The organism is Nostoc sp., assembly GCF_036919555.1.
Taxonomy (GTDB): Bacteria; Cyanobacteriota; Cyanobacteriia; order Cyanobacteriales; family Nostocaceae; genus Nostoc.
In genome coordinates, this window is sequence record NZ_JBALCS010000098.1 from 1 (window position 1) to 57,671 (window position 57,671).

At 40.6% G+C, this 57,671-nt stretch carries 45 protein-coding genes, 2 tRNA genes, 4 pseudogenes, 1 CRISPR repeat array and 1 riboswitch (1 of these 53 running past the window's edge); of the genes and pseudogenes, 20 read left to right on the top strand and 31 right to left on the bottom strand.

Going from position 1 to position 57,671, the window contains the following annotated elements:
* Positions 1–383: 383 nt before the first annotated feature.
* On the bottom strand, positions 384–1,037 hold the full coding sequence (locus V7K36_RS27230; RefSeq protein WP_335120797.1) for a hypothetical protein: 654 nt from the start codon (positions 1,035–1,037) through the stop codon (positions 384–386).
* Between the two features lie 556 nt (positions 1,038–1,593).
* Between V7K36_RS27230 and V7K36_RS27235 the strand changes: the two genes are divergently transcribed.
* Both V7K36_RS27235 and dcm read left to right on the top strand, forming a co-directional pair.
* Positions 1,594–1,902, top strand: a complete 309-nt coding sequence (locus V7K36_RS27235; protein ID WP_335120798.1) for a hypothetical protein — start codon at positions 1,594–1,596, stop codon at positions 1,900–1,902.
* Between the two features lie 5 nt (positions 1,903–1,907).
* The gene (gene dcm / locus V7K36_RS27240; RefSeq protein ID WP_335120799.1) at positions 1,908–3,215 is read left to right on the top strand and encodes a DNA (cytosine-5-)-methyltransferase; all 1,308 of its coding nucleotides are present in this window, start codon (positions 1,908–1,910) and stop codon (positions 3,213–3,215) included.
* Here the strand turns inward: dcm and V7K36_RS27245 are convergent.
* The 10 genes from V7K36_RS27245 to V7K36_RS27290 all read right to left on the bottom strand — a co-directional run bounded on the left by V7K36_RS27245 (position 3,137) and on the right by V7K36_RS27290 (position 12,925).
* Complete coding sequence (locus V7K36_RS27245) at positions 3,137–3,736, bottom strand: hypothetical protein (protein ID WP_335120800.1); 600 nt, start codon at positions 3,734–3,736, stop codon at positions 3,137–3,139. The two genes, dcm and V7K36_RS27245, sit on opposite strands and share 79 nt — an antisense overlap.
* Before the next feature lie 284 nt (positions 3,737–4,020).
* The gene (locus tag V7K36_RS27250; protein WP_335120801.1) at positions 4,021–4,380 is read right to left on the bottom strand and encodes a type II toxin-antitoxin system PemK/MazF family toxin; all 360 of its coding nucleotides are present in this window, start codon (positions 4,378–4,380) and stop codon (positions 4,021–4,023) included.
* The gene (mazE, locus tag V7K36_RS27255) at positions 4,367–4,597 is read right to left on the bottom strand and encodes a type II toxin-antitoxin system MazE family antitoxin (RefSeq protein WP_335120802.1); all 231 of its coding nucleotides are present in this window, start codon (positions 4,595–4,597) and stop codon (positions 4,367–4,369) included. The genes V7K36_RS27250 and mazE overlap by 14 nt, the downstream gene beginning before the upstream one ends.
* A gap of 168 nt (positions 4,598–4,765) precedes the next feature.
* Entirely contained in the window at positions 4,766–5,356 is a 591-nt protein-coding gene (locus V7K36_RS27260) for a Uma2 family endonuclease (protein ID WP_335120803.1), read from the bottom strand.
* Positions 5,357–5,408: 52 nt separating this feature from the next.
* Positions 5,409–6,203, bottom strand: a complete 795-nt coding sequence (locus V7K36_RS27265) for a Tab2/Atab2 family RNA-binding protein (RefSeq protein ID WP_335120804.1) — start codon at positions 6,201–6,203, stop codon at positions 5,409–5,411.
* Between the two features lie 306 nt (positions 6,204–6,509).
* Positions 6,510–7,319 carry an ice-binding family protein gene (locus V7K36_RS27270; RefSeq protein ID WP_335120805.1) on the bottom strand — a complete coding sequence of 270 codons (810 nt, stop codon included), beginning with the start codon at positions 7,317–7,319 and terminating at the stop codon, positions 6,510–6,512.
* A gap of 708 nt (positions 7,320–8,027) precedes the next feature.
* On the bottom strand, positions 8,028–8,297 hold the full coding sequence (locus V7K36_RS27275; RefSeq protein ID WP_335120806.1) for a YciI family protein: 270 nt from the start codon (positions 8,295–8,297) through the stop codon (positions 8,028–8,030).
* A 57-nt stretch (positions 8,298–8,354) separates the two neighbouring features.
* Positions 8,355–9,458, bottom strand: a complete 1,104-nt coding sequence (locus V7K36_RS27280; RefSeq protein ID WP_335120807.1) for an ATP-binding protein — start codon at positions 9,456–9,458, stop codon at positions 8,355–8,357.
* Positions 9,451–11,358 (bottom strand): WD40 repeat domain-containing protein, encoded by a 1,908-nt coding sequence (locus tag V7K36_RS27285; RefSeq protein WP_335120808.1) that lies wholly within the window; start codon positions 11,356–11,358, stop codon positions 9,451–9,453. The genes V7K36_RS27280 and V7K36_RS27285 overlap by 8 nt, the downstream gene beginning before the upstream one ends.
* 1 nt (position 11,359) lies before the next feature.
* Positions 11,360–12,925 (bottom strand): ATP-binding protein, encoded by a 1,566-nt coding sequence (locus tag V7K36_RS27290; RefSeq protein WP_335120809.1) that lies wholly within the window; start codon positions 12,923–12,925, stop codon positions 11,360–11,362.
* Positions 12,926–13,165: 240 nt separating this feature from the next.
* On the opposite strand from V7K36_RS27290, the gene V7K36_RS27295 reads away from it, so the two are divergent.
* Complete coding sequence (locus tag V7K36_RS27295) at positions 13,166–13,354, top strand: hypothetical protein (RefSeq protein WP_335120810.1); 189 nt, start codon at positions 13,166–13,168, stop codon at positions 13,352–13,354.
* Between the two features lie 347 nt (positions 13,355–13,701).
* Here V7K36_RS27295 and V7K36_RS27300 read toward each other — a convergent pair.
* Positions 13,702–13,866, bottom strand: a pseudogene (locus V7K36_RS27300) (IS1634 family transposase); the annotation flags it as partial.
* A 111-nt stretch (positions 13,867–13,977) separates the two neighbouring features.
* Positions 13,978–16,440 (bottom strand): phenylalanine--tRNA ligase subunit beta, encoded by a 2,463-nt coding sequence (pheT, locus tag V7K36_RS27305; protein WP_335120811.1) that lies wholly within the window; start codon positions 16,438–16,440, stop codon positions 13,978–13,980.
* Between the two features lie 110 nt (positions 16,441–16,550).
* Here pheT and V7K36_RS27310 point away from each other — a divergent pair, with 110 nt between their 5' ends.
* The 5 genes from V7K36_RS27310 (at position 16,551) to V7K36_RS27330 (ending at position 21,882) form a co-directional block, all read left to right on the top strand.
* Complete coding sequence (locus tag V7K36_RS27310) at positions 16,551–16,676, top strand: hypothetical protein (RefSeq protein WP_335120812.1); 126 nt, start codon at positions 16,551–16,553, stop codon at positions 16,674–16,676.
* Positions 16,677–17,151: 475 nt separating this feature from the next.
* The gene (locus V7K36_RS27315) at positions 17,152–18,129 is read left to right on the top strand and encodes a glycosyltransferase family 8 protein (protein ID WP_335120813.1); all 978 of its coding nucleotides are present in this window, start codon (positions 17,152–17,154) and stop codon (positions 18,127–18,129) included.
* Positions 18,130–18,824: 695 nt separating this feature from the next.
* The gene (locus tag V7K36_RS27320; RefSeq protein ID WP_335120814.1) at positions 18,825–20,540 is read left to right on the top strand and encodes a Mu transposase C-terminal domain-containing protein; all 1,716 of its coding nucleotides are present in this window, start codon (positions 18,825–18,827) and stop codon (positions 20,538–20,540) included.
* Between the two features lie 2 nt (positions 20,541–20,542).
* Positions 20,543–21,379: a TniB family NTP-binding protein gene (locus V7K36_RS27325; protein ID WP_335120815.1), complete on the top strand. Its 837-nt coding sequence runs from the start codon at positions 20,543–20,545 to the stop codon at positions 21,377–21,379.
* Positions 21,379–21,882 carry a TniQ family protein gene (locus tag V7K36_RS27330; RefSeq protein WP_335120816.1) on the top strand — a complete coding sequence of 168 codons (504 nt, stop codon included), beginning with the start codon at positions 21,379–21,381 and terminating at the stop codon, positions 21,880–21,882. The genes V7K36_RS27325 and V7K36_RS27330 overlap by 1 nt, the downstream gene beginning before the upstream one ends.
* Before the next feature lie 140 nt (positions 21,883–22,022).
* Here V7K36_RS27330 and V7K36_RS27335 read toward each other — a convergent pair whose 3' ends face one another.
* From V7K36_RS27335 to V7K36_RS27345, 3 genes are all read right to left on the bottom strand, one after another.
* On the bottom strand, positions 22,023–22,220 hold the full coding sequence (locus V7K36_RS27335; protein WP_335120817.1) for a hypothetical protein: 198 nt from the start codon (positions 22,218–22,220) through the stop codon (positions 22,023–22,025).
* A 158-nt stretch (positions 22,221–22,378) separates the two neighbouring features.
* Entirely contained in the window at positions 22,379–22,684 is a 306-nt protein-coding gene (locus V7K36_RS27340; RefSeq protein ID WP_335120818.1) for a helix-turn-helix domain-containing protein, read from the bottom strand.
* A complete protein-coding gene (locus V7K36_RS27345) occupies positions 22,681–23,196 on the bottom strand; it encodes a hypothetical protein (protein WP_335120819.1) in 516 nt (171 codons plus the stop codon). The genes V7K36_RS27340 and V7K36_RS27345 overlap by 4 nt, the downstream gene beginning before the upstream one ends.
* A gap of 173 nt (positions 23,197–23,369) precedes the next feature.
* Between V7K36_RS27345 and V7K36_RS27350 the strand changes: the two genes are divergently transcribed.
* On the top strand, positions 23,370–23,543 hold the full coding sequence (locus V7K36_RS27350) for a ribbon-helix-helix domain-containing protein (RefSeq protein WP_335120820.1): 174 nt from the start codon (positions 23,370–23,372) through the stop codon (positions 23,541–23,543).
* Between the two features lie 282 nt (positions 23,544–23,825).
* Here the strand turns inward: V7K36_RS27350 and V7K36_RS27355 are convergent, their stop codons facing one another.
* A complete protein-coding gene (locus V7K36_RS27355; protein ID WP_335120821.1) occupies positions 23,826–28,091 on the bottom strand; it encodes a hypothetical protein in 4,266 nt (1,421 codons plus the stop codon).
* Positions 28,092–28,253: 162 nt separating this feature from the next.
* A complete protein-coding gene (locus V7K36_RS27360) occupies positions 28,254–28,553 on the bottom strand; it encodes a hypothetical protein (protein ID WP_335120822.1) in 300 nt (99 codons plus the stop codon).
* A gap of 387 nt (positions 28,554–28,940) precedes the next feature.
* Here V7K36_RS27360 and V7K36_RS27365 point away from each other — a divergent pair, with 387 nt between their 5' ends.
* Together V7K36_RS27365 and V7K36_RS27370 are read left to right on the top strand one after the other, a co-directional pair.
* A complete protein-coding gene (locus tag V7K36_RS27365; RefSeq protein WP_335120823.1) occupies positions 28,941–29,420 on the top strand; it encodes a type II toxin-antitoxin system antitoxin SocA domain-containing protein in 480 nt (159 codons plus the stop codon).
* Position 29,421: 1 nt separating this feature from the next.
* Positions 29,422–30,024, top strand: coding sequence for a type II toxin-antitoxin system PemK/MazF family toxin (locus V7K36_RS27370; RefSeq protein ID WP_335120824.1), 603 nt, complete (start codon positions 29,422–29,424; stop codon positions 30,022–30,024).
* A 38-nt stretch (positions 30,025–30,062) separates the two neighbouring features.
* Here the strand turns inward: V7K36_RS27370 and V7K36_RS27375 are convergent, their stop codons facing one another.
* The 6 genes from V7K36_RS27375 to V7K36_RS27400 form a co-directional block, all read right to left on the bottom strand.
* Positions 30,063–31,133 (bottom strand): hypothetical protein, encoded by a 1,071-nt coding sequence (locus V7K36_RS27375; protein ID WP_335120825.1) that lies wholly within the window; start codon positions 31,131–31,133, stop codon positions 30,063–30,065.
* Complete coding sequence (locus V7K36_RS27380; protein ID WP_335120826.1) at positions 31,093–33,309, bottom strand: DUF3696 domain-containing protein; 2,217 nt, start codon at positions 33,307–33,309, stop codon at positions 31,093–31,095. Before V7K36_RS27380 ends, V7K36_RS27375 begins: the two co-directional genes overlap by 41 nt.
* 24 nt (positions 33,310–33,333) lie before the next feature.
* Complete coding sequence (locus V7K36_RS27385) at positions 33,334–34,575, bottom strand: restriction endonuclease subunit S (protein ID WP_335120827.1); 1,242 nt, start codon at positions 34,573–34,575, stop codon at positions 33,334–33,336.
* On the bottom strand, positions 34,575–36,224 hold the full coding sequence (locus V7K36_RS27390; RefSeq protein ID WP_335120828.1) for a type I restriction-modification system subunit M: 1,650 nt from the start codon (positions 36,222–36,224) through the stop codon (positions 34,575–34,577). The genes V7K36_RS27385 and V7K36_RS27390 overlap by 1 nt, the downstream gene beginning before the upstream one ends.
* Positions 36,225–36,233: 9 nt before the next feature.
* A complete protein-coding gene (locus V7K36_RS27395; protein ID WP_335120829.1) occupies positions 36,234–38,459 on the bottom strand; it encodes a DEAD/DEAH box helicase family protein in 2,226 nt (741 codons plus the stop codon).
* A 76-nt stretch (positions 38,460–38,535) separates the two neighbouring features.
* Entirely contained in the window at positions 38,536–38,967 is a 432-nt protein-coding gene (locus V7K36_RS27400) for a MerR family transcriptional regulator (RefSeq protein WP_335120830.1), read from the bottom strand.
* 68 nt (positions 38,968–39,035) lie between these two features.
* Between V7K36_RS27400 and cas12k (V7K36_RS27405) the strand changes: the two genes are divergently transcribed.
* Positions 39,036–40,085, top strand: a complete 1,050-nt coding sequence (cas12k, locus tag V7K36_RS27405) for a type V CRISPR-associated protein Cas12k (RefSeq protein WP_335120831.1) — start codon at positions 39,036–39,038, stop codon at positions 40,083–40,085.
* A gap of 28 nt (positions 40,086–40,113) precedes the next feature.
* Positions 40,114–40,248 (top strand): hypothetical protein, encoded by a 135-nt coding sequence (locus V7K36_RS27410; protein WP_335120833.1) that lies wholly within the window; start codon positions 40,114–40,116, stop codon positions 40,246–40,248.
* Between the two features lie 1,204 nt (positions 40,249–41,452).
* Here the strand turns inward: V7K36_RS27410 and V7K36_RS27415 are convergent.
* The 4 genes from V7K36_RS27415 to V7K36_RS27430 all read right to left on the bottom strand — a co-directional run bounded on the left by V7K36_RS27415 (position 41,453) and on the right by V7K36_RS27430 (position 44,027).
* Positions 41,453–41,525: transfer RNA gene (locus V7K36_RS27415), tRNA-Arg, on the bottom strand.
* Between the two features lie 111 nt (positions 41,526–41,636).
* Complete coding sequence (locus V7K36_RS27420) at positions 41,637–42,131, bottom strand: PEP-CTERM sorting domain-containing protein (protein WP_335120835.1); 495 nt, start codon at positions 42,129–42,131, stop codon at positions 41,637–41,639.
* Positions 42,132–42,861: 730 nt separating this feature from the next.
* Entirely contained in the window at positions 42,862–43,614 is a 753-nt protein-coding gene (locus V7K36_RS27425; RefSeq protein WP_335120836.1) for a cobalt-precorrin-6A reductase, read from the bottom strand.
* Positions 43,614–44,027 (bottom strand): DUF1636 family protein, encoded by a 414-nt coding sequence (locus tag V7K36_RS27430; RefSeq protein WP_335120908.1) that lies wholly within the window; start codon positions 44,025–44,027, stop codon positions 43,614–43,616. The genes V7K36_RS27425 and V7K36_RS27430 overlap by 1 nt, the downstream gene beginning before the upstream one ends.
* A gap of 22 nt (positions 44,028–44,049) precedes the next feature.
* Positions 44,050–44,212: riboswitch (cobalamin riboswitch) on the bottom strand.
* 99 nt (positions 44,213–44,311) lie between these two features.
* Between V7K36_RS27430 and V7K36_RS27435 the strand changes: the two genes are divergently transcribed.
* Positions 44,312–44,385, top strand: a tRNA-Val gene (locus V7K36_RS27435).
* 266 nt (positions 44,386–44,651) lie between these two features.
* Positions 44,652–45,123: a CRISPR direct-repeat array (repeat unit 37 nt; unit sequence CTTTCAACCCACCCAGTACCTGGAGGGTTGTTGCCAC).
* 27 nt (positions 45,124–45,150) lie between these two features.
* Here V7K36_RS27435 and cas12k (V7K36_RS27440) read toward each other — a convergent pair.
* A pseudogene (cas12k, locus tag V7K36_RS27440) lies at positions 45,151–45,621 on the bottom strand (type V CRISPR-associated protein Cas12k); the annotation flags it as partial.
* 429 nt (positions 45,622–46,050) lie between these two features.
* On the opposite strand from cas12k (V7K36_RS27440), the gene V7K36_RS27445 reads away from it, so the two are divergent.
* The 3 genes and pseudogenes from V7K36_RS27445 to V7K36_RS27455 all read left to right on the top strand — a co-directional run bounded on the left by V7K36_RS27445 (position 46,051) and on the right by V7K36_RS27455 (position 52,024).
* Positions 46,051–46,512 (top strand): hypothetical protein, encoded by a 462-nt coding sequence (locus V7K36_RS27445; RefSeq protein WP_335120838.1) that lies wholly within the window; start codon positions 46,051–46,053, stop codon positions 46,510–46,512.
* 13 nt (positions 46,513–46,525) lie between these two features.
* A pseudogene (locus V7K36_RS27450) lies at positions 46,526–46,885 on the top strand (FG-GAP repeat protein); the annotation flags it as partial.
* A gap of 177 nt (positions 46,886–47,062) precedes the next feature.
* On the top strand, positions 47,063–52,024 hold the full coding sequence (locus V7K36_RS27455) for a LamG domain-containing protein (RefSeq protein WP_335120842.1): 4,962 nt from the start codon (positions 47,063–47,065) through the stop codon (positions 52,022–52,024).
* An 85-nt stretch (positions 52,025–52,109) separates the two neighbouring features.
* On the opposite strand, the pseudogene V7K36_RS27460 reads toward V7K36_RS27455, so the two are convergent.
* Positions 52,110–53,065, bottom strand: a pseudogene (locus V7K36_RS27460) (Mu transposase C-terminal domain-containing protein); the annotation flags it as partial.
* Between the two features lie 157 nt (positions 53,066–53,222).
* Here V7K36_RS27460 and V7K36_RS27465 point away from each other — a divergent pair.
* Positions 53,223–54,956 (top strand): iron uptake porin, encoded by a 1,734-nt coding sequence (locus V7K36_RS27465; protein WP_335120843.1) that lies wholly within the window; start codon positions 53,223–53,225, stop codon positions 54,954–54,956.
* Between the two features lie 251 nt (positions 54,957–55,207).
* On the opposite strand, the gene V7K36_RS27470 is transcribed toward V7K36_RS27465, so the two are convergent.
* Positions 55,208–56,332 carry an FUSC family protein gene (locus V7K36_RS27470; RefSeq protein WP_335120844.1) on the bottom strand — a complete coding sequence of 375 codons (1,125 nt, stop codon included), beginning with the start codon at positions 56,330–56,332 and terminating at the stop codon, positions 55,208–55,210.
* Between the two features lie 65 nt (positions 56,333–56,397).
* Between V7K36_RS27470 and pip the strand changes: the two genes are divergently transcribed.
* The gene (gene pip, locus V7K36_RS27475; RefSeq protein WP_335120845.1) at positions 56,398–57,345 is read left to right on the top strand and encodes a prolyl aminopeptidase; all 948 of its coding nucleotides are present in this window, start codon (positions 56,398–56,400) and stop codon (positions 57,343–57,345) included.
* A gap of 200 nt (positions 57,346–57,545) precedes the next feature.
* Positions 57,546–57,671 carry the 5' end (the start) of a class I SAM-dependent methyltransferase gene (locus tag V7K36_RS27480; RefSeq protein WP_335120846.1) on the top strand. It continues 690 nt past the right edge of the window, so only the first 126 of its 816 coding nucleotides appear in the window; the start codon lies at positions 57,546–57,548; its stop codon lies off the right edge, out of view.

Here is a 57,671-nt window from a genome sequence, read left to right on the forward strand (position 1 = left end):
TGAAAATGCTCTAAATTGGTTTAATCATTGTGGTCTGTTTTTTGAGCCTATTAGATAGCTTTTTTTGTGGTGAATTTGATCGCAAACTGCTGTAAATAACATACATGTCCCTGGCTTACCTCACCCTCAATCCCTCTCCTTATAAAGGAGAGGGATCGTAAGACAGGATGAAGTTTTGCATTTTATCTAATCCAGGTTCCTAAGTGTGATTTATCCAAAGCAGGAATTGCAATTTACCCCTTGCACTTCAGTACAACCTAAATTTAAGCGTTACTTGGACATTCGGGAGAGATCGTAGCGCTATTAATCTTATGACTATTGTTTGTGCGATCGCGATCAAAATTGCTGATCGAGTCACAATTCTCAATATTTTGAAATCAAGATCATCCCTGATTTTTGATTTGTTTAGATGTAGCTTCCATAAAGTCGAGAAAAACTTTTATGAGCTTATGGATTCCCTCGCTACCTCCTGCAATTAAACCTCCTGTCAGAAATACATCTAAACAACGGAAAATAACTACTTGTATGGGATTATCTAAATCAATAACTAGAAGTGGCTCTATTGAGCGAACACCTATTGCGCTAATTAAAAGACCGAATAAAAGGGATGTCCATAGAGCAATTGTTCGCGTATCAGATTTATAGGCTGTTCTTTGGCGCTCTTTTTCATTTATATCATCAGTTTGTGGCTTGAAAATTTTTAATGAATCTTGTTGATTTTGTGTAAAGTTTTGGATGATTTGCTGTTCTAAACTCATTCCTTCAGGCGGTAGTCCACTGACTTGATTTGATTCCAAAGAGGGAACCTGTTTTTGTTGGATTTCCATAAGTTTTATCTTCTCAGATATTAGAGCTTTTTCTTGCTGAAGACTAATATCTAATTGCTCGATAAATGGACCACGCCAAGTAGTTATAAAAACTTCTAAAGAACGCTCTAATAACAAAGAAATAAATAACTGTAATGTTAGTAGCTGGATAATATCGTTAATCCCAAATGGTTTTAAAACGAATGGTTTAGATGATAACCAAGTTGACAAAGTTACTACTAGAAAACTAATAATGATTAACAGAATAAATAGAGGAGATTCTGGAGAAAGCCTTCGCAACGTATTTATACTCCTGTTTTGCGTCACAATATCTAACACAGCCTGAAGGTGAGAACTACACCTGCTGAGTTACTTAACAACGTTAATTTGATAGAACAGTAAATAATTTATTACCCGACCCTTTTTTTCAAGAGTGTGATAAGCTACGCTACTGTGGAAGCGATGTCTTCTGACACGCTACGCCTACGCACCTTGGTGGTAGCAGGGTAATCTGATGGTTCGTGACACCAAAGCCATGCTAGCCTAAAAGTATTACTATACAAGCATTCCAGCAGTAAACACTAGGCTTAAAATGCAGTGCGCGAAGCTACTATGCATGGAGCGATCGGGCTTCCTCCCCCCACTTTCCTCTAAGAGAAGGTGCGTTGGGGAGCTAGAACAAGCCTAGCATTAATAATTATCTGTATGAATTATCTAATAAAATAACTTAAACCGTAAAATAATATTGCACCTATTCCACATTTTTTGGGCAATACCTACCCTTACTATGCTGAATCAAAATTATCAGAGAACCGTTGAGGAACTGCGTAAGTTAGCCTCTATGTTTTGGCCTTCAGAATTATCTAGACAAGAAGCTGAACTTAGCATAATACCAAAACTCATTGAAACTCAAGACCAATTTATTGCCATTTTGAGCGTTGATGTGTCTAGTTTGGAGGGATTATTTCAAATTATTAATTCTTCAAATATGTCAGCAAATCTATTTCTAAAACATTTACTTGTGCTAGCTGACTTTGGCGGTGAAATGCTTCAGCTATTAAACAGTCAATTTAACTTTACGATAAAAGTAACTTAATATTTATGCAGAAAATTCGGTTTGTGGATTTATTTTCAGGAATAGGAGGAATTAGATTAGCCTTTGAACAGGCGGCTGATTCTTTAAATATAGAAAGTGAATGTGTTTTCAGCAGCGAAATCAATTCAGATGCTCAATTAGTTTATGAAAAAAACTTTGGTCAAAAAGCTTTAGGTGACATTCGATTAATTGATCAACTACCAGAACATGAATTTTTATTAGCTGGGTTTCCTTGCCAGTCTTTTTCTCATGCTGGCAAAAAAGAAGGCTTTATTGATACACGAGGAACGCTATTTTTTGAAATAACAAGATTACTCGATACCTATAAACCACAAGCTTTTATTTTTGAAAATGTCCGAGGGCTTTATAGTCATGATCAAGGGCGAACCTTAGCAACAATTAAGTATGAAATTCAAAAAAGAGGTTATAGTTTTCATGCTTTTTTACTCAACAGTGCAAACTTTGGATTACCGCAAAATCGTGTCCGCATTTATCTGGTAGGAATTTTAGATGCTTCTCCCACTTTTGAATTAATTTCTGACGTGGGGCCTAAAGACTCCCATTCATATAATCCTCAGCAGTTATCTTTGTTTTCTTCACCACAAAAATCTGTGACTGTTGCCGACATTTTGGAAAGTAGTCCAGATGAAAAATATAATTGCTCACCAAAGTTTGTCAATGCTTTTAAACGAATATTTAATAATGATTTAAATCGCTTACATGGGATAAGGCTGATTGATTATCGGGGTGGAAACTCTATTCATTCCCGGGATTTAGGATTGCGTGGGGAATGTAGTGCCGAGGAAATTGAACTAATGAACCGTTTCATATTAAAGAGACGGAATAAAGAATTTGGACAAGAACAAGATGGCAAACTATTAACTCAGGAGCAAATAGCTAGTTTTTTTGAACATCCAAATTTAGGGAACATTTTGAATTCGCTAGTTACAAAAAAATATTTAAAACTTATTAATGATAAATATAAACCTCTGTCGGGTAACTTTTCATTTGAAGTTTATAAGTTTGTAGATCCAAATAAGATTTCGGTAACATTGGTTGCTAGTGATGCTAATAGATTGGGAGTTTATCACAATCAGAGAGTACGGCGACTAACTCCGCGAGAAGCTGCAAGGCTGCAAGGTTTTCCTGATGGTTTTATACTTCATCTCAATGATGATAAGGCTTACCATCAACTAGGAAATTCTGTGAGTATTAATGTAGTCAAAGCTGTGGCTCAGGAAGTGATTATGAAAACGTTATTGTGTTTTATTGGGTCTGTAAGTTTAAAAACCTTTAAACCTCTATTAGGATAATAATTTGAAATGTCACTACCAAAACGTAATACCAATGATTCTTCTACTTCACTATCCGAAATTTGATCTAAAAAGAAGGTTCCAATAACTTTACATTTGACACCAGCATAGGAGAGGAGTTGATGAGTTTGAAAGTCCATCATATCTTGACTATCCCAGTGCGTATATGTATCTTCCCTACTCGCTCTTTGAGCTGCTTCCACTCGCACCCTTTCAGCTTCAAAAGCATTAGGAAGTGGTGCAGCATCCATAACACGCAATAGTAATGGAGATGCATCTTCAATCTTGTAATCGATAGCTTCTTCTGGATTGACACGAGTAGCAATTAGGAAGCTAAGGCTGGGAATACCACTTACTTGCATACGATGGAAATCATTTATTTGAACCAAGGCTGTTTCATAGCTGATGGAATATACTTCACCAACATACTGATTAGCCTGAATCAAAGTTGTGAAGATTTCCTTGGTAGTTAGTTCAGCTGAATTACGTTGAAATTCATCAAATTTGTCTATAAGACCCATAAAATTGCTATTTCCCTTAAATATAATAGACTAATCGCCTTTTCCCAGCCCATACAACTAGCTGAGTGCGTAGACCTGTACCTGATTGTCGTAATACATCGCTTCCTCACCCTGCTTGCTAGTAAATTTATAATTAGTAGATAAATATACTCTAAATAATTAATACACGCAAATATAAAAGCAATATTCTGATTACAAAGCTAATTACAGAAAAGTGTAGATGCGTTGCGGCTTGTCGTCAGACATCGCCTCACTTTAATCTCTATTTTTATTCCCTAACACCCTTAAACCACAAATCCCAGAACTACATTTAAAGCTGTATAAATAAGTTCCCAGTATTTTGACTCCAGCACACCCACCAAACCCAAAATACGACTATGGTCAACAGCACGAATTTGCCCAACATCAATAAAACGGTCTTGGTCTAGTCCATTATTTGGTGTTGCTTTCACATTCACAACGTAGGGGGCTTGTTTACTTCCGGGTCGAAATGGCATGACAATTGTCAGCAATCCATACTGATTCATGATGTCATTTTGCACAATCAAGCAAGCGCGGATTTTTTTTGCTTCAGCCCCCACTGTTGGTTCAAGATTCACCCAACGTATTTCTCCCCGACGATAAGTTAAATTACTCCCTGGCATTTATGCCATCCCCAACAACACTATCCCAAGCAGTAATTTCAGCTTGATATTCTGGATCTTCAGCATCTTGCTTGAGGGCTGCAATCATTTCTGCTGCCAAAATTCGGCGGCGGTGTTCTGCCAGCAGTGTATTGATGTATGCACTACGATTTCCCTGTGCATACTGATCTACAAATCGCAGAATGTCTTCTTCTAGGGTAATTGTGACTTTCAGCATCTATATTAATTTTTAGTATTACTCTTTAGTATGATTTTATCATCATATAATTTGCCGAATCTATGCACCTTACCTATATAGCGTGTAGAGACGCGAAATTTCGCGTCTCTACGTAGGTTGACGCTTGTCGTTAGACATCGCCTTAGTCTATTTTTTTAGCTATAGAAATTAAAGGGAAGTGGGATTAAAAGTTTCGGGAAAGGACACATCTTCATAAATGTCCGCTAAGGAACAGGCAAAGTTTACGCTGGTTAACTGTAATTCTTGATTTGCTTTATAGCTAGAAAAAACCCATCTTCCCTCAGCATTGCGACGAAAATAATCAACACGCTGGCGGGTTTGACTGATTAAGACGTATTCTTCAAATGTTTCTAATTCTTGATAGTCAATAAATTTATCTCCTCTGTCAAAAGCTTCTGTGGATGGAGAAAGAACCTCAATAATTAAACAGGGGTAACGTTTAAAATATTCAAACTTTATATCTCTTTGGTCGCAAGTAACCAGAATATCAGGATAATAGAAAATATTTAGTGATTCAATACGAGCTTTCATGTCTGTAGCGTAAAGGCGACAACCTGTACCGCGAACATGATTTCTCAAGAGGGCAATGAGATTAGTTGTAATTGTCACATGGGCATCACTTGCCCCTGACATTGCATAAATTTGCCCTTGAATATATTCGTGTTTATTCAGGCTGGATTTTTCAGCTTCCAGGTATGCTTCTGGAGAAAGATAGGGGTGAAATTGGCTAAGAGTCATAAACAATTCAAAATTCACTCAATAAACAGAACAATATTTTTGGTAATTAATATCAATCTTCTGTCTGCAATAACCAAAAGCCGCTATAAGTCATCCCAGAATCATCGGGTTGCACTAACAAAAAATGCAATCCTCGACTTTGCTGTTTCCGTTGTTCAAATGCTTGGGCTGCTGTTGTAACTTCTGGATCTTCAAAAGTGGCAACAATCCACCTATCCACCAAGCCAGCTTCTAATATTAAGCCATCCGGTGCGCCAGATATGTAGTTTAACGCTACAGGACGAACTTGCTGCAACCACCGTGCTAAAAGCATCGATTGCCGTCCACCATAAATTACCACACCAGGGACGGATACTGTTGACGCCAAACCCAAATTGATCGGTTTGAGATGTTCTGGTATGTGTAAAATGGGAATGGGGCGATCGCTAAATCTCGTTTCTACATCACTAGCAGCTAGAGTCGCAAAACGCCATTGTTCTCCCCAGAGGTTTTCTGATAATGGTGCTGGGGGCGGTTTATCCAGCGTTGAGGGATATTGCTTTTCTTGTAACCACTGCTTCAGTGCCAAAGTGTTGCGAGTAGGTTCGACATTAATACCCAAATTGCGTCCAGCCGCCTCAATTAAATTTAATGACTGAGGACGAAATACCTGAACTACATCTGGCAATTTGCCGCCAGATGCTAACTCAAATTGAGCCGTAACCCAATTAGAATTTGCTGCTGACTGTAGACAGGTAGCTTCATATTTAAAGCTGCGAGTTGCATCACAAATCAACAATTCCCATAAAATTTGTCCAGATGCATCTGGTAACGGACGACGATAAAAATCAGCCTGCCAAATTTTCATAGGTGGAGAGTAGGGCATTGGTGAGAGGTTAAGATAAAGAATGGTACAGGTCTTAAACCCTTCGATTTCCGATAAATTAGACTTTTCAAACAACCTCTTAATAAGAATGATAATCGGGTATGGCAAAAGGGAGATGAGGCGAACGTCGCTCGCCTCATCCCCCTCTATTTAATTATTATTATGCTTTTGGTAAAATACTGGTAAATTTTCAACAGATAAGTCTTATTGACAATTCGGGCTGATCTTTTTCTACCATAGATTGCTACGCTCTTTGCCAATCAAGTATTTCAAAAAACTATTTGCAACCTACCACCCTTTTCTAAATCTTTTCCTGAAGGCGAACAACAGACCTACCAGCCCGGAGCCGAGAACACCAAGTGATAAGTCAGGTTCTGGAACCACTGCCATTTCCTGTGGCTTCGTATCGCAGGCGTTGGAAACCTTGTTGGTATCCATCGTCACGGCACCATTTTGCGCCAAGGCTCTACCGCACTCAATGTTTACGCCAGTAGTCAGGGTGATGCTCGTGAGCGCTAGAATATTTCCCATGAACTGAGTGCCAGTACCGAGAGTCGCGGAGCTGCCGATTTGGAAAAACACATTGGGAGCGGCACCGTTGGTCGTAAGAATAGACGAGTTGCTTGCGGTGGTGAGCGTGCTGCCTATCTGGAAAACGAAGAGCGCATTGGGGTCGCCTAGATTGTCGAGCGTGAGTGTTCCTGTCAACTGAGCCGATGAGCTAAAAGAATAGACGCCAGGTGTAAGCGTGAGTCCACCCAGATCCAGACCAGTCAAGTCCTTATTGGGAATCAAGCTTGCTAGCTTATTGTACGCAGTTGCGTTATCCACCTGAGCCTGAGCCGCGACTGTATCAGATGTGAATATCGTTCCGTTCACGATCCCTGGAGAAAAGCCAGTGGCTGAAGAACCTGTGCTGACACCCAGAGATTCCGTGATCAGGGACGGGCCAGTATTAGTCACCGTCGAGCCACCCAAGACCCCGAAGTCATACGCCTTTCCCAGTATTTGACTAGAATCGGCTTTTGCTTCCCCTTGAAAACTGGAGAATGCCACGATTGCCAAAACTATTACGTACTTAAGATTTATTTTTAACATTGGTTGTAAGTGTTAAAACTTATTGGTAGATTGTCTTAACAAATATAAGTATAGTTTATATTACTGAGAAACATTGTGCTTTATTTAACCTTTACTCAATCTTTAACGTTGTATAAAGGCGGGATGAATTTGCACTTGACAAAGACCGAAGTAGTCAAGTATTGCTGCCAGAAGCTTTAAATGATTTATCAAAACATAAATATTGGCGTCAGTCATCAGAATTCAGCATAAATTCTGATGACTGACGGATAGCGCAGCATAAAGCCAACTCTTAGAGAGGCTTGTGTGCGACACGCTCCGCGTAGCTTGCTTCCCCAAAGGGGTACGCGAACGGCATAGCAACTCTTAGAGACGCTACGCGTAGCTTGCTTCCCCAAAGGGGTACGCTTAGAGCGAGTCCGCGATAGCGAGTATTCGAGCGTCGCGTCTGAATAAACGGGTTTAAAACAATAGGCTTGGGTTAAGGATAATTGTAGGTTGGCTTGTAGCAAGATCCCCGTAGGGGTACGAAGTGAAACCCAACATTAAACGTTAATTGTTGGGTTTCGTTCTTCAAACGCGACTTGCAACTCCTGCGGGGAGACGCGCAAGGGACAAGTCGGGAAACCGCAAGGGCGCAGTAGCTCCCCAACCTACGCTAGTTTTGGTTAGTGGTCTTGATTCTGACGCCTCGGCGGAGCGTCTCCGGCTCCGCTCCTGAATTCTTCTTCAAAAAGCCTGAATCCATTCTTTGACAGAATATTCAGTCCAGATGCCATTTTTCCAGTAGGGGTCATTTTCAATTAACTGGCGCACGGTGGCTTCCTCTTCGGCTTCGTAAATCCCAAAAACTTTTGTAACATCTTTGGTGGGACCAATAGTAATCAGCACACCGGATCCTTTTTGTTTTGCTAATCCGTCTAAATGAGCTTGACGGTGGGGGGCGCGTTTTTCGAGAACGTCTTCGCAGTAACTTCCCCAGACTACATATTTAGGCATAATTGCTTGTTACTCCTACTGGTTAATCTATAAAAAAAGGTTAGTACCATGCCAAGCTCATAATTTAGACTCACTTTGTTGCCTCAACCAATCACGAAAACTAGCATGATAAAGACTATAATGGATTTCCGCTCCTATTGATTCTAAATGTAAAAACTCTCGCCACTTGTCTAAAATTACCTTTATTTCATATTCATCTTCATCTAATCTTTCTGCTATCGTTTCTATTAATATTGATTCCTCTTGAACTAAGATATTTAACACCTGTAAAGCCATTGTTTGCTGTTTACTGGTTGCTAAATTCATTTTGTCTAAATGATTTTGGTAATAAAGTTGTAAATTTGGCGGGTAAATATCTTCATTAATAGCTGCTAAAATTTCCCTAACATACAGAAAATTAGTTTCATGATCATCAAAACTTTGCTCTGTCATGTTGAGCGAAACATCTCCGGGATTCTTCTCTTTGCTAACGCTACGCTCCGAATGACATGATTCATTTAAATAATATTTAATATATTCCTGGATATCAGTGCGATTTTGTTCCGAGTAGGCTAATAAATCTAAAGATTGGACTGGGTTTTCAATTAATAAACCTGATTTATCTGTCAAAAAAGGACGACGAGTAAGGATAAAATAAACTTTTTCCGGCAGATAACGAGGTAAATAGAAAATATTTGAGCCGCGTGGTTGATTGTTGATATCAATCCTATCACAGCCATCGATTGTAATAATTAACCGTTGATCAGGATGTAATCTATCGCTGATTTGTTGCAGTAACAATGATAAGAAGCCACTGCCTTCTGTGCTAGAATCAGGAAAATTAACGGTTACATTTTTATTACCTTGATTTTGGGCAATTTCTATTAATTGAGTGCAAATCGTCGTCAGAAATTCCTCAACGTGATTTTTACCCGCAATTTCCACATTGTAATAAACAACTCCGGGATTTTGGCTGACATAATGGGCAAGAATAGCACTTTTCCCAATCCCAGGCTCACCGATAATAGTAAAGTAGCCCCGGTCATATTGATTGATAAAGTTGTTGATAGCAGCAAAGACAAATTCACGACCGACAAAGTTGTGGTTTTTTGCAGTAATGATTTGCTCAAATTCTAGGGGATATCTGGGAATATTGATTGGATTTTGGGTGATGTTATTCATTTTTTGAATCCCCTTCCAAGCGCAGAAAATGAACACGCCCTGATGTGTCTCCTGCTATAATCGTGAATCCATCTGGGGAAATAGCACAACAATTTATAGGACTGTCACCAGTAAAAGTAGAGATTGCCTTTCCTGTCTGCAAATCCCACAGTTTCAGGGTGTTGTCAGATGAACCAGAAATAGCTTTTTGACCATCTAGGGCGCTCGCTCCGTCCGCCGCAAGCATAGCTACTGCTTCTACTCGGCTGTTATGACCTCTCAGGGTAGAGATTTCCCTTTCTGTCTGCAAATCCCACAGTTTCAGGGTGTTGTCAGATGAACCAGAAACGGCTTTTTGACCACCTGGGGCGTTGGCATCGCCCGCCGTAGGCATCGCTACTGCATTTACCGATTCGTTATGACCTATCAGGGTAGAGATTTCCTTTCCTGTCTCCAAATCCCACAGCTTTAGAGTCTTGTCATCAGAAGCAGAAACGGCTTTTTGACCATCTGGGGATATCGCTACTGCATTTACCGAAAAGTTATGACCAGTCACGATAGAGATTTCCTTTTCTGTCTGCAAATCCCACAGTTTCAGGGTGTTGTCCCAAGAACCAGAAACGGCTTTTTTACCATCTGGTGTGATTGCTACTGCTATTACTGCTCTGTTATGACCTATCAGGGTAGAGATTTCTTTTTCTGTCTGCAAATCCCACAGTTTCAGGGTGTTGTCAGATGAACCAGAAATGGCTGTTTGACCATCTGGGGCGATCGCTAGTGCATTTACTGAGTCATTATGACCAGTCAGGGTAGAGATTTCCTTTCCTGTCTGCAAATCCCACAGCTTCAGCGTCTTGTCACCAGAACCAGAAACGGCTTTTTGACCATCTGGGGATATCGCTACTGCATTTACCGAGTCGTTATGACCAGTCAGGGTAGAGATTTCCTTTCCTGTCTGCAAATCCCACAGTTTCAGCGTCTTGTCACCAGAACCAGAAATGGCTGTTTGACCATCTGGGGCGATCGCTACTGCTGTTAACGAGGAGTTATGACCTCTCAGGGTCGAGATTTCCGTTCCTGTCTCTAAATCCCATAACTTCAGGGTGTTGTCCCAAGAACCAGAAACGGCTTTTTTCCCATCTGGGGCGATCGCCACTGCTGTTACCGAGTCGTTATGACCTATCAGGGTAAAGATTTGCGTTCCTGTCTCCAAATCCCACAACTTCAGCGTGTTGTCACGAGAAGCAGAAACGGCTTTTTTGCCATCTGGGGCGATCGCTACTGCATATACCGAGTCGTTATGACCTGTTAGGGTAGAGATTTCCTTTCCTGTCTCTAAATCCCACAACTTCAGCGTTTTATCCAAAGAACCAGAAACAGCTTTTTTCCCATCTGGGGTGATCGCTACTGCTCTTACCCAGTAGTTATGACCTGTCAGGGTACACAGCAGATTTCCGCCTGGAGTGGTTAAGCTGGCTGTAATGGGGCGAAATCGAGGAATTTCACTTTTACTTTCTACTGCATCTGCCAATATTTTCTGAATTTCTGGCTGGGGAAAAATCTGCAATCTTCCCCATAATTGTCCTACTAATTGATTGGGGTCTTGATTCAAAACATGGGCTGATAACTGTAGCGCACGTTGAATTAATTGGAGTGTTTTGACTTGTTCGGGGTCTAGTTTTTCTTCTTCCTCTAAACTCTTTAATATCTCTGGGTCATCAATCAAATAAAAATCCCTAATTAGGGGTTCTATTCCAAATTGAGGATATTGAACTTTCAGAGAAATAAAATCAAAATCTGTGAGAGTTTGATAATACTTTTCCGAGTTACCTGCTTTTAATTGTTGTTTAGGAAATTGACCGAGAAAAAAAATTTGAAATTCTACTGATTTTGAGGCTAATTTAGTGGCAATTTCCCCCATTTTATTCCATCTCCTTTGCCATATAATTAGCCATACTCTTATTAACTTCTCTAAACAATTTTCGACCTTTACCTAGTTTGTCTTGCCCTTTGAGAAATTCCAGAAAACTTCGATGATAAATACTATAGTAAGTTTTTTGTTCATCTTCATTTACTTTCGGTGTTACATACTCAACCCAATCATTTAACACCGATTTCACCTCATATTCATCCTCATCAATGATTTCCGCAATCATGTTTATGGATATTGGCTCACCTCTTTCTACCAATATATACAGTATTTTTACCTTCTTTTCATTCGATTCATTATCCATCCCCATCCGATTCCAATGAGTCGTATAATAGTCCTGAAGACCTTGTGGTAATCCTTTTAAAGTTAAATCATTGTATTTACCTTCAGAGATTCCCGGCAATAAATAGCGCAAATATATAAAATTATTTTCACTCTTAACAGCTATTTCCTGACTAAAATTATCTTCAGAAATATTGCGCTCATTAATCCAACTTCTCAAGTTATAATCATTCTTCAAAAATAAGTGAATATACTCTTTTACATCTTCTCGACTTAAAGCTGTATAATCACCCTTTGTTAAATCTAATTCATCTACGGGGGTATCTGGAGACAAAGTTAAACGTTTTGTTTCTTGATTATAAAGTCTTCTAGTTAATAAAAAATAAACTCCATCGGGAAGATTTTGAGGTAAATCTAAAAGATTACTATTTCCTTCTTGTTCTACTTCATCCAGTGCATCAACAACAATTAGAAGTTTTTGTCCTTTTAGTTCTTCACTGGCTTTTTGCAGTAAAGTTCTTAAATCAGCGTTGTCTGCATTTTGGAGAGAATAACGCTTAATTAACTGTTGACGAATACTAGCTAAAAACTTTTCTGGTTTATTGCGTCCTTCTGCGAAAACATTAAAATAACAAGGAAATTTAGTAGCTAAAATATATTTAGCAACAATGGCACTTTTACCCATCCCTGCATCCCCAATCACAGTAAAATAGCCCTTAGGCTGAGTTGTGAAGAATTTTTGAATCGCCTTGAAAACAAAATCACGACCGCAAAATAAGCGAGTTTTTTCAAAAATTAATGCTTTAAAATCTTTGGGATAAACATCTAGATTCCAATCTGGATAAGGCTGATATCGTGAGGCTTTCGTTTGTTTAGCAACTGCAATAAAAGCTTCCCCAAATTCTTCTAATTCAGCCAAAAAGTTAATTTTAGCATTAATTATCTGCGTTTTTAGTTCGCTATTTTTATTTAGATGTTTTTTGGTATTATCTACGAACTGAAAGGGAGTATTAGAACTGTAAGCATCCCAAAAATAATCTTTAATTACTCTCTCTCTAAACAGGTTTAAAATTGCTTCTGGCTTAAATACACCATACCTTACCAAAGTGTAAACATAAACAGTATCAACATCATCAGGAATTTGGGTAGGATTGAGTTCTAATTCCTGTAAAACTTTGTTAACAGCTTCGTTTTTTTGACCTTGTTTAATGATTAGTTGACTAGCTTGAGGAGCATATTTACTAATTAATGAAGTAATGGCGGCAAATTCTATCATGGTTGATTACCGAAAATCTACTATGCTTAAACGAGTATTATTATACTAATTTATATAGTAAATCCTGTTGAGTAATATTATAGTTGTTGTATTTAAAGATCCACCAAAACATACTGGTGCTGGTAAAGCAATATCTAGGGCTGGCAAAGCCTACGCACAGGATTGCAAGTGTAATACTAACTATATTAAGTGTCTAATTTAACAAGAGATTCCTAATGTAGCACTGTTTTTTTGAAGCAAATGGGATTAGTATTATTAGATGCGATCGCTACACCTGATCGAGTGCTTGACGCAATGCCCTTTAACCTAAACTATAAACAAGTAAACACAATACAAGCCCAGTCCTTAAAATGCAACATCCGCAGCAATCTCCTGCCAGCGAGTAGCCAAATCCTCCGCAGTAGAACTTTCAACAGCGGCAAGGTTTAATGGATAGTCCACGTTGTCTCGCTCGATCCAGCGTACGGCTGTGAATTGACCATTGCTTGCCCTTAATATAAGCATTTCTCAGCTTGGCACGGAAGACGACACAATGGGAGTCAAATCGTGATGATACGTGAGCAGTTAGGGATCAATCACCTCACCTAATAGCCTCCAAATACTGTCTCAGCAGTAACCTGAAGCAGCCTAACTATTAATAGACTGAAAGTTTCTGCCTAAGATCCTAATTTAGGTGGATAGGCTGAATGATTCGGCAGAACAGTACTGCGTAGCTTGCCGCCTTCTTTCTCTACGAGACGCTGTTCGCGTTCGGCATCGCCGCTTTCGTTCAGTGGCGAATAGCCATAAGTAATTTCGATTCCTCCTGGTTCTGCAACATTTGCTTTTCCATTGTTTATGTAATTACCATCGACGTGAAACGAACTTGAATCGAGGTGTAGACTATCCATTTTTACCCCGAATTTACGGGCTGCACAAAGCGCTACTATCACAAATACTTCGGGCCAAAGCTAATACCACAGCCTCAAGTAAAGTATTCCCAGGTTGAACCTGGGAACTAGACCAAAAAACTCCTCACTCCTGTACAGACGCGATTAATCGCATCTCTACTCCTAACTTCTCAGGTTAACGCCGAATTTTTCCACCAAGGCTTCGCGGACTTTATTGTGTACTGGTTCAACTTCTCCCTCAGTGAGGGTGCGATCGCTAGCCCGATAAATTAAGCGAAATGCTAAACTTCGCTGTCCTTGGGGGACATTTTCGCCACGATATTCATCAAATAATTCCACCGATTCGAGTAAATCTTTACCAGCTTTGGTAATTACTTTTTGAATTTCGGCAACTGAGATTTTCACGGGTGCAAAAAAGGCGATGTCGCGATCGCTAGCTGGATAGGTAGAATAGGGCTGGAATGTTGGGACGAGGATTTCATCTTGTCCTAGAGAATCTAAAAGCACATCTAAATCCAACTGGAAAACATAAACGGACTCTGGTAAGCCTTTTTCTCGTCGCAATTGGGGATGGAGTTGCCCAAAAATACCCAGTCTGTTACCCTGAATCCACAGAGAAGCGGTACGTCCTGGATGTAAGCGATCATCGCGGCGATCGGGTTGAAATTCTATCTGCAAGGCAAGTTGCCGAAATACACTTTCTAAAATGCCTTTGGCTTCAAACCAGGTGATGGGTTGTTCGCGTCCACTTTTTGACCATTTGCCAACAGAAATATCCCCTCCCACAATTCCAGCCAGGGCTTCTGTTTCTTGCAAACCGTCTTCTTCCCGCCAGAAAATTTGCCCGATTTCAAAGCCGTTAAGGGCACCATTACCTTGCTCTAAATTGTATTGAAAGGCATCAATTAACCCAGATATCAAATCGGTTCTTAGCGCTGAATATTCGACAAATAAGGGGTTTGACAGTACTATCGGTCTGTCTTCTCCTGGTTTGACTAAAGAATAGTGAATTAATTCTGTCAAACCTTCAGCCCGCAGGAAAGCTCGTAACTTGCGAATTAGTTCCTCATCTAAAGGCAGATAACCAGCTTCCGCTTTTTCTGGTAAAGTCTCACAGAATTTGTTGTAGCCATAGAGTCGGGCGATTTCTTCAATTAAATCAATTTCTCGCTCTAAGTCGCGGTAACGATAGGGTGGGACAGAAACTGACCATGTGGGTTGATGGGTGCTATCTTCTCCTGGGACATTGCCTGAAGGAGTCAACTGACATCCCAAGGCAGTCAGGATGCGCTCAACATCTTGTTCTTGGAGTTCACCTGTATCCTCTTCCAATTCGATTGGCCCCAATATCTGATTAACTCGGTCTAAACGCAGTGCGATAGAACGACTCCAGGTAGAAGGATGGGGGCGGGTGTCGGCAATTTCCTGCTGGACTAGAATTCCACTAGCTAATTCGCTAATTAAGGATAAGGCGCGGCGATTAGCTATTTCCAACTCAGCCCGGTTAACTCCCCGTTCATATCTACCAGAAGCTTCACTTCTTAAGCCTGCACTGCGGGAAGAACGGCGAATTGACACAGAATCAAATAAAGCTGCTTCTAAAACTAGACTTTTAGTCCCTTCATGGACTTCAGTTTCTTCTCCACCCATGACTCCCGCCAATGCAATGGGTCTGTTGTTAGCGGTAATTAACAAATTTTGGGTTGAGAGGGTGCGAGTTTGTCCATCCAGGGTTTTGAGGGATTCTCCAGCAGTGGCGAAACGAACGCCAATTGTTAAATTTTCACCATCTGCAACAGATTGTAGGCGATCGCGGTCAAAGGCGTGTAGTGGTTGTCCCCATTCCAACAAAACGTAGTTAGTAATATCCACGACATTACTTATGGGACGTACCCCAGCAGCCCGTAAACGTTGTTGCAACCATTCGGGAGATGGAGCAATTTTGACCTGTTCAATTACCGTACCAATGTATGCAGGACAAGCTTGGGTATCGGCAATTTTTAAAGCTAAATTTCCTATACTTTTGATAATAGAGACTTCACTAGGTTCAGGAATGCTCAACTTTCCACCTGTTAAAGCTGCTACTTCCCGTGCTACGCCTACCATACTCAGAGCATCAGCGCGATTAGCAGTTGCGGTAAGGTCTAAAATTACATCATCTAGACCCAACAACGGACGCACGTCACTACCCAATGGTAAATTTTCCTGGGTAAAAATATGAATTCCGTCTACATCAGTGGGCAAACCGAGTTCTTTTAAAGAACAAATCATACCCTGAGATGCGACACCACGCAGTTTCGCAGGTTTAATTTTTAAATCGATGTTGGGTAAGTAAGTACCCGTAGTTGCTACCGGCACATAGATATCTACCTTCACATTGGCAGCACCACAGACAATATTTAAAATTTCATCTGCACCGATATCCACTTGGCAAACACTCAATTTATCGGCGTTGGGATGGGGTTGACGCTCAAGCACTTTCCCGATAACAACGCCATTTGCCCAAGTGCGGCGATCTTCAATCTCTTCAACCTCAAACCCCGCCATTGTCAGGGTTTCGGCTAATTCTTCTGGACTAAGTTTTATCTCTACTAGTTCGCGCAGCCAATTTAGAGAAATACGCATGGAGTGTGCTTTTTTTAGGAATCGTCTTTTGCTTTAATTTTAGGGTGCCTACTAGCGATTGATGGCTACTCGTCCCGCAAGGCGTACCCTTTTACTTGAACAATCCTACTATGTTAGACTGGCAGAACAATATTACTTTTTTATCTTTATCTTTGCACCGTTTGCGATCGCCTGTAGTCAGCCTCTGCAACACGACCTTGCCTGATGGTACTGTCAGAAATGACCATTGCTACTAAGCTTGCACTCCCTATATTTTCAGTGCTAAGGCATCGGTGAAAGGTTAATATTTGTTTTGGAAAAATCTTCAAAAAATTTCACAACTTATTTAGTAGGGTGTGTTACGGAAGCCGTAACACACCCTACAGCTAAATTAATAGTTCCACCTAAATCTACGGAGAATTTTTATCAGTTATTTTCACACTCTAGAAGAACTTGAGCAAATTATTGAAAACGATAGAAAGTATGGTACTTTTGCGGACAATTAACCCTCTTCTAGGGGTTCAGCCGGGATACCTGCCAAATGGAACACGTTATAAAGTTATGTAACGTAAATCAAGTAAAACCCTTGATATACGCTTGTTTAAATACCAAACTTTCAATGAGGTAAGAGGGATCAGGGAAAACAGGCGTTAATTTGGGTATTTATACGGTGATTATGTTCAAATATCTGCGTCTATTTTAGCAATATCTAAATTATATACAAATCCAATAATGACAATCCTATCAAACGAAAAACCAATTGTTCTTGTTTGTGCTGCTGATGATAACTACTCTATGGCTATAGCATCGGCTACCCGCTCAGTTATTGCCAATTTCCAAAGTGAACACAAGTTGGTTCTATATATTATTGATGGTGGAATTAGTAAACTCAACAAACAGAGAATTATCAAAAACTTAAAATCTGAGGAAGTCAGTATCAATTGGCTCAAGCCCAGAAATCAGCACTTAGAAAATGCACAAATTTCATCCACCATTACAATTGCTGCTTACTATCGGCTTTTAATTCCTCAACTGTTACCAAAGCAATTTAATAAGGCAATTTATATTGATAGCGATGTGATTGTGCAAGGAAATATAGAGCGATTATGGAATATTGATATTGGAGAATATTATCTCTTGGCAGCACAGGATATGGGAGCGCCTTATGTATCTTCGGCAAGAGGACTCATGAATTATCAATATCTTGGCATTTCCCCAGAATCTAAATACTTTAATTCCGGGGTTTTAGTAATGAATCTCAAAAAATGGCGGGAAGATAAAATTTTTGAAGAAGCAATTGAGTATTTGAGAATAAATAAACAGTCTGTGCGGTGGCACGATCAAGATGTTTTGAATGCTATTCTTGCAGGAAAATGGGGCGAACTTGAACCCAGATGGAATCAAATGCCATATTTGTTTCAATATTCATCTTGGCAAGATAGTCCGTTTACAGAAGATGTATTCAATCAGTTAATTAATAATCCTGACATTATTCATTTTTCAACTAGGGATAAGCCTTGGTACAATAATTGTAACCATCCTTCTAAAGATTTATTTTTTCAATACCTTGATAATTCAATTTGGTCTACTTGGTCTGCTGAACAAGCTGTAAAAAAAGAAAGGCAAAGGCAGATGCATTTTTTACACAACATTTATCATATGGTGAAGCAGCGAATTAAATCACTTGTTCAAAGCATAATAAAAAACTAAATCTGTTTTTCAATCGAAAAAAGTAAGTAAACCCAAGGAGATGTTTAAGTACCGTTAGGTGCGATCGCCTGAGATTAATATCTCTAACTCTGACTTCTGAATTCTTCTTCAACCCTGCATCAGAAATTAACCATATGACAAAAAACAAAAGGACTGGACATACCAGTCCTTTATTATATTGATTTAACCTTTTTATCTTAATAACGGGATTTTTTGGTCTTTAACTTTTACTTTTTACGCCGACGTTCGCTAGCACCAACTACATATAATAAGTAGCAACGCTTTAGCTCGACTTTATCCATTTTTGCGCTTAGGCGAACACATAAGCTGAAACCTTTGTAGGATGGCAGTTTTACTTTTTGATCTTCATCGATAATTTATGACGTGGAAAAAGTATTTGCCAAAAAGCTAGGGTTTTTGTACATTAACTAATTATTTGTCAATTTAACAGAATATTGTCACAAATACCTCAAATACTTAAAAACCTGTCATGGAAAGGATTATGGCATATTTTTTGCTGTTTACGTCAGTCACACTGCTTTAAGCCTGTATTCACAAATTAGATGTCAAATGCCAGATATTTCACAATTTAATTGTCAATCTCCAGAAAACTAGAAAAATCATGATTTTCATAAATTAACAAATTATTTGTCAAAATAATAGTATAATACAACTATGTTTTGATAAAACATAATATGCAGAATACAGAATCTTCTACAACCTCTACAACTTGGGCAAGCTCCGCAGATGTTAATAACGATCTTGCTGAAGCAAACGTTATTGTTTCTAAACTTTCGGATGAAGCTTTACTGAAAATGGAGGTGATTCAAAGTCTTTTAGAAAATAGCGATCGCACTACATATACGCAAAAGCTCAAGGAAGCAGCAGAAAAGCTTGGTAAGTCAGTACGTACAGTGCGACGGCTAGTAGATAAATGGGAACACGAAGGTTTAGCTGGACTGGTGCAAAATCAACGGGTGGATAAAGGGAAGCATCGAGTTGATGAAGACTGGCAAGAGTTTGTATTGAAAACTTATAAGGAGGGTAATAAGGGAAGTAAAAGGATGACTCGCCAGCAGGTATTTATCAAAGCTAAGGCCACAGCTGATGAACTGGGAGTTAAGCCTCCTTCCCACATGACGGTTTACCGAATTTTACAACCGTTAATAGATAAAATTGAGCAAGCTAAAAGTATTCGCAGTCCGGGTTGGCGTGGTTCGCGCTTATCAGTTAAAACCCGTGATGGAAAAGATTTACAGATAGAACATAGTAACCAAGTTTGGCAATGCGACCATACCCGTGTTGATGTTTTATTAGTAGATCAGCATGGCAAAATTCTTAGTCGTCCTTGGTTAACAACGGTTATTGATAGTTATTCGCGCTGCATTATGGGAATTAACTTGGGCTACGATGCACCAAGTTCTCAGGTTGTAGCTTTGGGGCTACGTCATGCAATTTTGTCCAAGCAATATGGTTCAGAATATGGACTTCACGAAGAATGGGGTACTTCTGGTTTGCCGCAACACTTTTATACGGATGGGGGTAAAGATTTTCGTTCTAACCATTTACAGCAAATAGGAGTGCAGTTAGGGTTTGTTTGTCATTTGCGCGATCGCCCATCTGAAGGTGGTAGTGTCGAACGTCCGTTTAAAACTCTAAACACAGAATTATTCTCAACTTTACAAGGATACACAGGTTCAAACGTTCAAGAGCGACCAGAGGAAGCGGAGAAAGAAGCTTGCTTAACGTTGCGGCAGTTAGAGCAAATGTTGGTGCGTTACATCGTTGATAACTATAACCAGCGACTTGATGCTCGAATGGGCGACCAGACAAGATTTCAACGCTGGGAATCTGGTTTAATTGCTTCCCCTGATTTACTTTCCGAGAGGGATTTGGATATTTGCCTAATGAAGCAAACACGGCGACAAATTCAACGCGGGGGATATCTGCAATTTGAAAACTTGATGTATCGAGGTGAACTCTTAGCGGGTTACGCAGGCGAAAGTGTTGTGTTGCGATATGACCCCAGAGATATCACAACGATTTTGGTTTATTGCACAGAAGGGGATAAAGAGGTATTTATTGCTCGTGCTTATGCTCAAGATTTGGAGACAGAAGAACTATCTCTAGATGAAGCAAAAGCTAGCAGCCGTAAAGTACGGGAAGCGGGTAAGGCTGTGAGTAATCGGTCAATTTTGGCAGAAGTTAGGGAACGCGAAACATTCCAAACTCAAAAGAAAACCAAAAAAGAGCGCCAAAAAGTAGAACAGGCTGAGGCTAAAAAAGCTAAACACATTATACCTGTTGAGCCAGAGGAAGTAGTAGAGGTGGTATCTATTGACAGCGAAACTGAGTCAGAGATGCCGGAAGTTTTTGATTACGAACAAATGCGTGAAGATTACGGCTGGTAAAAATGACTTTACAAGAAGCTCAAGCAATCGCCAAACAACTTGGTGAGATCCCCGTTAATAGCGAGAAATTGCAAGAGGAAATTCAGCGATTAAATCGTAAAGGTTATGTTCCACTGGAACAAGTACAAATTCTTCATGACTGGCTGGAAGGGAAGCGCCAATCACGGCAGTCTGGCCGTGTGGTAGGTGAATCAAGAACAGGTAAAACTATGGGTTGTGATGCCTATAGGCTTAGGAATAAACCCAAACAAGAAGCAGGAAAGCCCCCAACTGTACCTGTGGCTTATATCCAAATTCCCCAGGAGTGCGGTGCTAAAGAATTCTTTGGGGTAATTATGGAGCATTTGAAATATCAAGTAACTAAAGGAACGGTAGCAGAAATTCGAGATAGAACGCTGCGGGTTCTTAAAGGTTGCGGGGTGGAGATGTTGATTATTGATGAAGCCGACCGCTTTAAACCGAAAACTTTTGCGGAAGTGCGTGATATTTTTGACAGGTTGGAAATAGCAGTGATTTTGGTAGGAACTGACCGCTTAGATGCAGTGATTAAGCGCGATGAGCAGGTTTACAACCGTTTTCGGTCTTGTCACCGTTTTGGAAAGATGTCAGGGGAAGATTTTAAGCGAACGGTAGATATTTGGGAGAAGCAAATACTCAGATTGCCAGTTGCTTCCAACCTTTCGAGTAAAACGATGTTGAAGACGTTGGGGGAAGCAACTGGAGGTTATATCGGTTTGATGGATATGATTCTGCGAGAGACTGCAATCCGGGCTTTAAAAAAGGGACTGCAAAAAATTGACTTGGAAACTTTGAAGGAAGTAGCTGCTGAATACAAGTGATGGAAGCAGAAAATATTAAGCCTTGGCTGTTTAGAGTTCAACCCTATGAGGGGGAAAGTTTGAGTCACTTTTTAGGGCGTTTTCGACGGGCAAATGATTTAACGCCTACGGGGTTAGGTAAAGCAGCAGGACTTGGGGGTGCGATCGCAAAATGGGAAAAGTTTCGGTTGAATCCGCCTCCTTCTCAGCAACATTTGGAGGCATTAGCTAAGGTTGTAGGGGTTGATGCTGAGAAGTTAGGGCAGATGTTACCACCTCCTGGTGTGGGGATGAAAATGGAGCCTATTCGATTATGTGCTGTTTGTTATATTGAGTCGCCTTGTCACAAAATTGACTGGCAGTTTCAAGTGACTCAGGGGTGCGATCGCCACAAGTTAAGCTTGCTTTCAGAATGTCCCAACTGTGGGGCTAGGTTTAAGGTTCCTGCACTATGGATGGATGCGTGGTGTCAGAGGTGTTTTACGCCGTTTGTCGATATGGCAAAGTGTCAGAAGCATTATTGAATGATAATCCTATATTATGAAACGACGTTGGACTCCAAAAGAATATTTGATTAAAATGCGTTAGCGGTAGCGTGCTTAGGAGCATTAGCTCCTCTGAAACAGGTTCGCCACAAATTCAGTTTACTTTCTGAATGTGATATCTATGGGGTAACTTGGTCTGACTGCTGCACTTCCAGACTGAAAATAATTGTGAAAGTCACGTTTGGTATGAGTCGGCGCAGAGCTTGTAAATGAGCCTCAGCGTAACTCCGGCGACGAAAACAAGCAACAATTTGGTGTTGCATAGTGGGAAAATGGCGGACTACACACCAAGGATTTAACTTTTCGACGTAGGTCACAATATTCTCCTGACAATACTTGTGATTTAGCTGGCTAATTTGGGTTGAATAAAACTCAAATTCTGGTTCAAAAATTTCCTAGACAAAGCCACCCTAGTGTGAGGGTGGCTGGTAAAGAAATGTCAGGTTGATATTGAAATTTGCTAACTTTTCAATTCCTATTTATGCCGGTTAGGGAAACAGACCTTTTTTAAGAGTTCTTTAGGAATACCCTCAAAGCCTTCTAGTAGAAAATCCATCAGAGCAAGATGGCGTAAATCGGAAGGCATGGGACGGCGATAGTTGCGCCCTTTAGAGAACCAGCGCCGGACAGTTGAAAGTGAACGAGAGCAAATTCGGGCGATCGCCTCATGATTAACATCCCATTTGGCATAAAAATTCTTGGGTGTCATTCCTAATTGACAATGGCTGTATAGATCAATCAAATTTTGCTCTCTTACCTGTAAAGGACGTGGATTAGTCATAGCAGCGACTCTTCCACTGGTTCTAAATCTTGTTCCCAAGCAATATCGGCAGATGTCCAAGCTGCACTGAGGCTGTCTTTGCTTAACCAAATTAGGTAGCACCAACTCCAGCAGCAAAGATGGGGAGCAAAGCTATAAAATCTGCCGATCGCAGTTCCCCAATCGGTGTCAGAACCAATCCAACGCAATTTGTCGCCATACAAAAAGCGGGGTGTCTTTGCTGTATTAGGAAAGTCGTCGGGTAAATCAACAGAACTAGCAGAAAATTTCTGGTTAATTATTCTTGGGAATAGATCCTGGCGATTGAGCGCCATTGCACTCAAATAACTAGCAACTAATTCAGCATCAAGACTCTGAGTTAATTGGGAAATCAACAACGCTGCTAAAGTTTGTTGTTCTTGCTGTTCACAATAGTTGTTGAGTTTCGCCAATAGTTCAGCAATACCAAAGTCATCTAAAGCTTGTAGATAACTTCTGTGTTCATCTGTTTTGTGGCAAACAGGTCTTAACATGGAATATGTCTCCTGTGAGAAGGAGCCAGAAGCCAGTGCGTCAGCCCTGAGAAAGTTGCGCGCTGGCTTTTGACTTATCAGTAATTATACATAAAATTTATGTATTTCTATTTAAATGTATGTGTTTTTAGTGATTTAATATAAAAACACATAGAGAAGCTGATAATAGTCACATGGGAAAAGTAACATTGAGTATTTACATGGAAGAAGAAGACAAAGAAGCTCTGCAACAAGTGGCGGATGCAGAGGAGCGTTCTTTGTCGCAAATGGCAGTGTTAATTCTGAAACGAGCTATTAAACAAGCGCAGGCGGATGGAACGATTTCGCCGCCTGGTAAGGGGAAGTGAGGCGATCGCGTATTGTGTTTGTAGAAGATAGACTGTCCCTTCGATGAAGCGGCTTGGGACTGTAAATTAATGTTTACTTAGAATACAGATCGCCACAAGTTAAGCTTGCTGTCAGAATGTCCTAATTGTGGGGCAAGATTTAAGGTTCCAGCGTTGTGGGTGGATGGTTGGTGTCAACGGTGTTTTTTGCCGTTTGAGCAGATGGTGGAACATCAGAAGCAATTTAGGATATGGGAAGCGATCGCTAATCTAATTCCAGTTGTGGAACAAGAGTTCAGATTCTTACGTTATAGTTTTATGGATTTTGTAAGGATTAATAATGTTTTGACCATCAAAAATGTATACAGTTCTAAGCTCATGAATACTAGAAGCTCCCGAAAATTGCTTATTAATTACGAATTTTTCTTGAAATCCAACAAAAATTAAAGCCAACGAGGAAGCCTGAAGAAAGTCTTTCAGATAATCACCTTTAATCAAAACACCAGAACCAATTCCTGTAGATATTTCAGTAACTTGAATAGTTTTAGATTCATCTAACCAACTAGATTGACCATCCCATTTTAAGTTACCAAAATTAACTAAATTTGGTGCAGGAACATTTATATTTTCAGAATGTTCATCTTGACTAAAATCATATTCCCACTCATTCCCCTTCAAAATTTGAATTATTGTGATTTCTGCCTTTTCTGTACCTGGAATTTCACATTCTAAATCTATTTCTCTCGTTTCAAAACGTTGGTGACAGGTGATAGTATTCGGGTACTCTAATATTAATAATTTGTAGTCATGCGGAATCCTTAAATCATCAATAAATTTATTATTAGATAGTTCTTTTTTAATCTGATTGATATCAGAATAAGGTATAAAAGCAGTGTTGATTAAAGTCCTTAAATTTCTATGGGGATATTTTGCATTATTTTCATTAGAAATAACTTTTTCTAATGAAGAATAAAGTGATAGATGAAACCATTTTTCACCTTGTTTATCAGTAAATTCTACTATTTCTGTTAAATTTGGAAAATCTTTTAATTCTGCCCATTTATCATGACTTAAATTTTCTGTAATATCGAAATTATAATTAATAGGTTCATACCATTCAGTGTTGATTTCTATTTGAGGATAAAAAGCTCTTAAATCAGTTGGATCTATATCCCGTAAGTCTATACCCTGTAATCTGGGAAGAACAGGCTCTCTGTACCATGAATCTATTTTTCTCGGAAAGTGATCTGCCAAAATTCCTGCTAAACGATGTAATAAAATCCAATAATATTTTTTTCCAAGTCTTTCAGCCCAAGTTTGTCTCCCTCTTCCTCCACCATATTTCCCTAAAAGATAGCGATCATACTTGTAGCACTTTTCATTTAAACCTGGATAACCTAATTCAGAAACAGTTTTTATAAACCAATTATAGATTGATTTATAATCATTTCCGATAGATTCAAGATTGTAACGATTAAGAAAACGAGATTCTAAAACATACTTGGCAAAATCAGTTCCACCAAATCCACCAGGGAATTCGCCCAGATTCATGTTTCCCTTAAAAGCATCTTGCTTTATTAAATGAGCAATTTCTTCTTCCGAAGGAATTTGAATAGGTTTACTGTTGTAAGGAGGTCTAAATTTATTGATATCAATAGTATTATTTAATAGATTACGACTATGAGCTAATTCAATAATTAATCTTAGCCAATCACGAATAAGTGCATTTTCAGGAATATTACCTATATCAAAAATTTCAGCATAAATTGTGTTGGCAACATCCTTAACTAAATCGTTATCATCTACAATCAATATAGAACTATACGCAGCTAAACTAACTCTTTCTAGGACATAATCATCATCAATATCAAAAAATCGAATTAGAGTAATTTTAATAATATTAGGATGACTAATAAAAAGCCTGGTTAAACCTTTAGTTGCTCTATCTCGAACTCGTCTATCTGAAGCGGCACAACACCAACTTAAAAACAATGCCCATAAACTACTAGTTTCTTGATTAAATGAAGATAAATCTGCTTTCAGTGACCATTCAATTAAACGCCAAGCTCCTTTTTGCTTTTCAAAATCTTCATAAAGTGAAGCACACCAAAATGGATCTCTAGTTGTCAAATCCTGTTGTTCTAGTAAATTATTAATAAACTCAGCATTAAGTGGATGATTTGGAATTACAGCAATTTCAAAAAGAGAATCTAAGATTTTTGGACAACAATTAGAATTAGATAAACCTCCATAAACTAACTCTTCAGTTCTTTCAGAAAAATTTTCAATAGCACGCCATTGAAATCCAGAAGCAATAATTGTCAAAATTTTATAACGATCTATATTGATATTATCATTAATAATATCAATTAGTTCAACGTTAAATTTTTCAGGTAAAATAATCGAAAGTGCTTCTAGCAAACCTTGATTTTCATTTAAAGTTTTATTGTCGAAATTATTGATAAAATTATTGCTTATTTCATCAACTGATTGTATTGTATTAGGATTGGTAGTATTAAGTTGATTAGCTTCAATTTCTTTTAATAGAAATAAAACCATCAAAAAGTCTGCTACACGCTCGAATGTAAAGCGACAAAACCATTGTCTGGGTGCAAGAGGTCTAGTTCTTTGTTCAATAAGAGCAATTAAGCCTTCTTTTTCTAATTGAATAAATAGTGAACGTTCGCTATCTTCAACAGAAAATATCTCATTAACAATTTTCTGTGCTGTTTCTCTTGAAAGTAGTCTAGTTTTTTCTTCAGCCATTTTTTTAGCTAAAGCATTAACAGCTTCAGTAACATTGTCATCTCTGTTATCATAACGACAAACTTCTGATATTTGTTTATTTTTTTCCTCAAGTAATAAACGTAAAACATCAGTAAATCCAATAGTACCAAGGGGGATTGTTTTGGATTCAATTCCTTGTATAGCTTGACAAACTAAATGTAAAAATAAAGGATTGGCAAACTCTGATTGTAATAATGGCGTAGCTGGTATTTCTAACTCATAAAATTGAAAAAATTGCTTAATTGCATCAAACTCACGTCCAAGAAACCCGTTATGTTCAAACTCAACCCACTCATTTGTATTGTTAAATACTTCATCTAAATAAGTATCGCGACATGATACACATAATTTTAATCTTGAAAAATTAGTAATTTGTTGACGTAGAGGTTCTAACCAAGATATTTTCCATCTTCGTCTTTCTGGTGATTCATTAAGCGCATCAATATAAATGATTGCGGGTTTTTCTGTTGCTTCGGCTGCGGAATCAATCATTCCCAAAATTTCATCTCTGCTTATATTGCTAGAGAAACCCAATTTATTAACAATAATCTTCCAAGGTTCATCTCCAGTAAAATCTTCACCATAAAAGACTAAAGATATTTGTCCTGTTTTATTAATATGTAGGGCATGATCCACAGTAGCGTGGGTTTTACCAACTCCAGCACAACCACGAAGCAACATAAATTGGCTTCTAGGTAAAATAAATTCTGGACTATTTATCCATTTATCAATTTTATATAAAAACTTAAGTAAATCACGACTTGTATCTAACTTTGCGGCAGGAAAATCACACTGATATTCAGCATGAAATTGTCGAAATTGTGGATTATCTGCATTTTCACCATGCTTTTCTATAAATTCATTAAGAAATATTTTTTCTACTTGTATTAGATTTTCTATTAAATTGCTAACTTGTAATATTACTTTCTGTAAATCATTAGAAGATTGAGGATAAATATCTTGATTTAAAATAAAGTTTAGTGAAATAATCTGTTCTGTAATATTTTCGACTATTTGATGGTTATTTCCTGGTAATTCATTTACATTTTTAACATGACTGTGCCATTGTTGAATATTTTCATTAAATTCTTGCAAAGACTTATCTACTTGTTCTTTCCAAGCATTCTGACGAGCAAAAGCTTCTAAAGCATCAAAAGCAGGAATATTTACCGAAAGTTTTGGAGAATAACGTTTACCTGCTTGAACTTTAGCATCATTTAATCGTTTCTGAAGCCAATCATTTGTCATCACTTCATGGTCAAACCAATAGCGACGTAAACCACCTCCTTTATCTACAGTAACTAAATAATCTCTTAATACACTTTCAGTCCAAAATTCAATAGAAATATTAATATTTTTAGATGCTAAATCTTGTAACTGTTCCTTTTTCCATGTTTCAAATTCATCAATTTCTCCTTTTCCTCGACCTGTTTTCCCAGTAAAGTTAAATGAAATACAAAAGATGTATTGCGTGAGTTCAGGATGATTTCTTACTGCCGTTTGTAGTGATTTATTCAATTGTTTAAATTGAGAAGCTTCTAGCTTATCAAAATATTTTGCTTGCAGTCCCCATTTATCACCATTAGGTAAAATCCAAATTGCTTCAACTCCACCATCACCTCCTGCGCCTCTAAAACGTTGAAATTGGCTTCCTTTTGGTAGTTGAAAATTTTGAATTGAATTATCAGATAATCGGTGAAATATTTGACAGCATAATTCTTCAAAAGCGTCTGTCAAGCCACCATTATAAGGACGAATCTGTTGAAAGTTAATTTCTAGCATTAGTTTTCAAAAAAAATAAGTAGGTTAGTAGAAAAGTTAATTTAAAAATTAATCGTTAAATTTTATACTTTATGTAACGAAATTTTCTCTTGAACCTCTGGCTTAACACCATTAATTTTTACAATATGTATTGCTTTGATGACTTATATCTAGTTATTTTACTTATTGCTTTTCTAATTTAACCTCCAACTGCTGATAAATCACATCCAACCACACCGGAATCACAGGTTTACCTTCATCTAAAGATGCGATCGCCTTTTTTCTGTCAAACTCCACAAGCTCAAGCGGATCGCTCCATGAATTTGTCTTCCTAGTCCCTGCTGAACCAATCAGCTTACGGCAATACATGAGATGCTTACTGGTAGTCTCCACTAGAAAACCACACCAAACGGTAAACAAGTGTTTGATGGTTCTTGTAAAGGTGCGATCGCCACAAGTTAACCTTGCTGTCAGAATGTCCAAACTGTGACGCTAGATTCAAAATTCCGGCGTTGTGGGCGGATGATTGGTGTCAAAAGGGCTTTCTGCCGTTCAGGGAAATGGTAAAGTGGCAAAAGTTTATTCAGCAAAACACGACACGCCCATGAGATAACAACAACACATTAAATTTTAGTCAAAAATTGTGTATTCATATCAATTCCATACTATATACTAGTACATATAAACTAGTTTTCGCTAGCTGTAAACAAAAAAAGTGTCAGGAGTTGGATAAAAACAACTATAATTAAGCGATCTAAACTTATGAAAACTCTCTATAAAGCTTTGAATACAAATACTTTTAAATACTTGTATACATCTATATGTGTTAGTTCATACAAGTATCTATGATCATCAGCAGAGAGAAGAGTTATGTTAGATAAACTCATAAAATATTTTGTCTACGCGACAAAAGGGTATATTACAAAAACACAGTTAATCAAATTTTTGTATTTAGCTGATCTTTACTCTGTTAAGTGGACGGGAAAGCAGCTGACGGATCTAGATTGGTGTTATTATCAATTTGGCCCTTGGAACGACGGCATAGATGTGGCTTTAAATCAAATGAATGGGAAAGAGATTATTCAAGAATCTCAGGAAAATGCAATATACATTAGACCTATCAATGAAGCTGCTCAGGTAGATGATTTGCAAATACCCCTCAGTCTTAAGTTTGTGCTGGATAATATTCGGAGAGAGTGGGCTGGCGCAGATAAACTGAATCAGTTACTAGAGTATGTATATAGCACTGCTCCAATGCTGGAAGCACAAAATAGCCATCGACCAGAAGAGAAAGTTAAACTTAATTTACAAGCAGAAAGAGAAAAATTAGTCAGTGAATTAGGATTGTAAAGTGGCTGGACAAAGACCTAGACAAGGTTGGATCTATTCCATAAATCCCTATAGGGTATCTCTTCGTTGCAAACTGGGTCATGTCCATATTTATAATTTAGATGAACCAGGTGAAGTAGGATGTCAAACTTGCACTGAGAATATTAATTCAAGTAGGGTTTTCAGAGGGATACATCCTTATATCATCTGGACAAGCGATCAATTTCAAGATGAATCTGGATATATAACAACGTTTTCCGTTATTCCCCTGACTTCACAAGGAACATTTAACGGTTTACCAACTACATATCCAATTAACTCTACCATTAGAAATGGTCTTGATAAAAGTTCATACGCTTTAGTTCACCAAATCTGTACTGTTGATGCTAATTGCTTCAAAGACTCATCAGCCAATTGGTTAGATAGAATTGGACAATTAGATAAACCAGATAAAGAAGCTATAGAAAAACGATTAAAGTATTTTTTTAATATTCAAGAGAATCCTAGTGAAGACTGGTTTGCTCAAAATGCGTCTCCAGAACTTTTGAAAAAAGTTTTTGATTATCTCCCTGAAGATACAAAGAATTTAGCAGTGGAAGAATTAATCAACCATTTAGGCTCATAGTACCTAGATATTTATCAATTACATTGATATCCTAATTATTACAAATCCGGCAATCTCCGTACTGCTGTCTCGATTTTATTAGGTTCTGAAATCCGAGAAATAGTTACATCCCGAATAGGACGATCATCGTTACTGGGATTCAGCCCATTGTCTCTCATCTGTTGATTAGTCCACAGCAAATCAAATCCACGTTCGATTAAAACTCCTATCTGATCTGTAATCAAGTATCTAGCATGAGGCATCTCTTGCCCACGTCCAGATTCTTCTTTGAGTTTCAATGTAAAAGGAAAGCTATATCTTCGTTGCATATCAGCTTCAAACTGGCATAGCAAATTCTTGATATCAATTATTTCCTGATGAGATAAATATCTAGTATCTAAACCACTATACACCTCAAAAATTCGTTCAGTTCGAGAGGATGATTCTTGTAGAAAAATATCAAAAACCCATTCGAGGGTATTTTTATAGTGTTCTGGGATGAAGTCCTTTGTTGCTCGTCCAATCATCCGGTCATAGATTTTAATATGTTTAGCATCTCTGAATAAAGGTATTAATATTTTATCTTCAAATTGTTCTTGATTCCATTCTTTATTATTTAGTGTCAGTGGGGAAATTTGCCTTCTATGTTGAAAAAATCTTGAGATTGAGTATTCGGCAGTATCAATCGGTCGAATTGGTAAAGTTTGATTTTTAACACATTGACAACAATCTTCAGTTGTGAAAATAGCATTTGGGGAACAACTTAATGCAATACCAATACATTGCTGACAATAGTCAATATTGCACTGTGAACATACTGTATATTCTTTGGGTGCTACGACAAGACGATTTTTATTTCTCAGTTCCTTTATTAATTCTTTTGCTGGTTTTCTAAATTTAACTGGCCATTTTTCTATAGCGTCAATAATTGCATTTGATATAGATTTATCAGTATCTAACAAAATCACACAATTTTCTGTCAAATCATATAGCAATTGAATGTTTGTATTACAAAATGATTTTTGTGCTAAAACATCTTCAGGCATTCCATTGAATATGGTGGGTGAAACAACAGTTCTAAAAAGCATATTAAGAAAATATTTCTCTAAAATCGTCTTCAAAAAATCCATCTGGCCACTCGTCAATAAAGTCGCCTTCCTCGTCTAGCCTCAACTCTAGGCATTGTGAGCCTTCTGAGTTTGAATCAACATAAATCACTGAAACATCTTCTGGTTTTAACTGTCCTTCACGAATCAATTTTTGTAGCCTGAGCATAAGATGCTCACTGTGGGTTTCCAGGATAAATCTGTTGTTATATGGAGGTTTAATACTTTCTGCAAATACAGAACCTAGTTCAGCCTGGAGTCTAGGATGTAGATGAATTTCAGGCTGTTCAATGGCAACCAACGCATCCGATAGACCATAACAAGATACTAGAATCGGAATAACTTGACTAATGCCAATGCCTACGTCCCGGTGACTAAGTGGTGTTTTAGTTCTCTTGTCAATCAAGACTAAATCTGAAATGCGATCGCCTCCTAAAGTTATTTCTTGTACCCAAGTTTCCGATAAGCTATCACTATCAGTGAGCATGGAAACCAGTTGTTCAACTTCGGGTAGAACGCTATCAGAATTGAGGTCAATACCCGCAGCTTCAAAATCACCTTTTAGCCGTTCAATCTCTTCTTGGATATCACTCCCAAATCCAGCAGCATGAAAAATCAGCTTAGTGGTTAAATCGTGTAAACTTTTGGCAATGCGGGGGTAAAGTTCAGTTGCAAGTTGTGAATCTGGTAAAAGACTACGCACCACTAGCTCATAAGGGGATTTCATCCTGTCGCTATCTCCCAGCCAAGTATTCACCTTTTGGCGAACTTCCGCGTTATTGAGAAGGATGTCCCAAGCATAACCACCGCCAGCATACCAGTTAGCATCTTGCTGCCGAGAAAACGCAAAATGTCGAGGTGGATAGGTACGAAATGGCCCTAAATATCTGAGTTTTCCAATATCTCGTTCTACAGTTTCGGTAATTGCTCCGATCAATTCGCTGAGTCTGTAAGGGAGAATCAGACGCACTGTGTTAGCTAAATCCTCTTGTTGTCCTGGCTTGGGATTAAGTTTGGGAATTGATATGTCCCCTTCATCTCCAACTTGAATTTTTGTTGGTAGTAAGCGAGAAACTCGTGCTGTAATTTCTGGAACAAGCTCATCGATCGCTTGCTCAATTTCCTCCCGATCCTCTGGATTTACTTTCAGGGTAAATGTACTCGCTTCTAAGATTGCTTGAATCAAATTGCTGAGAATTGGGTGTTGGTAATCGAGGCGATCTAACTGAAGCTTTCCTTTAGGACGAGAACTCATACTTAAAACTCGTCTTTCATCTGCTTCAATAAAGAAAGACCGTACTCTTACCCTTCCTTTTCCTAAATGAGTACCAATCCCAACACCCACAGTCAGCTTTTTGATTGGTTGTAACAAGTCAACTAAACCCTGATCTACTGTATTTAGCTGTTTAGGGTCAATATCTACTGACCACTCTACCTGACTACGGCGATCGCGTTTATGAACATATTGCCCAAAACCTCCCAAATCAACAGATTCACCACCTGCTTCGGTGCGGTAGATGTCCAATTCTCCGTTTTTAATAGCGTGATGTGCTAATAAAAGGCTGTGAATAATGCTCGATTTTCCTGAACTGTTAGCTCCAAAAATCAAGGTGAGGGGACGAAGCGGGATGTATTGTTGATCGGCGAAAGCCTTGAAGTTACCGACTCGTAGAGCAGTTAAGGCGTTGGATGTTAATAATTTTCTTTTTGGTAATTTTGTGGTAAAAGAATTAGCAACCAGTTCTAGACGGGCATGAGTAACTGTCTTGAGAGACACAGGGCTATTGACTTGCAGAGAAACGCCATGCTCTAGTGATGCTAAAGCTAAACCTAAAGACATCGTTTTAGTTCCACCTGTGTAGTCTGCGTAAAGGTTAGTATCTGGTTGTAACTGTTTTAACCTAATAATGCTTGCTACTGCCACTTCATAGCATTCAGTTAAGTCATCCGGGTTTTGAATAATCTTTAGATCACGCTCTGGCTGAAAGCGATCGCCTAATTCCACTAGCTTAGGAATATTCGGGTATCTTTTAACACTATTTCCTTGAATAATTTCACAAGGAAGCCCTTCGCCTATGATTTGGGATTGGAAGTTTTCGCTACATAAAAATAAAACCTGATCCGGTTGTATATGCTTAATTGCTTTAACAATAGGTGCGGGAGATTTCCCAACTGTTACTAAGAGAATTTTTTTAGACATATAAATATTACTGAGCCAGTATTGTCACAAGAGGGAAAGCTGCTGAGAATCTTTGTTATCCTTCAAATTGAGGGCTTTTGCTTGTTCTTTCATTTCTGCAAGTAGTTCTTTCATGTGGGCTTCTCGCCATTTGGCTGTGAGTTCTCCAGAAAAAGCACGATAGAGTAGGCATTGAAAAAGATTATTTAATTTAGCTTGAGATTCAATTTGCTTTGCATTTAATCTTCTTATTTCTGCCATACGAAGGGTATATTCATTTTGAAGATCGAATGGTGGCAATGGAATTTTTAATGACTTTAAAATGGTAGTGTTCATGAATGAATAAGCTCCATCATCACCACTTGTACGCAATTGATTAACTGATGCTGGAAAGTATGAGAGAAGAGATGTAAAATATTCAGGAAAAATACGTTCTTTATCTAAAGTAAGACGAATTAGATTTGTACTAATAATAGAATGTGACTGTTGTGGTCGGGCTACACACATACGTCCAACAGTTCCGGCACGGGAAATTATAATATCTCCATGTTCTACTGAATAACTTTTAAGTTCTTCATATTTCGTTGGAGTTATAAATAATGAACCTGATTCCACAAACTGGTTCGGCTTTATATTGTCAATTCCCCAAACTGCTATACCATTATCAACATATTCATGTTTTTTAAGTGCGCTTCCGAAGGGGCCACATTTAGTCCCTGAGCGTTCTCTTGAAAATAGCTTTTCTACTAATACAACATCCCAACCCATTGGATTGGTTATGGGATCGCCAAACATTTTGATGAATAGCGCAGGTAAAATGCGATCACCTTTTCCATCAGCCTCAGCCCGGATTCTTCGCAGTGCATCAGCTTGATCTAGAATCTCGACTATGCGGCGTTGTTCAGAAGGAGGTGGGATAAAAACCTGGAGACGATACACATCATTTCGATTGATACCAGGAACACCAGTTGTGATCGAAAACTGTTCTAGTTTTAATGATTGCAGTAAATAAAATACCCAGCGGACATTAGCAGCAATTTTAAGGCGAATGTAGAAGGTTGTATCAATCGGCCAAAAATCTGTATCAAACCAAGTTACTTTACCTGCTGAACCCTTACGCCCTACAACAATTCCTGGGCCTTTGATGAGAGCTTTTGAATGATATCCAACAATTCCATTTGAACCAGCCACTGGAATCTGACCAGAAGCGTCCCGATTTGGTTCTCTGAGAGATGCGCCATATTCTAATGAAAGAAAATCACTAAGGGATGCTACTGTCCAATTCATCAAACTGCCTCCACATCACGAAGCAGCTTTTCTAACCCAGAGGCAATTTCTCGCTCAATTTCCAAAACTTCTCGAATCAACTCAACCGGATCATCATCAGAAATAGCCTCAGTTACCTGTGGCTTATAACGCCCAGCCGCTAAATTGTAATCATTTTCGGCAATAGTCACCAAAGATGCCCACCAGCATCGAGGTTCATCACTTCCCGGCTTTAGCAACTCTCCCTTCTCAAAACCTGGAGGTTGCCTAAAACCCGACTCCCGATAAATCTTCCACTGCTTTAATAAATTAGGAATATCATTTAGTTCTGGCGTTTCTGGTCTACCTCCGCCGGAAATCTTATCAGGATCGTAGCCATCATTTTTAACTTCATAGAACCAAACTTGATTCACCTGACGCACCGCAGACTCCAAAGGATTGCGAATTACCAGCACCGCAGTCTTCACCCCCGTATATGGCTTAAACACCCCCGCAGGTAGCGAAACCACCGCCAATAAATCAAATTCTGTCACCAGTTTTTTACGCAAATCCACATGAGCGCCTGTAGAACCAAACAGTAACCCTTCTGGGACAACTACCGCACACATTCCACCCGCTACCAAAGATTTCATGATTGCAGCCAAAAACAGCAATTCACTTTTTTTGGAGTTTGTCGGTAAATCCCCACGAATAGAATCTTTGGGTAACGTTCCCGCAAAAGGGGGATTATCAAACATCACCTTATAGCGACGGCGCAAATCATCTTCTGTCAGTCCCCCCATATCTGACAACACATTTGCTACCTTCAGCTTGGCGTTGCGAATTCCATGCAGCACCAAGTTCATCATCGAAATTCGCATCATCTGACGGGAGACATCAAAGCCATAAATCGACTCTTCCAAAAGTTTCCAGTCAGGTAATCTATCGCCATTTCCTTTGCGATAAGTCTGGAGATTGGGGATTTGTTGTTTTGCTTGTGCCAAAGTCAGTCCCCGTTTTTCCAGCCAATCTTCACCGTAAATCGGTACTTCTATAGGATTTTCACTGTACTTAGCCAAAATATACTCAATACTATCAATCAAAAATCCTGCTGTACCACAAGCCAAATCACAGATAGTATCCCCCAAATCAGGGTCAACCATCTCCACCATAAAGGCCCTTATCTGTCGGGGAGTACGGAATTGACCATTAAGTGCAGATTGACCTAAATGGGTTAACAGATACTCAAAAATATCACCTTTGACATCCTGACCCATTTTGAGGAAATCCAAGGTATCGAGTTCATCAACTACTAACTTGAGAACATTCGGGTCATTAATTTCTAAAACCGCGTCCCGGAAATACTCTGCCACTTTTGGCTCATCTTTGAGCAAAGAATTTGCCATATAGGGGAAAACTTCATCCCGCAGAAAGTCCCGCAGTTCAGTACCACTCTTAAAACGCCATTTTGACCAGCGATAACGTTCTGCTTGCTGGGGAAATAGTAATTTAGCATTACCATTATTACCCATGAGGCGATCGCGCAACTCCCGATTTGCTTCCTCTTCATCCAACAGCTTCAGGTATATCAGGTAAGAAATCTGCTCAATGTAGGTGACAGGATTGGTTACTCCACCAGCCCATAAAGTATCAGTAATATGCTTGAGTTTGCGACGAATTTCTGAATCCATATTATTCTCTTAACCCTCTGTACCTGTAGCATCCACCGCGAACACAGAGCGGTTTAGTTCATCAAAAATATCCCGCAATCCCTGCTCACCAAACAGTTCTATACCTAAACCAGCAGCATTGAGAACTGAGAGGGGTGGCAAGAATAAATCATCTATGGTTAGCTGACCTTTGGCAATACCCCGATTTTTCAACAAAGAAAGATACTGAGCTTGGGCTGGTGCGAAAGAGTGAGAAACTAACCAAGCTCTAAAGTTTTCTTCTAGTAGTTCTTCGTGGCTTTTAATCTTTAATCTTCCCAATGCTGCCCGAATAAAATCAATCAGGCTACCATTATAATTTCGGTAAGCTCGCCGCAGGTTTTCTTCATTAAAGTAGTATCGGGGCGTATTTAAACGTCGCACGAGTTCCGTTTCTTCGGTTTCCGTCAACAAATCTCCATCTCGGATTTTCTGGAGTATTGGATCATTACTGACAGCAGATTGAATAGTTTGCTCCCAATTAGTGAGATAATCACGCTTATCAACCCGCTCCCCTTCTGTCCCTACTTCTACATAATTGAGATATTGCTGCCATCTATCCCTCAGCCCTAATTCAATTAATTCTGACCGAGGACGGGATTGTTGCTGGTTACTTCTAGTTGATACATGACCTCGACCAGTTTCGGCATAAATATCAGTATCGCTATCGTTAAAATATTCGTGATTTCTGAAAAAATCATAAATAACAAATTTCCGTTTATCAATATGTGGCGCAGTCCTTGTCCCCCGTCCACGAATCTGCTGATAAAGAATCGGACTCCGTACTGTACGACACATGACTAAATGCAAGACTTCCCGGCAATCAAAGCCCGTATTGAGCATATCAACACTGACTGCAACTTGTGGGTAATCCTCATATTTGAACTGGCGAATTAAATCATCGGCATTAGAAACATCGCTTGTAATTACTTCAGCGTAGCGCCCCTTACATTCTGGATGTAATTCGTTTAGATATCTGGTTAACCGTGCCGCATGATTTTTTGTCAAAGCAAATACAATTGATTTACCAGGCCCAATCTTTTGTCCTGGTGCTAATTCTTGATAATTCTCCCAAGCCAATCTGTCAAATTCCTGCATCATGAGGCGGTTACTCGCCTCATTAGTCCACTTGCGTTCAAAGGCTGCTGGGTCATAATAAACCTCATCAACTTCAGCCCCTTCAGCAATAATTTCAGTGATGCCAGTGGCAAACTGATAGGGAACAAGATACTTTTGTTCAAATGCTGTTTGAATAGAGTAAGTAAAATCTGGCTGCTCATTCCGGCATTTGTAGAAATCGAAAGTATTACGTTCTATGTAAGCTGCTGGCGTAGCAGTTAAACCAATATGGAACGCATCAAAGTGAGTAAGTGCCGTCTGCCAAATACCATAAATCGAACGATGACATTCATCAGCCACAACAACATCAAAATAGCCGCTAGTCAACTCCCGATAACGGCTAATCATTGTTTGGAGTAAGCAAACTGTAATTTGCTGCTCCTGACGAATTACACTCGGCTTGAGCCAGTAGCTACCATACTGATTTAAAACATCTTGAATTGCTTCTAGTGCCTGTTTAGCTAATTGCTCCCTATCCACTAAAAACAGGATTTTTTCTGCATATCCCGATTGAATCAAGCGCTTTAATTGCAGGCAAATTAAATCAGTTTTACCTGTCCCAGTTGGCAGTTCCAATAAAAATCGCCGCTTCCCCAATTCAACCGCATGGTCAATTGCTTGCATAGTTTCCCTTTGATAGGGACGGACTAAGCGAATTTCTCCTTGTCGAGTGTAATACTCAGGAATTTCGATTGTGGCCAGAGGTTGACGGGTTGAGCGCATTTCAACCAATCGCTCTAAATCTCGCCGTGAGAAAAAAGAATTAACAATCCGGGCATCATCGTTTTGATAGTCCCAGAAATAAATCAGTTCGCCGTTACTGAGAAAAATAAATGGTGCTTGAAGTTGCTGGGCGTAAGGAAGCGCTTGGTTTTTAGCAACATAAGGTTCAATAGCACGCTTCTTAGCTTCAATCACAGCCAAGGGACGACCTCTTTGGTCAAGCAGGAGATAATCAGCTTTTCCTCTCCTACCATCTGCCATTGAAGCCGAAACCTCAGTCATTACCTGAGATTTATCAGCTGGGTTCCATCCTGCTTGACAAAGAAGGATATCAATATTAATGCGTGCATCTGTCTCTTTGCTAAAGTCGCTCATCAAGTCACTCCTGTCTTACCAAAGTTAGCACGAAGCCCACTTACTTAAGTGCCATTTCCGCTTTATCCCAGAAGTTTTAACTTTTTTCCAACTTCAGCGCCAACTTTTGATAAATTTCGTCCAACCATATGGGAATTACAGGTTTACCTTCGTCTAAAGATGCGATCGCCTTTTTTCTGTCATACTCCACAAGTTCAAGCGATCGCTCCTGTACTTCCGACAACAACATAAACCGCTTACCTTTGCCTGAAGTAAATAACTCCGGCTCTTGGTCTTTCAGCTTTTTCAGCGTCGTGCTGGCTATGTCAAAACTTAACCCCACAGATAACCAATATGACATTGCAGCCAGTTCCAGCAAATTAGACTTGGAGTAATAAATACTACGTCCTGTTCCAGTATCACTGATGACAGGAACAATCACCCCCCTTTCTCGCCAATACTGTAGCTGACGGAGGGTGCAGCCTGTGATTTCAGCAGCTTCCTTGCTTGTAAAAAATGTCTCCTGCATACAATTTATTTTACAGAAGACTTGTTTAATACAAATGTGTTAGTATTAGACAGTATTGTTTTAAAACGATGAGTCAAATCACTATTCAGTGTCGCCTTGTAGCCTCAGAGTCATCACGCCAACGACTATGGGAGTTGATGGCACAGCTAAATACGCCACTGATTAATGAACTACTGCATCAGGTAAGTCAACATCCAGAGTTTGAAACTTGGCGACAAAAGGGCAAACACCCCAGTAATGTTGTTAAAGAACTTTGCCAACCTTTGAAAATCGACCCTCGCTTCATCGGTCAGCCTGGGCGGTTTTACAGCAGTGCGATCGCATTGGTGAATTACATATATAAATCATGGTTTGCGCTAATGAAGCGATCGCAGTCCCAACTAGAAGGTAAAATTCGCTGGTTGGAAATGCTTAACAGTGATGTTGAATTGGTAGAAACTAGTGGTATCAGCTTAGACAGTCTTCGCATTAAAGCTGCTGAAATTTTGGCTCAACTTACTCCCCTCAATACTGCTGAAACTCAATCAACGAATTTAAAAAAAGCTAAAAAGCGCAAAAAATCTCAAAGTTCAGATAGCGATCGCAGTTTATCAAAGAATTTATTTGAGGCTTACGGCAACACAGAAGATAACTTGACTCGTTGTGCTATCAGCTATTTGCTCAAAAATGGTTGCAAAATCAACGATAAAGAGGAAGACGCTAAAAAATTTGCTCAACGCCGTCGTAAACTTCAAATTCAGATTGAACGCCTCAGAGAACAGCTAGAAACACGAATTCCCAAAGGACGAGATTTAACCGATGCTAAATGGTTAGAAGCTCTTGTTGTTGCTACCCAAGATGTTCCAACAAATGAAACCGAGGCGAAATCTTGGCAAGCCAGCCTTTTAAGACAATCTAGCAAAGTACCTTTCCCGGTAGCTTACGAAACCAACGAAGACATGACTTGGTTTAAAAACCAGTTTGGGCGCATCTGTGTAAAATTCAACGGACTGAGTGAGCATAGCTTTCAAGTCTATTGTGACTCTTGCCAACTCCACTGGTTTAAACGCTTCCTAGAAGATCAACAAATTAAGAAAAATAGAAGTTCAACAAAAGTATGCCAAACAGTACCGAGTTAGCGTTCATCAATGGAGTTACGGCAGATTGATGGCAAATATTCACTCGTCAGCTGTTAAAGCTGGAATTGTGATAGAGGAGTCAAAACAGCCAATTCGAGGTAGTCCACAACAGAAAGCGAAAGAATTAGCGATCGCAGCTTACCATTCCCGCAAAATAAACTGATTGACAAAACACCGAACCTTGATAATAGAATAAGAATACTCAATAGCGCCGCAGTTCATGCTTGTTACAAGCCTCTGTGCTGTGTAAATTTGGGTTAGTTTGACTGCTGTTAAACAGTCTTGCTTTCTGACCCTGGTAGCTGCCCACCTTGATGCTGCTATCCCTTGTGGATAGGAATTAGGTGCGCCCCCAGTAATAGAGGTGCGGGTTTACCGCAGTGGTGGCTACTGAATCACCTCCGATCAAGGAGGAACCCACCTTAATTATTTTTTGGCATGGTAAAGCGGGGGCGATTTCCCTGGGACTCCTGCCAAAACTTTAAATCGCTTGTTTAATAAGGTTTATAGCTTTTAGTATGTCAGTTGATTTCTTTTTTAAGTATTAACTGACGGGCGATTTTGGGAGACGTGACAAAAATGCCTTCATAACTATTGGTAAATCAAGGGTTTGAAGCGCAGAGTTTCAACACCCCTCCCAGCTAGAGGCGGGTTGAAAGATAAATCAGGTTTTGGTGGTACAACCGGATAAAAGGTTTCAACACCCCTCCCAGCTAGAGGCGGGTTGAAAGAATACTATCGAAGATGCGAACACAGTATCTCTGAGGTTTCAACACCCCTCCCAGCTAGAGGCGGGTTGAAAGTGATTATCAACAAGATTGCCGCTAAATCCAAGTTTCAACACCCCTCCCAGCTAGAGGCGGGTTGAAAGTGCCAATTGACTTACTAGAAAAAACCAATCTCCAAGAGTTTCAACACCCCTCCCAGCTAGAGGCGGGTTGAAAGCATTCTTTATCTGGTCTGCCAAAATTTGATATTGATGTTTCAACACCCCTCCCAGCTAGAGGCAGGTTGAAAAAATATATACCATCTTGTTCGTAAATTAGCTCTTTCTCGGTATTAGCATTACTTTAAAAGCTTTATCGACTTTTTGTGACTGGTTCTCAATTTCGATAACAAGCTGACAGTTTTTAGGTGGGTTGAAAGGATAGAGCAGCAGATTCTTTGTTTGGAGGGAATGACCTCTGACTCTATATAGTGAATAATTAATCCGGTTATAAGTTAGATGCACAAGGATAATACTGCCATACTTATAAAGATATAGCAGTATATAAATATGACATCTAATATGTTAACAGTGACATCAATTAGTTAAATATGACATCAATCTGTTAACAATGACAAATAATTAGTTAATGTACAGGTAACGAGCGCGGAGGGATTTGAACCCCCGACCCACAGAACCGGAATCTGTTGCTCTATCCACTGAGCTACGCGCCCTTAGTCTCTCAGATTATAGCACGTCTGTGTTCAAAGTCATCCGAATTTAGAATACTGAGAATAATTTGGTAATTAGAATGCCCATCGATGTAAGCTAAGGATAGAGGTGGATTAAGGGACGGTGATTATGGTTGCAGAAAAACTAATGGGTAATTCACTATCTTCCAATCCCAAATTTTCAAAACCTGATATGATTGGCGGCGCAGAAAAAACCTCTAAATAACCTGGTGTCGGCAAAAAACTAGCAAACAATGAGCTAGAATGATTTCCTGTCGAAGTGGAATACCCAAAACCATTACCCGTTAACTGCTGAGTATTAATACTAATTAAATTGTCAACATCAAAAGGTTCGTTTCCCGGTATTGGAGTTCCGGCGGCTTGCAGACCTGTAATTGTTTCACCATTTCGTGTACCAGTAATTCCATAAATCAGGTAAAAACCCAAATCGTTAGGGGTGTCATTAGTAGTGAAAGTACCGTTCGCCGCGATGCCAATACCAGAATAATTCCAGTTCCAACTTAAAGCAGAGGCAGATGGCATTGTCCCGAAAACTAATCCAGATGTGGTGGCGAGGACTATGGCACATAGTAGAGCTAGATTTTTCATGGAGGTTGTGAGTGCGATCGCGGATATTGCAGAGGGTTAATTAACAGTACGCGAAAAGCCAACAATTACTACTAATTACTTACATTTTACCGAAAAATTGGGTTTAAAGCCCCGTCGTTCTACGACGGCTTTTAATTTATTAGTGTACTAAGATGCTGCTATACTAATTGTAGTGGAAAGGTAATCAACCACTTAAAAAACCTAGCCGTCGAAAGACAAAGCACTGAACCTTGATAATTGAACGGCAGTTGCTCTAATTGGGGAAACCCCAAGACCGCACTGCCTCATCTATGCGGTTCTACTGCATTATTCTAGTTTCCTCCTAGCAGTAGGTAAAAGATTTATAGGGGCTAGACAAATCAGCATTTTGAAACAAATTGTTTCAAACGAAACAGGACTTGCACTAATGCAAATAGGGTAGGGCATACCCGAATTAACGCTTAGGGAGAATCCCACCTCTGGTTTAGACGACGCAAGGAATCTAGGTTAAGTGGTTTCGTTGAACTAAGAATCCTCGTCGATTTATCGCGGGGAGTGTCAAATGCATGAGCAATGCTATGCCCCGACGACAGATGTGATTCAAATACAGGACTTATGCCAAAAGGCAGTGAAAGCCCTGATTTCCCGTAGGGGCAATTCATGAATTGCCCCTGAGCGCGTGTAGTTTTGCGTAAGTCCTAAAATAAATGAAAACTGCTGTAATGCGGCAGTTGGTTTTTTCCTTGTCTGATCAGCAATAGTTATGCAACTTGTCAAATAGCCATACCAAAGCACCATCAACATCAGTAACTTGTTCTCCTGGCGGTATGGCTGGACGATTTACCATAACAACCTTCACGTCCAGTTCTCGCGCCGCAATAATCTTGGGCTTTGTGGCATCGCCACCGCTATTTTTACTGACGATGGTATCGATGTTGTGATCAATTAGGATTTGTCTCTCATTATTGAGGGTAAAGGGCCCGCGATCGCACAATATCATTCCCGGTGGTACTAAAGCATCATCGTTAGGAGGGTCAATCATCCGCATCAGAAACCAAATTTTCTCTAAGTGAGCAAAAGCGGCGAGTTCTTGCCTACCGACTGTCAAAAATACTCGCTGTACCTGGTTTGCTACAGATGCTGCTGCGGCTTCAACGCTGTCAACTTCAATCCAGCGATCGCCACTTACTTTTTGCCAAGGCGGACGAATTAACATCAGACGGGGTACTCTGACTTCGGTTGCAGCATCTGCCGCATTGCAGGAAATCTGAGTAGCAAAAGGATGGGTTGCATCAATTAATAAGTCGATTTCCATTACTCGCAGATAGCTAGCCAATCCAGCCACACCACCGAAGCCTCCAACCCGTAAATCGCCCAACGGAACTGATGGTTTACGGGTGCGACCGGCTAGAGACGTGATTACTTCTAACCCTTGGATAGTCGCCACTCTCGCAGCTAGTTCTGCGGCATCTCCCGTCCCACCCAGAATCAAAACGCGGATCATTAAGATAAAGGTGGAATCTTTGCCAAAATGCCCTTTTTCAGGGCTTCTGGACGCTCTGACCAAGGCAATAAACCATCTGCTTTTAAATAGTATTGATTAGCACATTCTAGTACCGCAGAAGCACTACCATCAAAGGCTAAATCACCAAATAAATATGTTAATTTCCCTTTGGCAGCAAAGGCAACTACACAGGAACGATTACAAGCACTCATGCATTCAACTTCTTGAATTGAGAATTGATCTCGTAAGTCCCAATCTTGTGCAAGCTGCTGAAGTTGGTGTAGAAGTTTTTGACCGCCACTTTCACCTAAGCGTTTTCCATCTTGCCAAACGCTAGCGCAAGTTTTGCAAACAAATAAAGTATGGTCAGCAACATTCAAGGGACTAGTTGGGGAAATATTTACAGTAGTCATCTGTACCTCGCAGATATGTGGAATTGATAAATCTATTTCGGCGGGCATCCTGACTCACTCAAATTTGGATTTTAGATTACTCTCAAATTGGTTCACAGTTGCTCCCAAGCGCCGGATTTGCACTGATTTTTCCCCGTTACCTCTGGTAGCTGACTCCCACCAGAACCGAATAACCTTATCAATCATACACTAGGGTCATCTAGGAAATAGAGTTTGCCTAATTTCCGCCCTCTATATTGGTTTGTCAAGAAAATCTATGCTATGATTATAAATCGTGTGGTTAAGGACGTATAGCTCAGTTGGTTAGAGCGCTACGTTGACATCGTAGAGGTCACTGGTTCGAATCCAGTTACGTCCATTTTTGTAGAGTGACTAATTATTTGTAGTTGGTGACAGATTAATGTCATTGTGACTATTTAATTGTCGTCGGGATAAATTGAGATCATTTATGTGCCAGTGACAGATTAATGTGATTTATTTACAAAAGCTATAACTATAATTGTCAACGTAGCGCTCTCTTTCAACCCTCCCTAATTAAACCTAATAAAAACTAAGATAGCTTACTCAGTACTGGCAGGGCTATTAGTACCATATACATACTATAGTGATCGCTATAGATTTAGCCTTTTAACTCACCCAGTAGCTGGAGAATTGTTGTCACTTCTAGCCTTTCCCTGGCAGAAGCTAGGTCTAATTCAACTTTTAACTCACCCAGTAGCTGGAGGGTTGTTGCCACATATTGCGATCACTTCAAACACTCTAACGCATCAACTTTCAACCCACCCAGTACCTGGAGGGTTGTTGCCACTTTTACTTTCCAATGGATCAATATGATCATGTTGCTTTCAACCCACCCAGTACCTGGAGGGTTGTTGCCACGTGCGTGGGTAGATCACTGGCCAAGATAAGGGATCTTTCAACCCACCCAGTACCTGGAGGGTTGTTGCCACTGAGGGGCGGCAGGGGGAAATGAATCCCCCCGACCTTTCAACCCACCCAGTACCTGGAGGGTTGTTGCCACCTATCTGCTTGGCGATCGCCTTAGCTGGTTGATTGGCACTTTCAACCCACCCAGTACGTGGAGGGTTGTTGCCACCCATCCAGTTTCAAAATTTTGTGAGGCGGCGTTTCTGTGGCGATTTAGGAGTTGGTAATTGTCACCAAGTAATTGTTTAATACTCCGGTAAGCTAAGACTTTGTTTGCGATCGCATCCACTACAGCTACTGTGGCAGGTTTTTCTAGCTCTAGGCTTACTCCAACCAAAATGTGTGATTGACTTTGATAAAGCGGTTTACTAGGACGCTCAAAGGAATTGTTTATTAGAGTCAGTGTTGATTGTTTACGTTGAATAAAAGCTTGCTGTGTATCGCTTAGATCGCTTTTCTTCTTCATGTTTGTGATGAATTTAGTAATTTCATCTGCTTTCTCTTGGCGAACGATTTCTATTCCCTCCTCTGTCCACAAACGATTGTCAACACAGCAGTAAAGGGTCAAGTGGTGAAGATTCCAAGGTTCCCCTTTACCCTCACCTTTTGAAGTTTGAGAAAGAGTGATTAAACAAACTAAAAGAGGGCGATCGCCAGATACCCCCATCCTGGTTAAATTTTGAGGGAATTTTAATTAATGAGTGCTAGTTTTGACAAGAAATATCTCTGATAACCTTTAAAGTGCTGCGGATCAGTTGCGAGCAAATTCTGGTTTAAAGTCATCGGAGTCTCTAGCCCCTATTATCCGTCTTCCCAACCTCCTGATGATTAGCAATCGCTTAATTAGAGGAATGGCAATCGTGCATTGCCTCTGTTTGTCTCGCTAACACACATTTTGTGTACCTTGTAAACTTTTAATACTTAGTATTAAAAATTTGAGGATATCGGCTAGAACTGACGTTAGAAATTCACCAAAGATTTAGTCGTAGTAATTAAATAACTGGATGTTCAAAACATCTGCCCATTTTTTCAAGGTTGAAAAAAGTTGATTCAGCCTTGATTTTTAGCCTAGTTCATGAATTCGAGGACAATTATTATGCTTCTACAAAAAGAAAAACTCCAGCACATCAATAGCATCGCCCATGAAGGCAAAGTCGTAGTCATCGCGACGGATGCGGATGGTAAGATTTGGTACGCTGTCAAGCAGGACGGCTTTGAAGACAGCTACCTCAATACCCCAGAAGCCCAACGGACTGGCTGGGAAAACTGGCAAGAGTTAGAATTGCCCAATCAAGAGGATGACCAGTCGGTTATCGACAAAGAAACAAAAGAACTTACCTATCAGAGTGACATCAGCAAGTTTATTCTCAAGTCTCGCTACAAAACTCAGACTGAATCAGCCGTCGCCCCGGTGCAAGTGGTTTCCGGACTAGGACACCTCTACATTTTCCGCCAGTCCAATTCTTATACCCTGCTGGTAGACCGCTTTACGCGATGCAACAACAGGCACATGGTCACAAGTTCAAAAACTCCAAGCCAGCGACAAGGAAGCTGGTGACTCCTTCGGCTCCTCCGTCGCCATCAGTGGAGATACGGCGATTGTCGGCGCTAAATTTGAAGATACTGGCGGAACCAATGCGGGCAGTGCCTATATTTTCAAACCCGATGCAACAACAGGCACATGGTCACAAGTTCAAAAACTCCAAGCCAGCGACAAGGAAGCTAGTGACTCCTTCGGCTTCTCCGTCGCCATCAGTGGAGATACAGCGATTGTCGGCGCTAAATGGGAAGATACTGGCGGGGACAATGCGGGCAGCGCCTATATTTTCAAACGCAAAGCAGACATATGGTCAGAAGTTCAAAAACTCCAAGCCAGCGACAAGCAAGCTAATGACTGCTTCGGCCACTCCGCCATCTGTGGAGATACTGCTATTGTCGGCGCTACTGGGGAAAGTACTGGCGGGACCAGTGCGGGCAGCGCCTATATTTTTACTGCCCAAATATTTCCTGCCCAAATAGATTCCGCAATCGGACATTCCTTTGTTGGCAAAATTGCCGATGTCCAAATCTGGAACAAAGCCCGCACGGCTCAAGAGATTAAAGACAGTATGTACCTGCAACTGACAGGTCAAGAAATCGGTTTGGTCGGGTACTGGCGGTTGGGTGCCATTGTTGAAGGCGATCAGCGCCAAGTTCTAGATTTTTCCGTTAACGAAAATCATGGCATTGTGCATGGCGAAGCTTATGTGAGTGATGTCACCCTGATACGCGACTTGCAACCCGGTACCCCAGCAACTAAGTATGAAAATGAAGAACTGTTTGCCGTTTCTGAGAGAGCTACTTATGAGGAGGAATTTGAGTTCAAAACCAACTTGAATGTAAATCCTGATAATGTTGATGACAAAAATGGCAAGATTTTTGCTATTGCCTATAAAGGTAAGAAGAGTCGAGGTTCTGAACACTGGATAGAGATTTCCGACAATGTGACTGAATTTTCCTCCTTAACAAATAACTGGTATAAAGCGAAGTCGCGCTTTACCGTGCCGGATGGAGTATCTGTGTTGCGTTCTTTTGGCATTCATCAGGTTCAAGGTAAGTGGAGTGAGCTAGACATTCGCAGGCATCGCATCCGACTGGTTTCTGACAGCATTACTGAAGCTAAGTACAGCGATAGTGTGACAAATCTTTCAATTTTGGTTGATAGTCAGGCAACATTAGCAGTAAATTTGAAAGAACTGGAATCAACAGAGCAACAGGAAGCAGTTATGCTCGAAGAAAAGCGAGAGTTGGAGTTGCAAATTGATGCCTATAATAATCAAGATCAAACCAAAACAGAGATTGAGATATTAAAGGAGACAATTAGAAGATTCACCGAAGAAGAGCAAACCCTTTTATCTACATATAATACAGAAAGGAATAGTCCTTTTAATTATTTGTGTTACAGCTTGGTAAAGGTAGGAAATTCTTGGAAAGGGATACACGTTAAGGATCAGTCTCAGGATGACACCACTCCCCTGATTCGGCATGATGGTGATGGCAATCTTTTCAAATTCAATGCAGCTGGTAATGAGACTTATCGGGTCGAAATACAAGTAGGAAATTCTTGGAAATGGATACACGTTAAAGATCAGTCTCAGGATGACACCACTTCCCTGGTTCGGCATAATGGTAATGGCAATCTTTTCAAATTCAATGCAAATCTTGATGATGAGACTTATCGGGTCGAAATACAAGTAGGAAATTCTTGGAAAGGGATACACGTTAAAGATCAGTCTGAGTATAACAACACTCTCCTGATTCGGCATAGGAATCAGGGGAATCAGTTTCAGATAAGAAAAACGGCTCAGACAAACAATAACAAAATTGAGCTAGCATCCCAAAATTGGCAAGCAAAAAATCAGGATCTTAAGAAAGCCAACGAGGAATTAACGAAACTCCAGTCCGTATTGGCTGCAAGCACGCAGAATGAAGATGCTTGGAAGCAACGCCTTACTCAACTCCTCAAAGAAATCACTTCGATTCAAAATCTTTTAAACGATTGCAATAAGAACTTCATCAATGGAGTAAAAAACCCCCAACAAACGCCGCAAACCATGCCTGAAGTTTTCAAAGACTCCAAAGGATTGGTAACTCAAGCAGTCTTACTCGGCTTTGTGCAGCCAGCCAGCCGCTTAAACGCCATTGAAACTTGCGAAGGCAACGTACAACTGAGCTATTTTGACAACCAAGGTCGGATGCGGCAAACTAATTTTGATGCTACGTTTGACAGCCGCAACGCAACTGCTGAGCAGTGGCTTCCCGATGCTCAACGCGTCTGCTTGAACATTGCAGAAAACAACGATGTTGTCAACTTGGAAAACCCAATTTACTTAACTAATGAATGGACAATAGAAGCTTGGTTCTCCTATCCGCTTCCGCAACTTCCGCAACAGAATTGGAATACTTTAACTGGCAACCAGTATGGCAGCGATCGCCAAATTGTTGTTAAAGACGGGGAACAGTTAGGCACGTATTATGGCGGTAAGTTTCACGATAGCGGCTATAATATAAAGCTGTTGTCAAACGGCTGGCACCATCTGACGGCTGTAGCCAAGGGAGACACGACCTTATTTTATATAGACGGCAAGAAAGTCGGCGATGTCAAGCAAAAAGCTATAGAAGCTCAAACAACAGACGCTGGCAAAAAGGAACTGGAAAAACAAATTTTCAAGAGTAGCAGTCCTATCTCCACCATCGGGAATGCTCAAGCGAATTCCCAGCAATTCGGCAAACTAGCGGAAGTCCGCATCTGGGAAGTTGCCTTAAGTGAGGAAGAAATTGCCGTCAACAGCAAAACCCTGCTCAGTGGTGACGAACCTGGTTTGCGAGCTTACTATCCCATGAATGAAGCCACAGAAACCACAGTACGCGACTCGACTGGAAATGAACGGAATGATGGCACGATTAGGGGCGCAAGCTGGTGGGGCTGTGCAGCACCTATTGGCAATCCGGGACATCAAGTGATGCAGTTCGACGGGGTGGATGATTCTATCACTACTACAACGAAAAACTTAATGAATGATTTGTCAGCCTTCACGCTGGAAGGTTGGGTTAAAGCTGCTTCAGTTCCAGACGCAAACATTAGCTTGTTTGGTCAAAACGATGTTGTTGAATTTAGTCTGTCTAGCAAAAAACTTTCCCTTTGGACTAAAAAGGGGGGTAATCTAGTCGCCGATAATCCCTTTGTGTCGAATAGCTGGCATCATGTCGCTGCCATAGGCGATGGCAAGAATTTATTCCTTTACATAGATGGCACCCAAATCAAAACTCAAGGGTCTGTTACACAAAATTATGGCGACTCGGTATCTTCATTTCAAATTGGGGGACTAGACTTTTCTGCAAGCGGTACTAATAATCAATTCCAAGGTCAAATTGCCGAAGTCCGCATCTGGAAGGTAGCCCGCACCCAAACCGAAATTCAGGCGAATATGCACAAGCGCCTAACTGACAAAGAGCAAAACCTGGTCGGTTACTGGCCCTTAAATGAAATCAAACCAGAAGGCACTGCAAACACTGTGAACAAAGTCTCAGACCTCGCAGGCAATCATCACGGCACCGTTACGGGAGCGATCATCACAGATGACAATACCCTGCCCATTGTGAGCGATGCAGTCGTCAGCACAGAATACAGTACCGTTACTCTAGACGCCGTTACCAAGCAAAAATCTGCGATCATGCGGCGGTTCTTTGCTTCTGGTATCCTCAACGGCGTTAACCTACTGCCGGACAAACGCATCGAAACTCTAGAACTGAACTGGATCGGCAATGCCCAGTTCGCCCCCACTCTCTTGGGTTATATTGAAGGCGCACCACCAATTCCCAGCGAAAACCTGACAGAGGAAGACGATTACAACGGGGCGACTTCAGTGGAAATAACTATGTCTGAAGACGTGGAGTTTAGTTGGAGGCGATCGCAAGACAATGGTTTAGGAGCTAGTGCAGACACTTTTGCAGGAGCTAATGTTGAAATAACTGCAGGTTTAGGAGTTGAGACAAAGATTGCCGACATTCGTGCGGGTTTCAAAGGCAACCTTGACACCAGCAACCAATTCCAGAATGAGAGCAGTATCGCATCTGGCTCATCCGTGAGCATGAGCGATAAACTGGAACTACGTGGTACAGTAGAACAAGATGCCCATTTCCCCCATTTAGGAAAACGATTCATTCCTAAAAATGTGGGCTACGCGCTAGTAGTTTCTGCTCTAGCAGATGTATTTATTACCCGGTTAGCCCGCAGCAGGAAGATGATCGGCTACCAAGTGCAACCCGTGGAGAATATTCCGCCAGACGTGAATACGATCACTTTTTTGATCAATCCTGCTTATGTGATGAAAGGCAGCTTGGATGGAATGACTGGTAGCAGGGCGACGAGCGATCACTTCTTTAAGCACGTTCCCGAAATGCGAAGTCAGTACGGTTCCCTCTATCCCGCCAGTTACTATCGCCTGCAAGAGGCTTATGACCTCAAACAACAAATCGAACAGCAGGACAAGCAGCGAGAAGCTTATTTTGCCCAGTATAATGCTCTTTTGGTTGATGAAACCTCGTTAGATCGAGAGGTGAACAGCGGTGCGGCTCCTACGGGCATCTCAGTCAGCCGAGAAGAAGACAAGCCAGAGGGTATGAGTGACTCGGACTGGGAAAAAGAGCAAAAAAGACGACAAAATGAACAACTAGACAATATCGAGCAACAAACTAAGAAAGACCAGGATAAGCAGTCAGAAGCCGAGCAGCAGAAGCGAGCAGAAATAGAAGCTAAGATCAAAGACCAAGAGAAAAGGACGCAAGCCACAGCAAGTTTTGCTGGCTGGCAGAAGAAAATGGAAGATATCCAAATTCGTGCTGGTAAGCGGAACATTGTCAACACCTATGTATGGGATGCCGATGGCGGACTGCGAACAGAATCTCAAAGCTTTGCCAGTACCGCCGAGCATACTATTGGTGGCTCCTTTACCATGAATGCTGGTTTGGGTTTTGAAGGGGATTTTGCAGCAGGTGGAGTCGGTGCAGAGCTAACTGCCCAAGCGACGGTCAACATGACCCAAACCATGAATAAAACTGAAACCCGCAGCAAGGGCTTACAGTTGAATGTGGATTTAAGCGGGGTAGAAAGCAAGGGCGTTACCGACTACAATGATTACCCGATCCTGCCAGGGGAAAAAGTAGACCGCTACCGCTTTATGAGCTTCTACCTAGAAGGTAGCACCAACAACTTTTTTGACTTCTTCAACTACGTGGTAGATCCGGAATGGCTTGCCAGCAATGACGAAGAAGCCCGCGCCTTGCGACAAGTCGAAGCAGGCAAACCCAACAAAGCTTGGCGGGTGATGCACCGAGTCACCTATGTGGAACGTCCAGCACTAATGGGCTTTGGGCGCAGTATTAACCAAGTCAAAAATCTCAGTGAGTTAGAAGTCAAGCACCAAGATCTGCTCGATAAGTTCAAGAAATTAGCAACTGAACAGCAAGAACTTAAGTCCAAGCTCGATCAAATCTTGCAAGCCCTAGAACGTCGTACCCAAAACTCGTAAAATCCCCTTGAGATAATAGGTGAGTGAAAGCGAAGCCAAGTAACAACAATTCGTGTTGGGCTTCGCTTCTCCACGTTTGTTAACTTTATTTGCTCTGTATTGCGGTATTGTAAAATATGTCAAATAGTATAGTTTTGCCTGCGGTGCGGAGTCTGCGACTTGCAGCTTCAGCTTCATCTAATGCCAGTTGCTCCGTCTCCAAACCTTGAGCGTAAGCGCGGGTCAGAAATACTTCCTGATTGTTTTCCTGGCGATAAACCAAAATTGTTGTAATATCCCTGGGGTCAAACCTTAAGTTGACAGTTTCTCCGGCATAACCTGCCAGATATTCTCCTCGATACATCAAGTTCTGGAACTGCAAGCAACCACCTCTTTGCACAGTGCGCCGTGACTGCTTCATTAAACAGATATCCAAATCTCGTTCTGGTATTGGTACTGGTACTGTGGGCAATCCTGCTTCCCAACGCTCAAAGCGAGTTTGATCACCCATTCGCGCATCAATACTTTGGTTGTAGCGGTCAACGATGTAGCGCACAAGTAGCTGTTCCAGTTCTCTCAGAGTCAGTCTTGCATTCTTTTCTGCATCTTCTGGGCGTTCCTGCACATTAGATCCGGTGTACCCAGGAAGCGTTGAAAATATTTGGTCATTTAATGTTTTGAAGGGACGTTCCACTACTCCACCTTCAGAAGGGCGATCGCGTAAATGACAGACAAACCCTAACTGCGCCCCAATCTGACTTAAATGGTTAGAGCGAAAGTCTTTACCGCCATCAGTATAAAAGTGTTCTGTTTCCCATAAGTTCCCCACTCGCAATGCAGTTTGTACTCCCAAGCGTATTGCTTTGGCAAAATCGCCTGACGTAACGCTAACGCTACTAATTGAGAACTAGGAGCATCAAATCCCAAATTGATACCCATAATGCAACGAGAGTAAGTGTCGATTACTGTTGTTAACCAGGGACGACTTAGCAATTCACCATGTTGATCTACCAGCAACACATCCACGCGGGTATGATCGCATTGCCAAACATGGTTACTGTAACAATACCTTCGCCAAAAAAAGAGGATGAAAAAATTTGTGAGACATATCTTAGTTCACTGCAATCTGGTAAGATTTCCAACAAGTAGAATAACTACTTGTTCTCTTTTTCTTGAACCCACTGATTTCGGGTCTTTTTTGGGAAAGGAAAATAAAAAAATGTCTCATCTCTTGTGGAAAACTCTGGTACTAAGTCCAGTAGTTTTGGGAGTGACGGTGTTGGTTTGCGTTAAGGCTATGGCTGCTGAAGTAGCAGGCTCTTATGAAGATATAAAGGCAAAAACTACTCAGACAGAAGCACCAATAGCCTCTACTGCTTCAATATTCATTCAAACAGAGAAACCAAAAGTTAATCAGCAGTTGGTTGCCCAAAAGACTGATGATAATAACGTTTTAGAAGAGGTTAACCGCTACAGCAGTGAAGGCGAGAACCAAAATTCACTGTCTCAAGTCACATCAGTTTCTCAGTTTTCTGATGTACAGCCGACTGACTGGGCATTCCAAGCTTTACAATCCCTGGTTGAACGCTACGGTTGTATTGCTGGATACCCCAATAGTACTTACCGTGGCAACCGAGCATTGACCCGTTATGAATTTGCCGCAGGTTTGAATGCTTGTTTAGACCGAGTTAATGAACTGATTGCGACAGCAACTACTGGCTTGGTGTCAAAACAGGATTTGACGACCCTCCAGCGTTTGCAAGAGGAATTCTCGGCAGAACTAGCAACTCTGCGTGGTCGAGTAGATGCTGTCGAAGCACGGAGTGCTGAACTAGAAGCAAATCAATTTTCCACTACAACCAAGCTGGTTGGTGAAGCAATTTTCGCTGTCACGGACAACTTTGGCGACAACGACAACAACAACACTGTTTTCCAAGACAGGGTGCGTTTAGACTTGCAAACCAGCTTCACAGGTAAAGATACTTTGCATACTAGGCTTGCAGCTGGTAATGCAATTGGATTGGCTTTACCAGGTGGCACATTTGAAGGGACTCAAACCTATAGCCTGTCCCCTTCCAACAACAACAGTGTTTATATAGACTGGTTGTCCTATTACTTCCCCATTGGCAACTCCCAAGTTTACATAGCTGCTAGTGGAGGTATTCAGAGCGATTACGTTCCTACCGTCAATCCATACTTTGAGGATTATGATGGCGGTAATGGTGCTTTGTCTACCTTTGCTTCTGAAAGTCCAATCTATCGGATTGGCGGTGGTGCTGGTATCGGCGTTAACTTAGCCTTTGGTAAAGGTGGCGGTAGCTTTGAACCTTCATTAACCTTGGGTTACTTGGCATCTCAAGCGAATAACCCTGGTCTAAATACGGGTTTATTCGAGGGTAACTATGCTGCTTTAGGACAGTTGAACTTAAAACTAGGCGATCGCATCACCTTAGCTGCAACCTACGTCCACGGTTATCATAATGGTGGTACTGTTTTATTCGATGCAGGCTCCGCGAGTACAACAACTGGTATAGTCGGTACTGCACAAGCTAACTTTGTTGGTGGTGGCAATCCATATTCAAGTAATTCCTACGGCTTTGAGGCTGCTTTTAAACCTAGTGATAAACTGTCAATTAGTGGCTTTGCGGTTTACAGCGACATCACAGGCGTTGGTGCTAATGATGATAGTCAAGTTTGGAGTTATGGACTTGGGGTAGCCCTGCCAGACTTAGGTAAGAAGGGCAATGTCTTAGGAATTTTCGCAGGTATTGAACCTTATGTTGGAGGTAACACTGGTGATAAACCATACCACTTTGAAGGTTTCTATAAGTATCGCGTAACCGACAACATTTCTATTACTCCTGGGGTAATTTGGTTAACCAATCCTGGTCAACTTCCTGGCAACAACGATGATGCAATCATTGGTACGCTGAGAACAACTTTCACTTTCTAAAGGTTTTGAGTGCTGAGTGTTGAGTGCTGAGTAATATCATGTCCGCCAGATTACCCATAATAAAAGAACCCCACCCCCAACCCCTCCCCGCTAGCGGGGAGGGGAGACAAAGCATAGCTTTGGCGGGGTGGGGTTCTTCGGGTTTAATAAGCAATCAAGCGGACATGATATAAGAACAAGAATACTCAGTACTTCCCACGCAGGTATTTGCCCCACCTCTTGTGGGCGGTCTTTCAACTCAGCACTCTTCATTAAATGTTAATTAGCGTACCTGCCATTTTTTGCAGTTTTCTGCCCACCTCTTCCATCGTGTAAAAGAACGTGAAAAACCGGAGTATCTCATCCATTGGGTAATCTTGCTGTTTAATTTCTTCCAACCGATTTAATTGCTCTGTAGCATTGGTGATTGCAACTTCCATTGCTGACAAAGATAAACTAGGCTGGTGCGATTTGACAGCTGTTGCTAGAGTGAGCATTGCAGTCTCAGTTTCCAGTGCCAGTTGGGTAATTTCAGGTGAAAGAATTTGCCAGAAAGTATCCTGCCCTCTAGCAAGTACGGTATGTTCCATTGTCAAGATGTGTTCCCAAATCCTGCGGATGAGAAACTCCCAGGCTTCATTTACCCGTTTTTCTGGCGGTTCGTTTGTCTGTCCCTGCCTGACTTCCTCCCATAGAGATCGCCCCTTGCTTAGTGAAGTAATGATACTAATTTTCAACTTATCCACACGGGGGCGATCGTAGTTTCCTGTAAAGGCAGAGTCCACAACCAACTCATAAAACTGCTCTAAATCAGTTAGCGTTTTTGACAAACAACGCCTCAGTTCGACTCCAGCAGAGGCAGGAAAAATAAAGTTGTTTACTAACAGCGCCACACCAATACCCAAGAGGGTTTCGAGAAAACGACCCCACGCATATAGCCAAGGAGATTGGCTGTGACTCAAAATGACGATCGCTGACACATACCCCGCCAATTTCGCCGCCTCATTGAATTTCCAATAAGAAGTCAGAAAAATGGTCAAAAATACACTGATTCCCAGTGACCAGAAATTGCTACCGAGTGCAACCGCAAAGATGGCTCCACCTATAGCACCAATCACGGTTCCAATTATTCGCGCAATTCCTAGTAACAAAGTGCTGCCATGAGTAGATGACATCACAATGATGGCGGCGATCGCTGCATAAAAAGGATACTCCCATCGCAACGCCTGAGCAATTTCAAAAGAAATTGCCGATGCTATTGCCATTTTGAATGCCATCTTAGCTAGCACAATTGTTGAGATTCCATCAGGAGTAGCAGTCCAAGTTTTCAATGCTGTGATGATTTTCATCTGAGGCGATCGCTGTTTAGGTAGAAGTTCATTGGAGGGTTGTATCATGGGTATCGAGATTATTTGATTTGACAAGCGATCGCAATCACAACATTACTGATAAAATATCGAAAATGCGAGAACTTTATCCAGCGATTAAACCTTATCTAGAAGGTAGTTTACAGGTTTCCGATCTTCATACCATTCATTTTGAAGAGTCAGGGAACCCGCAAGGTCAACCTATCGTTTTGCTGCATGGGGGTCCTGGTGGTGGATGTCCAGCTTTTTATCGCCAATATTTCCACCCAGAAAAATGGCGGTTGGTGATGTTTGACCAGCGCGGTTGTGGTCAAAGTACGCCCCATGCTGAATTACGAGAAAATACCACTTGGGATTTAGTCAGTGATATCGAAAAACTGCGCCAACATTTAGGTATAGAAAAGTGGGCAGTCTTCGGTGGTAGTTGGGGTAGCACTTTATCATTAGCCTACAGTCAAACCCATCCCTCTCGATGCACGCGGCTAATTCTGCGTGGTATCTTTATGCTGAGGCAAAAAGAGTTACGATGGTTTTACCAAGAGGGTGCTAGCTATATTTTTCCTGATGCTTGGGAAGAATATATCAAACCAATTGCGAGCGCAGAACGTGATGATCTGATCGCAGCATATTACAAACGTTTGACCGATCCAGATTTAGAAATTCAATTAACAGCAGCGCGTGCTTGGTCAATTTGGGAAGCTAGTACAAGTAGACTTTTCTTAGATCCAGAACTCATGCAAAAGTTTGGCGAGAGTGAATTTGCTTCAGCTTTCGCACGTATTGAATGCCATTACTTTATGAATAAGGGATTTTTGGAAACAGAAGATCAATTACTCTTAAATGTAGACCGTATCCGCCATATTCCGGCTGTAATTGTTCAGGGACGCTATGATGTAGTCTGCCCAATGATATTAGCTTGGGAATTACATCGGGCTTGGCCGGAAGCAGAATTTATTGTGGTTCCTGATGCAGGGCATTCGATGAGTGAACCAGGAATTTGCAGTGCTTTGATTGAAGCAACAGATAATATTGAATTCGGTTGAATACTTAGCTTCGGGGACGGGGATGTAAAATCAAACCCACGACAAGGCAATCTTTACCAGGATGCGAGGGGATTTTGCAGTACCTACTTTGTTTGATGGTAATCTTGCAAACAGTATAGCGACAATCGATATTGAATTGGTCTTTGATCCACGAGACGAAATAAAATGAAGTTGGACTCAAAAGCTGATAAAACTAGCTTATGCAAAACTCTAAACAAGAAATAAATGCCAGAGCTTCTATAGATTTAGAACAGCGAAGGAATTGGTATTCTCCCGTTGCTGATATTTATTACAACGCCAGACCAAAATATCCAAAGGAACTGATC

Excerpts from the sequence above, each read along its gene's own strand:
- V7K36_RS27325 (WP_335120815.1), top strand. The coding sequence starts at position 20,543 with ATGACTTTACAAGAAGCTCAAGCAATCGCCAAACAACTTGGTGAGATC.
- V7K36_RS27285 (WP_335120808.1), bottom strand. The coding sequence starts at position 11,358 with ATGGGGGAAATTGCCACTAAATTAGCCTCAAAATCAGTAGAATTTCAA.
- V7K36_RS27455 (WP_335120842.1), top strand. The coding sequence starts at position 47,063 with ATGTACCTGCAACTGACAGGTCAAGAAATCGGTTTGGTCGGGTACTGG.
- V7K36_RS27420 (WP_335120835.1), bottom strand. The coding sequence starts at position 42,131 with ATGAAAAATCTAGCTCTACTATGTGCCATAGTCCTCGCCACCACATCT.
- pip (WP_335120845.1), top strand. The coding sequence starts at position 56,398 with ATGCGAGAACTTTATCCAGCGATTAAACCTTATCTAGAAGGTAGTTTA.
- V7K36_RS27445 (WP_335120838.1), top strand. The coding sequence starts at position 46,051 with ATGCTTCTACAAAAAGAAAAACTCCAGCACATCAATAGCATCGCCCAT.
- V7K36_RS27290 (WP_335120809.1), bottom strand. The coding sequence starts at position 12,925 with ATGATAGAATTTGCCGCCATTACTTCATTAATTAGTAAATATGCTCCT.
- V7K36_RS27470 (WP_335120844.1), bottom strand. The coding sequence starts at position 56,332 with ATGATACAACCCTCCAATGAACTTCTACCTAAACAGCGATCGCCTCAG.
- V7K36_RS27310 (WP_335120812.1), top strand. The coding sequence starts at position 16,551 with ATGTTAGACTGGCAGAACAATATTACTTTTTTATCTTTATCTTTGCAC.
- V7K36_RS27425 (WP_335120836.1), bottom strand. The coding sequence starts at position 43,614 with ATGATCCGCGTTTTGATTCTGGGTGGGACGGGAGATGCCGCAGAACTA.
- V7K36_RS27465 (WP_335120843.1), top strand. The coding sequence starts at position 53,223 with ATGTCTCATCTCTTGTGGAAAACTCTGGTACTAAGTCCAGTAGTTTTG.
- V7K36_RS27400 (WP_335120830.1), bottom strand. The coding sequence starts at position 38,967 with ATGCAGGAGACATTTTTTACAAGCAAGGAAGCTGCTGAAATCACAGGC.
- cas12k (WP_335120831.1), top strand. The coding sequence starts at position 39,036 with ATGAGTCAAATCACTATTCAGTGTCGCCTTGTAGCCTCAGAGTCATCA.
- V7K36_RS27395 (WP_335120829.1), bottom strand. The coding sequence starts at position 38,459 with ATGAGCGACTTTAGCAAAGAGACAGATGCACGCATTAATATTGATATC.
- V7K36_RS27270 (WP_335120805.1), bottom strand. The coding sequence starts at position 7,319 with ATGTTAAAAATAAATCTTAAGTACGTAATAGTTTTGGCAATCGTGGCA.
- dcm (WP_335120799.1), top strand. The coding sequence starts at position 1,908 with ATGCAGAAAATTCGGTTTGTGGATTTATTTTCAGGAATAGGAGGAATT.
- V7K36_RS27260 (WP_335120803.1), bottom strand. The coding sequence starts at position 5,356 with ATGACTCTTAGCCAATTTCACCCCTATCTTTCTCCAGAAGCATACCTG.
- V7K36_RS27380 (WP_335120826.1), bottom strand. The coding sequence starts at position 33,309 with ATGTCTAAAAAAATTCTCTTAGTAACAGTTGGGAAATCTCCCGCACCT.
- pheT (WP_335120811.1), bottom strand. The coding sequence starts at position 16,440 with ATGCGTATTTCTCTAAATTGGCTGCGCGAACTAGTAGAGATAAAACTT.
- V7K36_RS27245 (WP_335120800.1), bottom strand. The coding sequence starts at position 3,736 with ATGGGTCTTATAGACAAATTTGATGAATTTCAACGTAATTCAGCTGAA.
- V7K36_RS27265 (WP_335120804.1), bottom strand. The coding sequence starts at position 6,203 with ATGAAAATTTGGCAGGCTGATTTTTATCGTCGTCCGTTACCAGATGCA.
- V7K36_RS27410 (WP_335120833.1), top strand. The coding sequence starts at position 40,114 with ATGGCAAATATTCACTCGTCAGCTGTTAAAGCTGGAATTGTGATAGAG.
- V7K36_RS27390 (WP_335120828.1), bottom strand. The coding sequence starts at position 36,224 with ATGGATTCAGAAATTCGTCGCAAACTCAAGCATATTACTGATACTTTA.
- mazE (WP_335120802.1), bottom strand. The coding sequence starts at position 4,597 with ATGCTGAAAGTCACAATTACCCTAGAAGAAGACATTCTGCGATTTGTA.
- V7K36_RS27375 (WP_335120825.1), bottom strand. The coding sequence starts at position 31,133 with ATGGATTTTTTGAAGACGATTTTAGAGAAATATTTTCTTAATATGCTT.
- V7K36_RS27345 (WP_335120819.1), bottom strand. The coding sequence starts at position 23,196 with ATGTTAAGACCTGTTTGCCACAAAACAGATGAACACAGAAGTTATCTA.
- V7K36_RS27385 (WP_335120827.1), bottom strand. The coding sequence starts at position 34,575 with ATGAATTGGACAGTAGCATCCCTTAGTGATTTTCTTTCATTAGAATAT.
- V7K36_RS27250 (WP_335120801.1), bottom strand. The coding sequence starts at position 4,380 with ATGCCAGGGAGTAATTTAACTTATCGTCGGGGAGAAATACGTTGGGTG.
- V7K36_RS27315 (WP_335120813.1), top strand. The coding sequence starts at position 17,152 with ATGACAATCCTATCAAACGAAAAACCAATTGTTCTTGTTTGTGCTGCT.
- V7K36_RS27355 (WP_335120821.1), bottom strand. The coding sequence starts at position 28,091 with ATGCTAGAAATTAACTTTCAACAGATTCGTCCTTATAATGGTGGCTTG.
- V7K36_RS27280 (WP_335120807.1), bottom strand. The coding sequence starts at position 9,458 with ATGAATAACATCACCCAAAATCCAATCAATATTCCCAGATATCCCCTA.
- V7K36_RS27365 (WP_335120823.1), top strand. The coding sequence starts at position 28,941 with ATGTTAGATAAACTCATAAAATATTTTGTCTACGCGACAAAAGGGTAT.
- V7K36_RS27430 (WP_335120908.1), bottom strand. The coding sequence starts at position 44,027 with ATGACTACTGTAAATATTTCCCCAACTAGTCCCTTGAATGTTGCTGAC.
- V7K36_RS27235 (WP_335120798.1), top strand. The coding sequence starts at position 1,594 with ATGCTGAATCAAAATTATCAGAGAACCGTTGAGGAACTGCGTAAGTTA.
- V7K36_RS27350 (WP_335120820.1), top strand. The coding sequence starts at position 23,370 with ATGGGAAAAGTAACATTGAGTATTTACATGGAAGAAGAAGACAAAGAA.
- V7K36_RS27295 (WP_335120810.1), top strand. The coding sequence starts at position 13,166 with ATGGGATTAGTATTATTAGATGCGATCGCTACACCTGATCGAGTGCTT.
- V7K36_RS27330 (WP_335120816.1), top strand. The coding sequence starts at position 21,379 with ATGGAAGCAGAAAATATTAAGCCTTGGCTGTTTAGAGTTCAACCCTAT.
- V7K36_RS27320 (WP_335120814.1), top strand. The coding sequence starts at position 18,825 with ATGCAGAATACAGAATCTTCTACAACCTCTACAACTTGGGCAAGCTCC.
- V7K36_RS27275 (WP_335120806.1), bottom strand. The coding sequence starts at position 8,297 with ATGCCTAAATATGTAGTCTGGGGAAGTTACTGCGAAGACGTTCTCGAA.
- V7K36_RS27340 (WP_335120818.1), bottom strand. The coding sequence starts at position 22,684 with ATGACTAATCCACGTCCTTTACAGGTAAGAGAGCAAAATTTGATTGAT.